The 57,671-nt window shown below is 71.5% G+C and carries 38 protein-coding genes (1 of these 38 running past the window's edge); 14 read left to right on the top strand and 24 right to left on the bottom strand.

Translation table 11 applies throughout. The features are described 5' to 3' along the window. On the bottom strand, window positions 1–1,653 hold the 5' portion of the coding sequence (locus tag AAW13_RS36220) for a ricin-type beta-trefoil lectin domain protein (protein ID WP_240528837.1). It extends 6 nt beyond the left edge of the window; 1,653 of the gene's 1,659 nt are visible here — the first part of the coding sequence; its start codon is at window positions 1,651–1,653; its stop codon lies off the left edge, out of view. Between the two features lie 345 nt (window positions 1,654–1,998). After that, window positions 1,999–2,379 (bottom strand): winged helix-turn-helix transcriptional regulator, encoded by a 381-nt coding sequence (locus AAW13_RS36215; RefSeq protein ID WP_046729697.1) that lies wholly within the window; start codon window positions 2,377–2,379, stop codon window positions 1,999–2,001. A gap of 87 nt (window positions 2,380–2,466) precedes the next feature. Between AAW13_RS36215 and AAW13_RS36210 the strand changes: the two genes are divergently transcribed. Then, window positions 2,467–3,396: an NADP-dependent oxidoreductase gene (locus AAW13_RS36210; RefSeq protein ID WP_046729698.1), complete on the top strand. Its 930-nt coding sequence runs from the start codon at window positions 2,467–2,469 to the stop codon at window positions 3,394–3,396. Between the two features lie 174 nt (window positions 3,397–3,570). Here the strand turns inward: AAW13_RS36210 and AAW13_RS36205 are convergent, their stop codons facing one another. Continuing rightward, the gene (locus AAW13_RS36205) at window positions 3,571–4,866 is read right to left on the bottom strand and encodes a C-glycoside deglycosidase beta subunit domain-containing protein (protein WP_046729699.1); all 1,296 of its coding nucleotides are present in this window, start codon (window positions 4,864–4,866) and stop codon (window positions 3,571–3,573) included. Between AAW13_RS36205 and AAW13_RS36200 the strand changes: the two genes are divergently transcribed. Then, a complete protein-coding gene (locus tag AAW13_RS36200) occupies window positions 4,865–5,950 on the top strand; it encodes a GMC oxidoreductase (RefSeq protein ID WP_052768557.1) in 1,086 nt (361 codons plus the stop codon). The genes AAW13_RS36205 and AAW13_RS36200 overlap by 2 nt on opposite strands. Before the next feature lie 134 nt (window positions 5,951–6,084). Here AAW13_RS36200 and AAW13_RS36195 read toward each other — a convergent pair whose 3' ends face one another. From AAW13_RS36195 to AAW13_RS36180, 4 genes are all read right to left on the bottom strand, one after another. Continuing rightward, window positions 6,085–9,345: a family 78 glycoside hydrolase catalytic domain gene (locus AAW13_RS36195; RefSeq protein ID WP_046729700.1), complete on the bottom strand. Its 3,261-nt coding sequence runs from the start codon at window positions 9,343–9,345 to the stop codon at window positions 6,085–6,087. Window positions 9,346–9,373: 28 nt separating this feature from the next. Beyond that, a complete protein-coding gene (locus AAW13_RS36190; protein WP_046729701.1) occupies window positions 9,374–12,796 on the bottom strand; it encodes a glycosyl hydrolase in 3,423 nt (1,140 codons plus the stop codon). 116 nt (window positions 12,797–12,912) lie between these two features. After that, a complete protein-coding gene (locus tag AAW13_RS36185; protein ID WP_046729702.1) occupies window positions 12,913–15,483 on the bottom strand; it encodes a glycoside hydrolase family 127 protein in 2,571 nt (856 codons plus the stop codon). Between the two features lie 614 nt (window positions 15,484–16,097). Next, window positions 16,098–17,189 (bottom strand): FAD-dependent oxidoreductase, encoded by a 1,092-nt coding sequence (locus AAW13_RS36180; protein WP_046729703.1) that lies wholly within the window; start codon window positions 17,187–17,189, stop codon window positions 16,098–16,100. Window positions 17,190–17,588: 399 nt separating this feature from the next. Between AAW13_RS36180 and AAW13_RS36175 the strand changes: the two genes are divergently transcribed. Then, a complete protein-coding gene (locus tag AAW13_RS36175) occupies window positions 17,589–18,065 on the top strand; it encodes an MmpS family transport accessory protein (RefSeq protein WP_240528836.1) in 477 nt (158 codons plus the stop codon). A gap of 178 nt (window positions 18,066–18,243) precedes the next feature. Further along, window positions 18,244–18,873, top strand: coding sequence for a hypothetical protein (locus AAW13_RS36170; RefSeq protein ID WP_338059077.1), 630 nt, complete (start codon window positions 18,244–18,246; stop codon window positions 18,871–18,873). Window positions 18,874–18,919: 46 nt separating this feature from the next. On the opposite strand, the gene AAW13_RS36165 is transcribed toward AAW13_RS36170, so the two are convergent. Beyond that, a complete protein-coding gene (locus AAW13_RS36165) occupies window positions 18,920–19,696 on the bottom strand; it encodes an alpha/beta fold hydrolase (protein ID WP_046729705.1) in 777 nt (258 codons plus the stop codon). 95 nt (window positions 19,697–19,791) lie between these two features. Between AAW13_RS36165 and AAW13_RS36160 the strand changes: the two genes are divergently transcribed. Together AAW13_RS36160 and AAW13_RS36155 are read left to right on the top strand one after the other, a co-directional pair. Next, window positions 19,792–20,637 carry a helix-turn-helix domain-containing protein gene (locus tag AAW13_RS36160; protein ID WP_107483491.1) on the top strand — a complete coding sequence of 282 codons (846 nt, stop codon included), beginning with the start codon at window positions 19,792–19,794 and terminating at the stop codon, window positions 20,635–20,637. Window positions 20,638–20,690: 53 nt separating this feature from the next. Further along, window positions 20,691–21,458 carry a phosphotransferase gene (locus AAW13_RS36155; protein WP_046729729.1) on the top strand — a complete coding sequence of 256 codons (768 nt, stop codon included), beginning with the start codon at window positions 20,691–20,693 and terminating at the stop codon, window positions 21,456–21,458. A gap of 160 nt (window positions 21,459–21,618) precedes the next feature. On the opposite strand, the gene AAW13_RS36150 is transcribed toward AAW13_RS36155, so the two are convergent. After that, on the bottom strand, window positions 21,619–23,472 hold the full coding sequence (locus AAW13_RS36150) for a glycoside hydrolase family 2 protein (RefSeq protein ID WP_046729707.1): 1,854 nt from the start codon (window positions 23,470–23,472) through the stop codon (window positions 21,619–21,621). A gap of 233 nt (window positions 23,473–23,705) precedes the next feature. On the opposite strand from AAW13_RS36150, the gene AAW13_RS36145 reads away from it, so the two are divergent. The 6 genes from AAW13_RS36145 (at window position 23,706) to AAW13_RS36120 (ending at window position 31,999) form a co-directional block, all read left to right on the top strand. Then, complete coding sequence (locus AAW13_RS36145) at window positions 23,706–24,755, top strand: LacI family DNA-binding transcriptional regulator (protein WP_046729708.1); 1,050 nt, start codon at window positions 23,706–23,708, stop codon at window positions 24,753–24,755. Window positions 24,756–24,873: 118 nt separating this feature from the next. Next, the gene (locus tag AAW13_RS36140) at window positions 24,874–26,217 is read left to right on the top strand and encodes an extracellular solute-binding protein (protein ID WP_240528834.1); all 1,344 of its coding nucleotides are present in this window, start codon (window positions 24,874–24,876) and stop codon (window positions 26,215–26,217) included. 12 nt (window positions 26,218–26,229) lie between these two features. After that, window positions 26,230–27,177 carry a carbohydrate ABC transporter permease gene (locus AAW13_RS36135; RefSeq protein WP_046729710.1) on the top strand — a complete coding sequence of 316 codons (948 nt, stop codon included), beginning with the start codon at window positions 26,230–26,232 and terminating at the stop codon, window positions 27,175–27,177. Between the two features lie 11 nt (window positions 27,178–27,188). Beyond that, window positions 27,189–28,055: a carbohydrate ABC transporter permease gene (locus tag AAW13_RS36130; protein WP_046729711.1), complete on the top strand. Its 867-nt coding sequence runs from the start codon at window positions 27,189–27,191 to the stop codon at window positions 28,053–28,055. A gap of 137 nt (window positions 28,056–28,192) precedes the next feature. Continuing rightward, window positions 28,193–29,662, top strand: a complete 1,470-nt coding sequence (locus AAW13_RS36125) for a serine/threonine-protein kinase (RefSeq protein ID WP_046729712.1) — start codon at window positions 28,193–28,195, stop codon at window positions 29,660–29,662. A 237-nt stretch (window positions 29,663–29,899) separates the two neighbouring features. Further along, window positions 29,900–31,999, top strand: coding sequence for a glycosyltransferase family 39 protein (locus AAW13_RS36120; protein ID WP_046729713.1), 2,100 nt, complete (start codon window positions 29,900–29,902; stop codon window positions 31,997–31,999). Window positions 32,000–32,062: 63 nt separating this feature from the next. Here the strand turns inward: AAW13_RS36120 and AAW13_RS36115 are convergent, their stop codons facing one another. Further along, complete coding sequence (locus tag AAW13_RS36115) at window positions 32,063–32,956, bottom strand: transcriptional regulator (RefSeq protein ID WP_240528833.1); 894 nt, start codon at window positions 32,954–32,956, stop codon at window positions 32,063–32,065. Between the two features lie 800 nt (window positions 32,957–33,756). Between AAW13_RS36115 and AAW13_RS36110 the strand changes: the two genes are divergently transcribed. Beyond that, entirely contained in the window at window positions 33,757–34,929 is a 1,173-nt protein-coding gene (locus AAW13_RS36110) for a prephenate dehydrogenase (protein ID WP_063777066.1), read from the top strand. A 121-nt stretch (window positions 34,930–35,050) separates the two neighbouring features. Here the strand turns inward: AAW13_RS36110 and dpgC are convergent, their stop codons facing one another. From dpgC to dpgA, 3 genes are read right to left on the bottom strand one after another with little or no spacing between them, the layout of a single operon-like run. Further along, a complete protein-coding gene (dpgC, locus tag AAW13_RS36105; protein ID WP_046729714.1) occupies window positions 35,051–36,397 on the bottom strand; it encodes a (3,5-dihydroxyphenyl)acetyl-CoA 1,2-dioxygenase DpgC in 1,347 nt (448 codons plus the stop codon). Next, complete coding sequence (gene dpgB, locus AAW13_RS36100; RefSeq protein WP_046729715.1) at window positions 36,394–37,095, bottom strand: enoyl-CoA-hydratase DpgB; 702 nt, start codon at window positions 37,093–37,095, stop codon at window positions 36,394–36,396. The genes dpgC and dpgB overlap by 4 nt, the downstream gene beginning before the upstream one ends. Window positions 37,096–37,106: 11 nt before the next feature. Then, window positions 37,107–38,258, bottom strand: a complete 1,152-nt coding sequence (gene dpgA, locus AAW13_RS36095; protein WP_079179106.1) for a 3,5-dihydroxyphenylacetyl-CoA synthase DpgA — start codon at window positions 38,256–38,258, stop codon at window positions 37,107–37,109. A gap of 201 nt (window positions 38,259–38,459) precedes the next feature. Here dpgA and AAW13_RS36090 point away from each other — a divergent pair, with 201 nt between their 5' ends. Beyond that, window positions 38,460–39,002 carry a GNAT family N-acetyltransferase gene (locus AAW13_RS36090; protein WP_046729716.1) on the top strand — a complete coding sequence of 181 codons (543 nt, stop codon included), beginning with the start codon at window positions 38,460–38,462 and terminating at the stop codon, window positions 39,000–39,002. A 51-nt stretch (window positions 39,003–39,053) separates the two neighbouring features. On the opposite strand, the gene AAW13_RS47525 is transcribed toward AAW13_RS36090, so the two are convergent. The 11 genes from AAW13_RS47525 to AAW13_RS36035 form a co-directional block, all read right to left on the bottom strand. Further along, entirely contained in the window at window positions 39,054–41,549 is a 2,496-nt protein-coding gene (locus AAW13_RS47525) for an aminotransferase class I/II-fold pyridoxal phosphate-dependent enzyme (RefSeq protein WP_338059076.1), read from the bottom strand. Beyond that, the gene (gene hppD / locus AAW13_RS36080; protein ID WP_046729717.1) at window positions 41,546–42,571 is read right to left on the bottom strand and encodes a 4-hydroxyphenylpyruvate dioxygenase; all 1,026 of its coding nucleotides are present in this window, start codon (window positions 42,569–42,571) and stop codon (window positions 41,546–41,548) included. Before hppD ends, AAW13_RS47525 begins: the two co-directional genes overlap by 4 nt. Before the next feature lie 43 nt (window positions 42,572–42,614). Next, on the bottom strand, window positions 42,615–44,198 hold the full coding sequence (locus tag AAW13_RS36075; RefSeq protein WP_046729718.1) for an MBL fold metallo-hydrolase: 1,584 nt from the start codon (window positions 44,196–44,198) through the stop codon (window positions 42,615–42,617). 189 nt (window positions 44,199–44,387) lie between these two features. Then, on the bottom strand, window positions 44,388–45,332 hold the full coding sequence (locus AAW13_RS36070) for an ornithine carbamoyltransferase (protein ID WP_420855510.1): 945 nt from the start codon (window positions 45,330–45,332) through the stop codon (window positions 44,388–44,390). Between the two features lie 19 nt (window positions 45,333–45,351). Beyond that, the gene (locus AAW13_RS36065) at window positions 45,352–46,350 is read right to left on the bottom strand and encodes a pyridoxal-phosphate dependent enzyme (RefSeq protein ID WP_167391768.1); all 999 of its coding nucleotides are present in this window, start codon (window positions 46,348–46,350) and stop codon (window positions 45,352–45,354) included. A 21-nt stretch (window positions 46,351–46,371) separates the two neighbouring features. Then, a complete protein-coding gene (locus tag AAW13_RS36060) occupies window positions 46,372–46,710 on the bottom strand; it encodes a hypothetical protein (RefSeq protein WP_046729721.1) in 339 nt (112 codons plus the stop codon). A gap of 28 nt (window positions 46,711–46,738) precedes the next feature. After that, window positions 46,739–47,062: a hypothetical protein gene (locus AAW13_RS36055; RefSeq protein ID WP_052768559.1), complete on the bottom strand. Its 324-nt coding sequence runs from the start codon at window positions 47,060–47,062 to the stop codon at window positions 46,739–46,741. Between the two features lie 182 nt (window positions 47,063–47,244). Further along, window positions 47,245–48,021, bottom strand: coding sequence for an ABC transporter permease (locus AAW13_RS36050; protein ID WP_046729722.1), 777 nt, complete (start codon window positions 48,019–48,021; stop codon window positions 47,245–47,247). Beyond that, window positions 48,018–49,571 carry an ABC transporter permease subunit gene (locus AAW13_RS36045; protein WP_046729723.1) on the bottom strand — a complete coding sequence of 518 codons (1,554 nt, stop codon included), beginning with the start codon at window positions 49,569–49,571 and terminating at the stop codon, window positions 48,018–48,020. The genes AAW13_RS36050 and AAW13_RS36045 overlap by 4 nt, the downstream gene beginning before the upstream one ends. Further along, window positions 49,568–50,521, bottom strand: a complete 954-nt coding sequence (locus AAW13_RS36040; RefSeq protein WP_046729724.1) for an ATP-binding cassette domain-containing protein — start codon at window positions 50,519–50,521, stop codon at window positions 49,568–49,570. The genes AAW13_RS36045 and AAW13_RS36040 overlap by 4 nt, the downstream gene beginning before the upstream one ends. Window positions 50,522–50,666: 145 nt before the next feature. Next, complete coding sequence (locus tag AAW13_RS36035) at window positions 50,667–57,656, bottom strand: non-ribosomal peptide synthetase (RefSeq protein WP_206306338.1); 6,990 nt, start codon at window positions 57,654–57,656, stop codon at window positions 50,667–50,669. Window positions 57,657–57,671 lie beyond the last annotated feature (15 nt).

Genomic DNA, 57,671 nt, shown 5'->3' with positions numbered 1-57,671 from the left:
CAGGGCGAATTTCTGGGCCGCGGAGCTGTTGCAGTCCCAGATCTGAAGGCGGGTGCCGTTGGCGGTGGCACCCGACGGCGAGTCGACGCACCGGCCGGTGGTCGGGTTGGATATCGAGCCGTCGGCGTTGGCCACCCAGTTCTGGTAGCCGCCGCCGTTGCAGTTGGCCAGCTGGAGCTTGGTGCCGGCCGCGTTCACCCCGCCCGCGATGTCCAGGCACTTGCCCAGGGTGCGCAGGGTCTGGCCGCTCCAGGTCCACTTCTGGTCGAGGGAGGTGGCCTGCTGGCAGTCCCACAGCTGGACCGCGGTGCCGTCGCCGCCGGTGTCGTCACCCGCCACGTCCACGCATTTGCCTCCCGGTCCGTAGATCGGGGTACCGATGGCGAACTGCTGGGCGCCGGAGCCGTTGCAGTCCCAGATCTGGAGGCGGGTGCCGTTCGCGGTGGCACCCGACGGCGAGTCGACGCACCGGCCGCTCGTCGGGTTCCGCAGCGTGCCGTCGGCCTGCCGCACCCATGACTGGTAGCCGCCGCTGTTGCACGTGGCGAGCTGCAACTTGGTGCCCGCGGCGCTGTTGCCGCCGGCTATGTCCAGGCACTTGCCGAGGGTCTGAAGGGTCTGGCCGCTCCAGGTCCAGTGCTGGTCCTTGGCCGCCGACTGGCAGTCCCACAGCTGCACCGCGGTCCCGTCGCCGCCGGTGTCGTCACCGGCCACATCGACACACTTGCCGCCAGGCCCGGTGATCGTCTGACCGGTCGCCGAACCACCGCCGCCGCCTCCGGAGCCGGGCGCCTTGTTGTAGACGGCCACCGAGTCGATGACCAGCTTGCCGCCGGAGACCGTGGACGCGTTCGGGCCCCCGCCGAAGGCGTCCGGGAAGCCGCCGCCGATCGCCAGGTCGTAGATGATGAAGAACGGGTGGTCCACCGCGTCGGACCAGGTCGTCGCGTCCACCTGGTTGGCGTTGACGGTGAAGAAGTTGTTCCCGTCGAGGTAGAACCGGATCTGCTCCGGCGACACCGAGCGGTCGATCTCCGCCGCGTAGTCGTGGAAGCCGGTCTGGCAGCCCGAACAGGCCCGTTCACCCGAGCCGATGCCGGTCGACTCGTTGCACGGGCCGCCCGGGTTCACGCCGCAGTGCAGGGTGCTGAAGACGGAGCTGCGGCCGTTGATGTCCTCCATGATGTCGACCTCGCCGGACTTCGGCCAGGTCACACCGTCGCGCAGCGGTGCGCCGAGCATCCAGAACGCCGGCCAGTAGCCCGCGCCGTTGGCGGTGGTGACGTTGGGCTGCTGGAGTACGGACTCGATGCGTACGACGCCGCCGGCCGGGGCGCCGAAGCCCGCCGACTGCGTCTCGACGCGTCCGGAGGTCCATCCGCTGCGGGCGTCGGAACCCGAGTGCAGGGCCTGGAGCACCAGATGCCCCTGGCCGTCGTAGTAGACGTTCGAGGTGCTGTTGGTCATGGTCTCGATCTCACCGGTGCCGAAATTGCTGCCCGGTCCGGTGTCGTACTTCCACAGGCTCTGGTCGATGCCGGTACCGGACGCGCCGTTGAAGTCGTCGCTCCACGTGAGCGTGAAGCCCGACGGCGTCGGGGGCACCGCCGCCTGGGCGTTCGGCGTCATGGTGAGGGTGGTCGCCACGGTCACCACGGCGACGGGAATCAGAGTCAGAGCTCTCTTCCACTTGCCGCGCCCTGACCTTGCAAAGGGGAGTTGCATTCGTCCGACCTCCGAAGAACAGACAGGCCCACGGCAGGCGGCCGGCCTCGTCAACACACGTGATGGTGGGGGGTGTTGAGCCATGTGAGGTTCTGCGCGGGGCAGACGTTATTGGACCAGACCAATACCGTCAAGAGTGAGCCGAAGAGCTTCGGCCCGTACGACGGCTTCCCGTCCGGCAGGGCTGCCGCGGGTCCCGCCCATGGGGAACGGGGCGGCCACACGCGGGGTGACCGGCCCGGGTTTCGGTGTGCGCCGTGCCCCGGCGGGGTCTCAGGTGTCGTGGGTGACGGGCTCGGGGGCGGGGTCGAGGGCGTCGAGCACCGCGTCGCCGTGCGCCCTTGCCCACTCGGTCAGCATGTGGATCGGGTCGATCAACGTCGCCCCGAGCGGCGTGAGTTCGTACTCGACGCGGGGCGGGGCCTCGGCGTAGGCGTGGCGGCGGACGAGTCCGTGCGCCTCGAGACGTCGGAGCGTCTGGGTCAGCACCTTGCGGGAGATGCCGCCGATCAGCCCGATCAGCTCGCCGTGGCGCACCGGCCCCCTGCTGAGGCCGTAGAGCACGACCACCGTCCACTTGTCGGCGATGAGTTCGACCGCCAGACGCGCCGGACAGTCGGCGAGGAAGGGATCGCCGGGACCGAAACCGCTCATGGCCCCAAGGTACCCGCGCCGCAGGCACCTGTTGGTTCCTGTCGGAAACCTAGCCTGAGTGGTCCCCCCTACCGAGCCTGGAGAGTCATGCGAGTCATCACCCAGCACACGCTCGGCGGTCCCGAGGTACTCACCCTCGTGGACGCCCCCGAGCCCCGGCCCCTCCCGAGCGAGGTCCTCGTCCGCGTCAGGGCGATCGGGCTGAACCCGCTGGAGGCACGCCTGCGTGCCGGCGAGTTCCCGCTGATCGGCCGGCCGCCGTTCGTCCTCGGCTGGGACATCAGCGGCGTCGTGGAGGAGGCGTCGGGGTCGTGGCGGTTCAGGCCCGGCGACGAGGTGTTCGGAATGCCGCTGTTCCCCCGGGCGGCGAACGGGTATGCCGAGGTCGTCTCGGCGCCGGCGTTGCACCTGGCACGCAAGCCGGCGTCGCTCTCGCACGTCGAGGCGTCGGCGCTGCCGATCGTCGGGCTGACCGCCTGGCAGGGTCTCGTCGACCTGGGTGGCGTGGGGAAGGGCGACCGTGTGCTCGTCCATGGCGGTGGTGGCGGGGTGGGTCACGTCGCGATCCAGATCGCGAAGGCGCTCGGCGCGTACGTGATCACGACCGCCGGCGGGAACCGGCGGGAGTTCGTCGAGGCGCTCGGCGCGGACGAGGTGATCGACTACACGGCGGTCGACTTCACCGAGGCGGTCCGCGACATCGACCTCGTGCTCGACACGATCGGCGGCGACACCGTCGAGCGGTCGCTCGGAGTGCTCCGGCCGGGCGGTCATCTGGTGACGGCGGTCGCCGAGGAGGACGCGGAACTCATCGCCAGGTACGAGGCGGCCGGCCTGCGCTTCAGCGGTATCGGGGTCGACCCGGATCCGGTCGCCCTGCGCGCTCTCGCCGACCTCGTCGAACAGGGCAGGCTCCGGGTCCACGTGCAGCGGACGTTCCCGTTCGAGCACGTCGCCGACGCGCACCGGCTGCTCGACGGCGGCCACCTCACGGGCAAGCTCGTCCTCACCGTGTAGAACACCGCGGGTGTCGAGGACGCCGACGACAGCAGCCGGGTGTCACCGGACGACAGCAGCCGGGTGCCCCGGAGGAAGCCGCGAACGGCCGATCCGCGTGCCCGCCGATCGACCGGGCGCCTGTCCGCTCGGTGCCCGGCCGTGGATCCGGAGCCGCCCGTGCGCGGCGCCGTGTCAGGCGCGGGCGGTGCCGTCCAGCGAGCGGAGCAGCGCGTGCTGGCGGCGAACCTGGTCACGTCCGCGGCCCGGCTCGCGTCGGCCCTCGTACTCGCTGGAGAGCCAGCCCTGCCAGTCGGCCGCGTGCAGGGTGGCGATGATGTCGTGCCAGGGGATGTGCAGGTCGGTGAGGTGGTCGTCGATCTCGAAGAACTTCGCCTGGATGAAGTGCACGTGCGGCAGGATCTCGGCGAGGTCGCCCATGGGGACGGCGAGGGGTTCGAGGAACGGCGGGCGCTTCTTGCCCTCGAAGCCCTCGTGGCCGTCGTCCACGGGCGCGGTCTGGAAGATTCCGGTGTCGATGAGCAGCTTGAAGTGGTCGCTGCCGGTCCGCTCGACGAAGTCGAGGTAGGCCTGCGTGACCGGGTGCTTGATCGGGGTGGGACTGTGGATCTCGGGGCAGATCACGATGTCGAGGTCGGCCGCGAGGTCGAGGACCCGCTCGACGGCCGGCTCCCAGAGGGGGTGCGGGTCGAGTTCGGGTGTGACGACTCCGAACTTCGGGCGCAGGGAGGTGAAGCCGAGCAGCTTGGCCAGGCGGAGGTCGCGTTCGAGCTGGGCGCTGCCTTCCTCGGCGGTCAGGTCGCGGTCGTGCCACATGGCGGTGTCGACCCACGCGCCGTAGTTGGTCGCGGTGAGTCCGTACTCGTCGAGAAGCCGGTGCCAGCCGTCGATCCACGCCGGGTCGGGGTGGGGATAACCGGGGATGTTGCCCTCGCCGAGGATCTCGATGCCGGTGGCACCGAGATCGGCGATGTCCGCCATGGCGTCCTCCAGCGTCATCGACGTGTAGAGGTCACCGGAGTAGCTGTAGAGCGAGACGCCGTGGCGCAGTCCGTGCGGGGTGCCGGTCCCCGGCACGATCGTGGCGGTGGTCGAGCAGCGGAACACCGACGGTCCGGCGATCTCGGGTATGTAGGGGCGGCGCAGCCGCACCGCGACCTCGACCTGGTGGACGCCCGCGCCGAGACCGCCCGGATGGTCGATGTGGAGCGTCGCGGTTTCGTCGAGCTGCCACCGTACGTCCGTGGAGGCGCGCAGTTCGGCGAGGGTGAAGGTGCGGCCCTGTAGCGTCCAGCGCTGCGCGTCGCGCGGAAACGCCCGGCCGTCGACGATCACGTCGGCGCCGTCGACGAGGCTGCCGGAGATTCCCCGGTAGTTGGGGTTGCGCAGGCGGAGCTGGAAGCCCGTGGCCCCGGAGCCGTCGGCCGTGTTGCGGAATCCGCGCTGCTGAATGATGGGGCGTTCGAGCATGGTCGTCCTTCGTCGTGAGGCTCCCTTCGCGGACGAGGTACGCCGCCGGCTGTCCGCCCTCTTCGACCCCGGCCGGCCCGGCCACCGCCGGGTGGCCCCGATGCCCCTGGCCGTCACCCCGCGTCCCGACGGCGCCCACACCTGGAGCGGCACCGACGTCGTCCTGGGCGCGGCCGCACGGGACGAACGCGTCGAGATCGCCGACCGCTGTCTGTGTCTGCGCGTCGTCCTGGACGGCGGCACCGTGACCGGAGTCGTGGTGAAGGACCTGACCACCGGCGCGGAACGCGACATCGCCGCGCGGGCGGTCGTGGTGGCGGCGGACGCCCTGCGCACCCCGCAGCTGCTCCACGCCTCCGGGGTCCGGCCGGCCGCACTCGGCCGCTATCTCAACGACCAGCCCCAGATCGTCCATGCCGTCCGGCTGCCGGACGAGGTCGTGGCCGCACACCGGGCCGTCACGGGCCGCACCCGCGACGAGGACGGCGCCATCGTGCCCCAGAGCGGCGTGAGCTGGGTGCCGTACACCGACGCACAGCCCTTCCACGGCCAGGTGATGCAACTCGACGCGTCGCCCGTCCCGCTCGCCGACGGCGCCGGCACCGAACCCGGCGCCGTCGTCGGACTGGGCTGGTTCTGCGCCAAGGACGTGAACGCCGACGACCGTGTCGAGTTCACCGACGGCGCGACCGACGCCTACGGCCTGCCGGACATGCGGATCCACTACCGCTACACCGACGACGACCTGGCCACCATCGAAGAGGCCAAGAAGGCGGTCACCGAAGCGGGAGCCGCTCTGGGCATTCCCCTCGGCGACGCTCCCGTCCTGCTGCCCGCGGGCAGTTCACTGCACTACCAGGGCACCACACGCATGGGCCCGGTGGACGACGGCACCAGCGTCTGCGACAGTCACAGCCGGGTCTGGGGCACCCGGGGGTTGTGGGTCGCCGGCAACAACGTCATCCCCACCGCGACCGCCTGCAATCCCACTCTGACGTCCGTCGCCCTCGCGGTCCGGGGTGCCCGCGCACTGCTGGCGCATCTCGCCCCGGCGACCGGACGCACACCGGTGTCTCCGGCGTAGGGCGTGGTCCGGCCCCGCTGCTCGCCGTCCTGGGCAGGAGCGGTCGGGCCGGCGCCGGCCTGTCGCGGGGGCTGTGCCCGTGCCGGGCGGGGGCCGGCCGTCGGCTCCTGCCCGGCTTGTGTGCGAGGGCTCCGTCAGGACGCGGTGGGTGGGAGTGCGGAGTGGAAGGTCCAGTGGCCGGAGCCGGTCTCGTAGACGGTCTCGGTGGGCGTGGCGCGGAGCGGCCGGGCTCCGGCGGGGGCGGTGGCGTGGCCGTCGGCGGCGGGCACGTGGATCTCGGCGGTGCTGCCGGCCGGCACGTCGACGGTGAGGCGGAAGGTGTCGCCGGTGCGGGTCCAGTCGGTGCGGGCCAGTCCGTAAGGGGTGCGGTACGAGCCGGTCGCGGAGGTCAGGTCGCCTTCCACCGCCGGGTCGACGAGGAGTTCGCGGTAGCCGACGGAGTCGGCGGTCTGGCCGAGGCCCGCGACGCGGCCGGTGAACCAGGAGTCGATCGCGCCGAGCATGAAGTGGTTCTGCGACTGGCCGGTGCCGCCGTCCCAGGATTCCCCGAGGGTGGTGTTGCCGGCGAGCACCTGGTAGCCGTAGCTGGGGCTGGTGGTCCGGGTGGCGATCCGGTGGACGATGTCGTCGCGGCCGGCCGAGGACAGCACCCGGAACGCGGACGGCAGGGAGATCTCGCCGAGTTGGAGGTGGTAGTCGGCGGCCTCGACGGACGACGTGAAGTGGGCCAGCAGCCGGTCCTTCTCCCCCGCCGGGTAGGCGCCCATGTCGAGGGCGAGGGCCTCGGCGCCCTGCCCGCCGCCGCCGAACGTACCGGTGGCTGTGTCGTAGTACTTCGCGGCGAGGGCCTGTGCGGAGGTGTCGGCCTCCGTGCGGTATCCGGCGGCGGCGGTGTCGTCGCCGAGGACGGCGGCGATCCGGGACAGGGCGTCGACGACGCGCCAGTAGCCGTAGGTGCCGGCGACCGCGCGGGGGAAGGTGCGGTCCGGGGTGAACCAGTCGCCCAGGCCGTAGTCGAGGATGCCTGCCGATACCTGGGTCTTCAGGAAGGCCGCGTACTGGCGCATCCGCGGGTAGTAGGTGCGCAGGGTGTCGCGGTCGCCGTAGGTGGTGTAGAGCTGCCAGGGCACCAGGACGAACGAGCCGCCCCAGTTGGAGTCGTTGCGGTAGGCGCCGGGCAGGCTGGTGTATTCGGGGACGGTGCTCGGGATCAGGCCGTCGGCGGTCTGGGCGTCGGCCATGTCACGGACGATCTTGCGCAGGTAGGCCTGCATGTCGTAGTTGGCGGCGAGGGCCGGGAAGACGAGCTGGTCCTGTTCGAGCCAGCCGAGCTTCTCCCGGCTGGGGCAGTCGGTGAGGACGCTCATCATGTTGCCCTCGATCGCCCGGCGGATGATGCCGTGGATGCCGTTGATCAGCGGGTCGGAGCTGGTGAAGTCGCCGGCGGAGTTGTTGTCGGTGCGCAGCACCAGGCCGCGTACCGAGACCGTCGCGGTGCCGGGCAGGCCCTTCAGTTCCAGGTAACGGAAGCCGTGGTAGCTGAAGGTGGGGTGCCAGGTGGCGGTGCGGCTGTCGCGTGTGGTGTAACTGTCCCACAGGGGTGCGCCGACGTTGCTGACGGACTGGAAGGCGTGCCCGTCCTTGAGGCTTTCGGCCGGGTAGACGCGGATCTCCGTGCCGGCGCGCGCGCTGACGGTGATCTCCGGCCAGCCGGCGATGTTGCGCCCGAGGTCGAAGACGCGGCTGCCGGTGGCGCCCGCGACCTCCTTGCCGGTGAGGGTCTGGACGACCCGGATCGGCTCGGTCTCTCGGGCGCTGAGTGCGGCGGGGGCGTCGGCGGTGCCGGGGGCGGCGACGGTGACCGCGTGGTCCCAGGTGCGGTGGTCGCCCTTCGGGTCGTCCCAGTGCGCGATCTCGCGGCGGGCGTCGTAGTCCTCGCCGCCGTACCAGTTGCTCGAGGTGGTGGGGCCGAGCGTGGTGCGCCAGCCGTCGCCGCTGCTCACGACGCGGCGGCTGCCGTCGGCGAGGGTGATCTCCAGCTGGGCGACGAGCTTGGGATCACTGATGTTCCCGTAGAGCTTGCGGTAGCGGTCGGCGGTGCTGACGACGTCGGACATGCCGTTGCCGAGGGCGACGCCGAGGGTGTTGGCGCCGGTGCGCAGCCGGCCGGTGACGTCGTAGGTGGCGTACTGGACGCGGTCGCGGTAGTCGGTGTTGGCGGGTTCCAGTACCGCGTCCCCGACGGGTTCACCGTTGAGGGTGGCGTCGTAGATGCCGAGTCCGGCGATGTAGAGGCGGGCGCTGCGGATGCCGTGCGGGAGGGTGAAGTCGTCGGCGAGCAGCGGGAGTCCGGCGGGCAGGTAGGGCTTCGGGGGCTGCTGGCCGGTGACCTGGGTGAGGGGGGTGAAGGGTCCGGTGGCGGCGTCGGCCGCCGAAAGGGCGTAGTCCACGGGGAAGTTCGGGACCTTGCCGTCGTCGGTGAGGACGTCGGCGCGCGGGTAGAGGGCCACCTGGTCGAAGGTCTTCGCCGACTTGAGGTCGAGGGTGAGGGTGACCGGGGTGGCCGAGGTGTCGGCGGAGGTGTGGGCGGCGCTGGAGTAGCCGGCGGCCGTTTGCAGGGCGCTGTTGGTCAGTCCGTCGACGGCGAGGGCGGGCTCGTAGGTCTTGCGGATCGTGTAGGTCTCGGAGGCGGTGACGGCGGCGCCCTTGGCGAGTCCGGTCGTCCCGGACTGCGCGTCCCGTACGTCGATCTCGCCGAGTTGGAGGCGCCAGGTGCGGGCGTCGACGCTCTCCTCGAGGGGCAGGCCGAGGCGGGTGACGTCGAGGCGGAGGTAACGGGCCGTGGTGCGGGGCACCTTGACGACGACGGGCTCGGTCTCCCTTTCGCTGAGCCGCCATTCGGGGTGGGTGATCCACTGGGCCTGCCAGTCGTCGGCCTTGGTCAGGCCGGTCTCGAAGGCCGCCGGGGCGCTCCAGTCGGAGGTGCGGTGCGCGCCGGACCACAGCTGGACCCGCCAGTAGACGCGGGTGCGGGAGCCGAGGGCACGGCCCGCGTAGGTGGTCTCCGGAACGGCGGAGGCGATCTTCCCTGAGTCCCAGAGGTCCGGGCGGCCGGAGCGCAGCCGGTCGGGCGAGGTGGCGGCCTGGACGCGGTAGGCGCTCTGGAGGGTGTTCGCGGTGCGGGCGGTGGTTGCCCAGCTGAGGTCGGGGGTGGTGTCGTCGATACCGAGGGCCTGGTCCAGGTGCTGGGTGCGCAGGTGGACCGGGGTGAGCGGGCCGGTGGTCGCGGCGGCGGCCGGGACGGTGGCGGACACGGCGGTGACGAGGGCGGTGAGTGTGGCGGACAGCAGGGCGGCGAGGCGCCGGCCGCCGGCGCGGGGTCCGGAACGGGGCATGGCGGTCCTTCCTGGCGGGGCGGGATCGTCAGACGCGGTCGAGGTCGACGGTCACGCGGCGCTTGAAGCGCAGGGTGACCGGGCCGAGCAGGCCCGACGGCAGGGGCTTGTTGCGTTCGTTGGAGAGGGTGTTGGCGATCCGTACGGCGACGCGGTTGCGTCCGGGGACGAGCAGTCCGGTGACGTCGCTGACGAAGGGCGCCCACAGCAGCGGGGGGAGGGCCGTGCCGTTGACGGTCACCTGGGCGACGTCCCGGACGTCCCCGAGGTCGAGCAGGACCCGCCGGCCGTCGAGGGTCGCGCCGTCCACGTCGAGGTCCCTGGTGTAGGTGCCGCTGCCGGAGAAGAGCGGGGCGTACGACGTCCAGCTGCCGGGCGGTCCGGTGACCGGGGTGTCCGCCTCCCGGTCCAGGGTGAGCGTCCAGTCGCCGGTGACCGGCACCGGGGTGAGCGGGTCGTCGACGCGGACCGTGCCCTGGTAGGCGCGGCTGCCGTCGGTGCCGCCGAGAGGGTGGCTGCCGGGCTCCGCCGTCTCGACGGTGGCCCGCAGGACGCGGCCGTGCCGCTCGACGGCCAGCACGTCGACCGGGGCGGCGGTGAGGTGCGGCGGAACCGACTCGTGCGCGCGGACGACGACGATCCGGGTCTCGTACGGTGCGAAGGTCAGCGGCACCAGGAGGCCCCGTCTGCCCGTGCGGTGGAGCGGGGCCGGTCCGGTCTCGCCGGTGGTCGGGTCCCACAGTTCCGGTACGCCGTCGGCGGGCAGTACCGCGGTGGTCGTCACGGCGGTGCCGCTCTCGTTGTTGAAGAGGAAGGCGGTGTCGTCGCCCCGGGTGACGCGCAGGGCGCGGATCGAGTCCTGGGCTGGTTCCAGGACGGCCGCTGCGGCTCCCGCGTCGTGCGCCGCGCCGCCCAGACCGCCGGCGTCGGCCACGCGAACGGCGCGGCCCCGGCCCAGGGCGCGGCTGCCCGGGGTGGTGTCGGGGAACAGGTCGTGCAGGGCGCGGGTGAGGGAGCGGTCGTCGGCGTCCGCCTCGTCGGCGGGCAGCGTGCCCACGGCCACCACCGTGCCGCCCGCCCTGACGAAGGCGTCCAGTGCGCGGACGGTCGCGGTGTCCAGGGTCGGTGTCTCGGGCAGGACGACCAGGTCGTAGCGGGCCTCTCCCACAGCGAGCCTGCCGTCGCGCACCCGGGCGTGGGCCAGCAGGTCCGGGTCTCCGGTGAGGGCGCCCTCGTGGAGGAGGTCGAAGTCGACCTGGGCGCGTTCCAGGGCGTAGGCGGCGTCGCTCAGCGCTCCGTCGACCGTGCCCTGCTTGTCGGTACCGGTCCACTGCTCGGCGGCCCGCTGCGGCTGGAGCAGCGCGGTACGGGCGGCGGACGTGCCGCGGGCCGCCTCCATGACCCGGCCGATCCACTCGGCGAGCGGCCGCATCGACCACCACCAGGGGGCGCGGGGCCCGAAGGGCGGCGGGAAGTAGACGACGGTCTCGTCGGTCCACAGGGCGTGCAGGACGGTCAGGTTGACGCCGCGGGCGGCCTGGGCGCCGACGGTCGCGTGCACGAAGCCGGGGGTGACCTGCCAGCCCATGTTGCCGAACATCTCCATCAGGGTCCGTTCCCGGCCCATCTGGTGGGCGACCGAGACCGGGTTGCGGGGCAGCATGGTCTGCTGGCCCGCCACGTACTCGGCGGTGATGATGTCGCCGCCGGGCACCTGCGCCCACTGGTTGACCTTGTGCAGGTCACCGGTGCTGGGGACGCGTTTGGCGGGGGCCGTCTCGTCGTAGAGCGGATTGGTGATGAGGGCGACCCCGCGCTGTGCGCACCACTCCCCCTGGGCGCGGAAGTAGCGCGCGAACCGGTTGGAGACCGCCTGCCAGTAACGGCCCCGCGCGATACGGCCGTCACGGCCGAGGTCGTCGGAGGCGGCGGCGTAGGCGACACCGGGTGCGACGCCGACGTCGCGCAGGGCGCGGTCGAGCGTCGGCGACCACGGCAGCCGTTTGAAGTGGGCCTCGGCGGAGGCGAAGAACGGCTCGTCGTCCCAGAAGCCGGGGATGACGGTCCCGAACCAGCGGTGGAAGCGCCGGTGGTACTCGCCGGGGACGATGTCGAGGAAGAGCCGCACGGGTTCGTCGTCCAGGAGGTCGACGTAACTGCGGCTGTAGCCCTGGGTGTCGTCGACGAGCGGGACACCACCGAACAGGTCGAGCTGCCAACGGCCCTCGGGGACCTGCCAGTCGGCGTTCTTCGTCAGCCGGTCGGTGAGGTCGACGACGGCGGACGCGTCCGTGGTGCCCACCGGGCGCGCGGCGGCGGCGACGGCCTCGACGGCGAGGGCGGCCCGCTCGGGGAAGTCACCGGCGGCGGCCGGGTCGTCGAAGGCCGTCGTGTACAGGGTGCTGCCGTCGGGCGCGGTGACGGCGAGGCTGTCGAACAGGCCGCGCTCGTCGCCGACCGCGCGCACCCCGACCCCGCCGGCGGGGTGGGCGCCGTCCGTGACCGTGCCCTTGGCCCGGCCGTCGAGGGTGACGGTGAGGGTGGTCCCGCTGACGGTGACGACGAGGGTGTGGTACTTGGTCTTGTTGAAGCCGTCGGTGCGGGTGCTGCGCAGCAGTTCCACGGGGTCCGCGCCGCGGGCCAGCCTCAGTACGGTGACCACACCGGTCTGGTCGAAGGTGACGGCGTAGCCGTCGAGGCCGTCGGCGGCGGCGCGGACGACCAGTCCGGCGGCGGTGTGGTCGGCCTTGGCGCTCGCGGTGACGGTCAGGTCGGTCCAGTGGTCGCCGCCGCGCAGCACGGTGGCGCCGGCCAGCACGGCGGCGTCGGCGACCAGGTGCCCGGCCTCCACCCCCACGCCAGTGCTGCGGCGGAGGTCGGCGCGGATCGGCCCCTCGACCACCGTGGTGGACCGCCACAGCGCCTTGAGCCGCAGGTCGGGGCGGGGCTGGTAGGTCCGGGAGCCGACCGTGCCACCCTTCACGATGAACTCGCCGGCCCGGCCGCTCGGGAAGTGGTCGTCGTTGAACAGCCACACGCGCATGCCGGTGCGTTCCGCGGTCCGCAGCACGTGCTCGACGATGTCGAACCATTCCTCGGTGAAGAAGACGGGCCGCATGGCGTCGTTGTCGAAGGAGAAGAGGATCACCTCGTACATGCCCTTGTCCCGCAGGTCGGCCAGTTGGCGGTCGACCAGGTCGGGGGTGACGGGCCCGTTCCAGTACCAGTAGACGGTGGGGCGGCTGTCCTTGGGCGGGTCGGAGAAGTGGCGGGCGGTGAAGGCGGCGGAGGTGGTGGCCAGGGTGGTGGCCGGGTGCTCCGGCGCGGCGGAGGCCGGCTGCGGTACGGCGATACCGAAGCCGGTCAGCCCGGTGGCGAGGGCTGCGCCGGCCCCGGCCGCGGCGACGAATCCGCGTCTGGACAGGGGGACTTCGGGGGTGGGTTCGGACATGCGGGTGCTCCAGCGGATGCGAGGGGACGTGCAGGTGGACGCGGAGACGGGGATGACGATGGAGGTGGCGATGGGAGGGGCGATGGAGGTGGCGGGTGAGCTTCGGCGGTGGACCGTCAGGCCGCGGCGAGCCGGGCCACTTCGGCCGCCGTGAGAGCGCGGTTGTGCACCCGCAGATCGCGTACGGCACCCTTCAGGTAGGGGTGCGTGGTGTTCTGCGAACGGCCCAGGTACGAGCGGGTGGTCACGCCGAGCAGCAACGGGCTCGCGACCATCGCCGGGTTGCGGCCGCTCTCGGTGCCGTCGAGGTAGAGCACCCCGGTACCGCCGGCCAGGGTGAGTGCCACATGGGTCCAGCTGCCCACCGGCAGGGGTCCGGCGGCGTCGATGTAGTCCTCCCGTTCCATCCCCATGATCTTCAGCGCGGCCCGGGCACGGCCCGCTCCGGTGGTGGCGGCGAGGAAGAGGTAGGTGTCCTTGTGGTAGCCGAAGTCGAAGACGCGCGCTGAGGCCGCGAGGGCGTCGACCCGTACCCGTACGCTGATCGTCAGTTCGTCCAGGCCCGTCAACAGGCCTGCGGGCAAGGCGACATGGCCTCCGGTGCCGTTCAGCCGGACGGCTGGTCCGGTCCCGTCGTCGGCCCAGTCCGCACCGCCGTCGAGGGCGGCGTCGGCGAACCGGCCGGTGGCGTCGGCGGGGGTGCCGGTGCCCTCGTCCAGTGGGTAGCGGGCGACGTCTCGGGCGCGGCCGGGGCGTGGGGACACCGCCCAGTACACGTTGTAGCGCTGGTGCTGGACCTCGTGGAACGGCCGCAGGGCCACCGGGTCGCCGTCGGCGAGTGCGGTGAACCGGCTGGTGGTGCCGGTGACCGGGCGCAGCGACGTGGGCGCGATGGTCGGGATGGTCGCGAGCTCGGTGTCACCGTATGCGCCGGCCAGCACCAGGGGGCCGTACGACAGCGTTGTCACCTGCGGGTTGTCCGGGGCCGGGGTCCACACGGGCCGCCTGGGCAGGGTGAGTTCGACGGTGTCGCCGGTGCGCCAGGTCCGCTCGACCGCCGTGTAGGCGCCGGGGCGGACGCGGGCGGTGACCTGACGGCCGTTGACCTTGAGCAGGGCGTCCCGGCCGGTGTCGGCGACCCAGCCGGGAATCCGGATGTGCAGGGCGAAGTGCCCCCGGCCGGCGGTGACGGTGAGCCGTGTGTGTCCCTCGGCGGGATACCGGGTCTCCTGACGGACGATCACCTCTTGGCGCCTCCAGTGGACTTCGGACGGGATGAAGAGGTTGACGTAGAGGGCGGGGGAACGCGGGTCGTCGGCGCGGAAGTAGACGGAGTCGGCGAACTTGGTGTGCGTCTCCAGTCCGGTGCCGTGGTCGCAGGAGAAGTTGTCGTAGTCCCCGCTGTAGCTGCCGGGAGCGGAGCCGAGGCCGCCCTTCGGCTCGCGCCGGGAACCGGCCCACAGACCGGTGTAGTAGGTGACGAACCCGTGTGCGGAGTCGGGGTCCTGCTCGCCCAGCATCTGGTTGTAGAGGGTCCACTCGTAGTGGTCCATGTAGGCCGACCGGCCGGGGCGGTGCAGGAAGAGCTGCCGGCCGAGCTTGAGCATGTTGTAGCTGTTGCAGTTCTCGCAGGTGACCTCGGACAGTCTGCTGACGATCTCGTCCGGCGGTCCGAAGAGTTCCTGGTTGGAGTTGCCGCCGATGGCGTAGGAATGGTGCCGCACCACGGCCGCCCAGAACGTGTCGGCGATGTCCAGGTAGCGGCCCTCACCGGTGGCCTCGTAGGAGGGCACGGTTCCGACGATCTTGGCGATCTCGGTGTTGGCGTGCCGCCCGGCCAGTTCGTCGCGCCCGGCGGCGAGTGGCGCGTACAGGTCCTCGTGGTCGAAGCGGCGGGCGGTGCGCAGGTGCGCCGGGTCACCGGTCACCAGGTAGAGCCGCATGAGCACGTCGTTCATACCGCCGAACTCGACCTTGAGCAGGTTCTGCATGCGCTCGTAGGAGAGTGGCGCCGTGCGCGCGTCGGCCCATGCGGCCAGCTGCCGCAGCACGTCGAGGGCTTGCGCGTTCCCGGCGAGCCGGTACTGGTCGAGCAGACCGGCCATGATCTTGTGCAGGGTGTAGTACGGCGCCCAGGGTTTGCCGCCGGCCTCCAGCTGGTCGAAGACCGATTCCGGGAAGGCCGACAGGTAGCCGGGGGTGAACCCGGCGGCGGAGGCGGCGCGTTGGCACTCGGCGAGCGCGGCGACGAGGGCGCGGCCCTTGTCGGCGTACACCGTGTCCCCGGTGTTGGCGTACGCCTGAGCGAGGGCGCTGAGCAGATGTCCGGTGGTGTGGCCGCGCAGTTGGACGGTGGGGGCCTCCCAGCCGCCGCAGGGTTCGGCGGTGGACGCCAGGCCGACGTTGAGGCGGAAGGTGTGCAGCAGCCGGTCGAGGTCGACGAAGAGGAGATAGGCGCAGGTGCGGCGCATGTTGGCGAGGAAGGGGCTCTCGAGGAGCCGGACGTCGGCGAGGTCGAAGGCGGCGAGCGCGGGACCCCCGGCGGCGGGGGCAGCGGTGATTCCGCCTCCGGCTGCGGCACGGGCGGTGACAGCGGGGCTGATCGCGGTGGTGGCCGCCGCCGCGGCAGAGGCGGTGACCAGTAGCCGACGGCGGGACGGGCCGGAGGTGTCGCGAGGTGCGGGCAACGTACGGAACTCCCTCGGCAGGATTGAATCGTTTTACGATGCAGGCGCTGACGCTAAGGTCGGTCATGGCAAGCGTCAAGGCTTCTCACATGTATTGATCGAGCCACGCCTGCCGGAATGCGTGACATCGCAGGTGGGGATGGATGGTTCAGCCTGCCGAGCGGCCGGGATCGGGAACGAGGTGCCGCCGGAAGACCCGGGAGGAGAGAATTGAAACGTTCAATTCCCTGGCGGCGGCTGTTGCCGGTTCAGGTCGAACGAGGGCCGCGCGTGAGGGGCGGTGCCTGCCGACCGTGGCGTGCGAGGGAGACGACAACGGCCCCGCCTACCGAAGGGGTGCGCGTCAAAAAGATGCGGGTCCGCCCGCATCATGCGGACGGACCCGTGATCGAGCGCCGGGCAGGCCTTGCACCTGCATCTCCCCACAGGAAGCGGGGCGTCTTTCCTTGGACCACCAACGCGCGTCCGGCACACCGATAGTTCGGCGACCGGCTCAAGATCCATCATAGCCCATAGCCCATAGCCCATAGCCCAAGGCCAGAGGCCGCAGGCCAAAGGCCCATCGCCCATCGCCCATCGCCCATCGCCCATCGACCGAGTGACTTCCGCCGCGCCTACCGCGCGGGGCCCTTGAGGCGGAAGCGGGGGTGGGGTGCGGTACGGCCGGTGGCCAGGTCCGCCGCCAGTGCGCCGATGAGCGGGGTGAACTTGGCGCCGTGACCGGAGCACGGGGAGACGACGACGAACGGACCGTGCCGGTCCAGGACGAAGTCCTCGTCGGGCGTGCTGGTGTAGAGACAGGTGGCCTCTGCCACCGGATCCGGGTCGAGGCCGGGCAGCCGGTCACTGACGAAGGCGCTCACCCTGCTCCGGGACGACGCGTCGACGATCCCGCTGCGGGTACGGGCGGTGGTGGGCGTGCCCCGGTCGTGCTCGGCGACCTTCACCGCGGGAGACGGGCCTCCGTCGGTCCCGGACGGCAGCCCGTAGAGTTGCAGCTCCCCGTCCCAGACCAGGGTGGGCCACCGAACCTCGGGATCGCGCTGGCGGAAGTGGAAGACCTGCTGCTGGGTCACCCGCAACGAGGGCAGGGGAACGGGCAGTTGAAGCTCGGGCAGCCAGGCCCCGGCGGCGATCACCACCGTGTCGGCGAGGATCTCCCGGTCCTCGCCCGCCCGCAGCAGCACCCGCCCGTCGGCCTGGACGTCGATACCGGTGACCCGGGCACCGAGCACCACCTCAGCCCCGTGCTCCGCCGCTCGCCGCACACACACTCGCACGGTGGCGTCCGCGTCGACCACGCCGGCGTCCGGGTGGTACAGCACCGGTCCCGTGACACGGATGTGCGGCCAGCGTTCCGCCGCGGCCCGCGCGCCGAGGAGTTCATGGGGAACCCCGGCCGCGTCGAGCAGCGCGGCCATCGCCTGCGGGTCCAGACGCTCGCCCATGTCCAACCCACCGGTCTTGCGCAGCAGGCCGGTGGAACTGTCGTCCTCCAGTTCCCGCCACTGCTCCTCGGCCTGCCCGGTCAGCCGGACGTAGAAGGGGTCGCCGTAGGCCCGTCGGAAGATCCGTGAGCTGCCGTGCGAGCTGCCGTGCCGGTGCCCGATGTCGTACGCCTCGACCAGGGTGACCTCATGGCCACGGCGCGCCAGCTGCCAGGCGGTGGCCGCACCCATGAGGCCGGCGCCGACGACGGTGATCACAGTCCCTCCTCAGGAACCCGGTTGGTACCCGCTAGCGGGACGCGGACCATGGCCGCGGACTCGATGGTAGATGCAACCGGATTTTCCGGTGGCACGGGCGTCGGTGGGCCGAAGGCGCCCCAAGCCGCCCTTGCTCGTTGAAGCTTCACATTCGTTACGGTTTCATCACCTCGACTTCATGAGTCTTACATCTTTCTCACCTTCCCCGTTACGGTCATCCCTCCACGAACGTCTCAGGGGGACGCATGTCGTACAACCAACCGCCGCCGTCGGACTCTTCGGGCTGGAACCAGGTGCCGCCACCGCCTCCGCTCCCGCCCCGGCCGGCCGGCCGGCGGCCCGAAGTGGGCGCGCAAGAGGGTCGTCATTCCCGCGGCTGTTCTCATCCTCTTCCTGGGGGTGGGGATCGGTTCCTCCGGCAGCGACCAGAAGACGGCCGCTGACGCCAAGCCGGCGCCGCGCGTCACCGTCACCGAAACCGCCAAGGGCGAGGCTGAGCCGGCTCCGACAGTGACCGTCACGAAGACCGCGAAGGCCAAGGCGGCCAAGGCGACACCGAAGAAGACGAAGGACACGACGACTGCGACGGCGGCCGACCAGGTGGTGTTCAAGGTGTGGGGCAGCGCCCCGGCCGGTACGGACATCACCTACGGCAGTGACACCGACAACCTCCAGGGCTCCGGCCTGCCGATGACGAAGACGCTGAAACTCACCGACGACGCCATGTACTTCCAGGTAACCGCGCAGCTTCAGGGCGGCGGCGACATCCACTGCTCCGTGACCGTGGAAGGGCAGACGAAGAAGGGTCACGCGGCCGGCGGATACAACATCTGCTCCGCGCAGCTCAGCAGCGACTTCTTCGGCGGTTGGAACTAGACGCAGCGGAACGGGCGCTCACCGCGCCGCCGCGGCGGCGCGGTGAGCGCTCGTTCGTGTGACGACCCGGCGGCACGGCCTCGCGTTTTCCCACGCCTGCTCTACCGTGTCCGCCTGAACAGGTACTACTCAGGGGGAATCAGTGCGATCCCGCGCAATCAGTGCCACCTTGCTGTGGGTGGCGGCCATCAGCGTCACCGCATGCGAACCTGCCGACACCAACAGCTCGGGAAAGAACCCCGTCGCGACGACCGCACCGGCCAGGACGACCGGCAGTCCCGCCGACGACCCCAAGGACGCCGGTGTCGCCGGTGTCGCCGGTGTCGTGAGCAAGACGGTGCCGAACTTCGTCGGCATGGGGCTCCAGTCGGCGCAGGACAGCGCCCAGCAGGACGGCTTCTACGTCCTCAAGTCGCATGACGCGCTCGGCCGGGACCGGATGCAGGCGTTCGACCGCAACTGGAAGGTGTGTTCCCAGAACATCGCCGCGGGCAGGACCGTCCCTACGGACACCACCCTGGATTTCGGGACGGTGAAGCTGGAGGAGACCTGCCCGGCGAAGGACGAGAAGCCCCCGTCCGCGGAGGGCGGAAAGCTTCCCGACTTCAAGGGGAACTCGGTGAAGGCCGCGCGCGCGGCCCTCGATCCGAGTACGTCCTTCAGCGTGAAGGACGCCTCGCCGGAGGCGCGATGGGTGCTCGTCGAGTCCAACTGGGAGGTCTGCACCCAGTCCCCCAGGGCGGGCACCGCGATCGACGGGCAGCCGGTGTCGGTCACCGCGGTGAAGTTCGGCGAGACCTGCCCTTAGCCGCCCCGAAACGCCCTGCCCTCCGCGGAGGGCGGGGCGCTCACGGTCAGGCCGCCGGTGCGAAGGCCGTGATGGCGTCGGCGAGGTCGGCCGGGGCTTCCAGCGGGATCAGGTGTCCGGTGCGCGGGATCACCACGAAGTCGGCTCGGGGAAGATACGGCACCAGGTTGCTACGGAGCACATCGGCAGGCTCGACCTGGTCGTTCTCTCCGGCGATCACGAGGGAGGGAACGCCGATCATGCGCGTGTGCTCGGTGATGTCCTGCGCGATGCCGCGCAGCGGCCACTCCGTGCGGGCGGCCTCGGAGACGGTCCGCGAGTCGGTCACGATCCGCGCCTTGACCGACGCGGCCAACTCGGTCGCGGTGAGGATGTGGTCCCGTGCCCCGGCGACGGACTCGGGAGAGTCGTAGGCGTGGGAAAGAGCTGCCCGGTACTCGTCGGTGATCTGCGCGGCGGGCTTCGCCGGACCGGAGCCGACCAGGACGATGCCGCGCAGGCCGGCGGGCCTGGTGGCCGCGACCAGCTGCGCGACCTTGCCGCCCATCGAGTGCCCCACCAGGACGTATTCGGTGACGCCCGCGTCGGCCAGCACGGCAAGCGTGTCGTCGGCGAGCTGACCGAGCGTGTAGGGGCCGGGCAGACCGCTCGACCGGCTCCACCCACGGAAGTCGACCGTGAGGGTGTCACGGTCCGCGAGGCGGCCGACGACGAGGTCCCAGGTCCGGGCCGAACCACCCCAGTAGTGCAGGAACACCAGGGTCGGGCCGGCCCCGGTCCGGTGGTCGTAAGCGGGCATCTGCGTCTGCTGCGTCGTGTTCACAGTGGGCTCTTCCGGTCGGTGTGCTGGGCGGTCGCCCCTTGTCTTTCAGTGAACTCGCCGGGCCCCTTCGAGGCATCGGCGCGACTGGTCGACGGATGGTGAAAAATGGACTCGTGCGTGTGATCCGGCAGATGACCTACCAGCCCGCGGAGCACCGCGCCGCCGCGGTCGAGACGATGACGTTCGACCGCCTTCGCGAGCTGAACGACGGCGGTACGCAGCGCGCCGACTTCCATGTCCTCGCCGTCGTCGACGCCGGGCACGGCACGGTCACGGTGGACTTCCTCCACCACCCGCTCGAGGAGCGGTCCGCGGTGTGGATTCCACCCGGCGCCGTACACCGGTGGGACGACATCGCCGGTGTGGCCGGCCACCTGGTGCTGTTCGTGCCGACCGCGCCGGTCACGCACGCCACCCGTGAGCTCGTCGCGTCACCGGACCTCGTCGCGCACTGGAGGCTCCCCGACGCCGACTGGCCCTTCGTCGAAACGGCGCGCGACCATCTGCTCCTGGAGGCGTCCGCCCCGCCCGGGAACGCCCCGGCGGAGCTGCCCCGGATCCTGCTCTCCGCGCTCATCGCCCGGCTGCGGCCACCGCACGCCCAGGCGGGGTTCACGCACCCGGTGTTCCCGCTGTTCCGCGCCAGTGTCGAAGCGCACTTCCGGGAACATCACGCGGCCGGCTACTACGCCCGTACCCTGGGATACGCGCCCCGTACCCTTTCTCGAGCGGTGCAGCAGGTCACCGGCCGCACGGCGAAGGCGTACATCGTCGACCGGATCGTCCTGGAGGCGAAACGGCTCCTTGCGCACGACGGCCTCACCGCGGCTCGCTGCGCCACCACGCTCGGCTTCCCCGACGCCTCGAACTTCTCGGTGTTCTTCCGCAAGGCGACAGGCATGCGCCCGGGTGCGTGGCAGGCGGCGGTGACGGTAGCGTGATCGGCGTGACGGCTGACGATGCGGCGGCGGAGGGTGCAGCCCTGGTCGGCGGCATGATGAACGTGGGCGCGGTGTTCCGCCACGGTGCCCTGGTGGAACGCCCGGCGCCGCCCACCGCGCGCGCCCTGCATGCCCATCTCCGCGCGCTCGGCGAGCACGGGTTCGACGGGGCTCCGAGGCCGATCCGTCTTACGGCGGACGGCCGGGAGCAGCTGACCTTCGTCCCGGGCGACGTCGCTCTGCCGCCGTTTCCGCGCTGGGTGATGTCCGAGAGCGCGCTGCGATCGGTGGGAGGACTGCTGCGGCGGCTGCACAATGCCGCCAGGGCCGTCACCGTCGACCCGTCCGTCGAGTGGCCCCGCTCCCTCGCCGACCCGGAGGGAGGGACGATGCTGTGCCACAACGACGTCTGCCCGGAGAACGTCGTCTTCCGCGACGGCCGTGCCGTGGCGCTGATCGATTTCGATCTGGCGGCTCCCGGCCGCGCGGTGTGGGACGTCGCCATGACCGCCCGCTACTGGGTTCCCATGCTCGATCCCACGTCCGCGGCAGTTCGCCATCCAGCGGGGCTGGATGCCCGGGCACGGCTGCGGATCCTCGCCGACGGTTACGGCCTCTCCCGGCAGGAGCGCGCTGAACTGCCCGGTGTCGTCGAACAGGCCACCGCGTCCTGCCGGGCCTTCGTCGCCGACCGGGTGGCCGAGGGTGACCCCGGCTACCTGCGGGCGCTGTCCGAGGGTGGTGGCTGGCAGCGCTGGGACCGCATCCAGGAGTGGCTGGCGGTCCGTCGCGAGTCCTTCACGGCTGCCCTGTTGAGCTGAGGGGCTGCGTCTGATGACCGCGCCACCGCGGGCACGGCACCGCTGTTCGTCCGCGACAGCGACCTCGTCGTCACCCTCCCCGAAGCCGTCGGCCGGCCGGCAGCCGCTCCTGCCCCGCGTCAGGGCAGCCGCCGGCCGGCCGGGTCAGCGGTGTCGTCGGTCAACTCATGCCGTCAGCCGGGGGGTCGGGCTTCTCTTCGGGGAGGGGCCCGGTGCCGGTGACGATGTGGCGGATCGTTTCCAGCGGGAGCTTGGGCGAACCGTCCGGGTAGAGCAGGCCGTTGGTCTCCTGGGCGGTGTCCATGAACTGCGTGTAGCAGAAACCCGCGACGATCGGGCTGGTGTGCAGGACCTTGAAGATGTCGCCGAGCAGGGCGGCGTACTGGGTGTCGGAGCTGGTGCGCGTGTAGGAGAACTCGTCCTCCTCGGCGCCCACGGACAGCCCGCCGAACTCGGTGACCATGAGCGGGGCTTCACCGGCTCGGTAGCGCTCCGTCTGTCGTGCGGTGAGGGAGAGGACGCGTCCGGCCGGGCCCGGTGAGGCGAGCAGCGCCTCGAACCCGTCGGTGTCTCCGTAACGGCGGGTGAGCAGCTCGGGGTCGGAGGAGTAGTCGTGCACGCCCATGATGTCGCTGTCGGTGTGCTCCCAGCCCTCGTTGGACATGACCGGACGGGTCGGGTCCAGGGCACGGGTCAGGTTCGCGAGGGCGACCGTGTAGGCCTGCTGTGCTGGGGAGTTGGCGATGTCGGAGCAGCCCCAGCTCTCGTTGACCGGCACCCAGGTGACGATCGAGGGGTGGCTGCGGTCGCGCCGGACCAGGTCCAGCCATTCACGGGTGAGCAGTTCGACGGCCTCGGTGCCGTACTCGTACGCGGCGCCGGTCTCGCCCCACACCAACAGGCCCAGCCGGTCGGCCCAGTACAGGAAGCGGGGGTCCTCGGCCTTCTGGTGGACACGGACCGCGTTGAAGCCCATCGCCTTGATCAGTTCGACCTCGCGGCGCAGTTCGGCGGTGCCGGAGTTCGCGATCAGGGTGTCGGGCCGGTAGCCCTGGTTGAGTACTGAACGTACGTAGTAGGGGCGGTCGTTGAGGAGGAAGGCGCCACGGCCGACGCCGGCGCTGCGCAGGCCGACGTAGCTGTCGACGGTGTCGAGCACCTCGGAGGTGGCCGCGTCGCGGACGGTCACCCGCGCGTCGATCAGGGTGGGCCGCTCGGGGCTCCACAGCAGGTCCTCGCGGTCGATGCCGTTGCGCAGGGCGGGGACGACGAGGTCGACGCGGCTGCGCGGGGTGCGGACCGAGGTGACGGACTCGGCGAGGGTCTCGCCGTCGTGGGTCAGGACGATCTCCACGGTCACCGGGGCGGCCGGCACCGAGGCCAGGGTGATCTCGGCCTCGACGCCCCGTGCCGGGTCGGGGATCCAGGCCAGGTCGGTGAGGTGCTGGGCGGCGACGGTCTCGGTCCACACGGTCTGCCAGATGCCGGTGGTCCGCTCGTACCAGACCGCGTGCGGCCGGTCCTGCCAGTCCTGCTTGCCGCGCGGCTGTGCCAGGTCGGCCGGGTCGTCCTCGGCACGTACGACGAGCACGTGTTCGTCGGCGCCGGGGCGCAGCGCGTCGGTCACGTCGGCGGTGAACGGCGTCTGGCCGCCGGCGTGTTCGGTGACCAGCCGGCCGTCCAGCCAGACCCTGGCCCGGTGGTCGACGGCACCGAAGTGCACCAGCGCCCGCTCGCCGCCGCTGACGGCGAGTACCTCGTGGGGTATCCGGCGGCGGTACCAGACCACCGCGTGCGCCGCGGTCTCGCCGATGCCGGAGGCGGGGGCCTCGGGTGGGAACGGGACGGTGATCTCCCGGTCGAACGCACCCGTCGTCCCCTCGGAGAACCACTCCTCGCGCTCGCCCTCACGGGCGTCGTCGTACCCGAACTCCCAGACGCCGTCGAGGCTGTGCCACCGTTCCCGGCGCAGGATCGGCCTCGGATACGTCCCGTCCTGCTCGCTCGCCCTCACGGATCCTCCTCCTGCCCTTTTCCGGAATTCCCGGCATGGGCGTTTACGCGTTCGAAGCCCTGCCATCATGAGTGATCTTTTGCATCGATGCAAGACTCGGGTGGGGCACGAGGACGAGGTCGCGGCTCACCGGTGCGGCAGACTCTGAGGGCCGTCGGGAGCCCGATGGAGGTCACCCGGCGGGCGCCGGTGGCGGCAGGACGGGAAGGGAGGCCCCAGTGGCCAGAGTGCGGATGCGGGACGTGGCCGAGCACGCCGGGGTGTCGGTGCGGACGGTGTCGAACGTGGTCAGCGGCTATCCGCACGTCAGCCCGGACACCCGCGCCAGGGTGCAGCGCTCGCTCGACGAGCTGGGCTACCGCATGGACTACCTGGCCCGCGGCCTGCGTTCGGGCCGCACCGGGTTCATCGCGCTGGCGGTGCCGTTCGTCGCCGAGCCCTACTTCGCCGAGCTGGCCCAGGCCGTCATCCGGGCCGCGGGACGGCGCGGCATCACGGTGCTCGTCGAGTCGACCGCGGGCGACAGCGAGGTGGAGCGGCGGATCATCGAGGGCGGGCTGACCAACGTCGCCGACGGCGTACTGCTGAGCGCCCTGACCCTGCCGGCGGCCGACGTCGCCGCCAAGAAACCGGACTTTCCGCTGGTCATGCTGGGTGAGCACAGTGTCGGTGACCAGTTCCCGCGGGTCGGTATCGACAATGTCGCGGCCGCCCGCACCGCCGTCGAGCACCTGCTGGAGCAGGGCTGCCGCCGGATCGTCGCGCTCGGCCGCAACGGCAGCGAGAACGGCCGCCAGCGCACCGAGGGGTACGAGCAGGCGATGTCCGCGGCCCGGGTACGGCGGGTCAACTGGCTGGTCGTACCGGTCGAGGACTGGACCAGGGACCAGGGCCACGAGGCCGTGCGGGAGCTCCTGGAGGGCGACGGCCCGCTGCCGGACGCCGTCTTCGCCTTCAACGACGCGCTCGCCGTCGGTGCGCTCCGGGCTCTGGACGCCTCAGGGGTGCGGGTGCCCGAGGACGTGGCCGTCGTCGGCATCGACGCCATCCAGGAGTCCGCCTACACCCATCCGCCGCTCACGTCCATCGCCCCTGACCTCGACGCGATCGCCGAGCGCTCACTGGCCCTGCTGGAGGAGCAGATGCAGGCGCCAGGAGGTCCCGGCGAGGCCGCTCCCGGAGAGGACGCGCAGGCGGGAGCGGTCGTGGTGGCAGCCCAGGAGGCCACGCCGTACCGGCTGATCGTCCGGGAGTCCTCGCGCCGCGGGACCGCCCTGGAGTGACCGGGGGCCCGGCCGCGGCCTCGGGGACTTCTTCCCGGCGATCTATTGCATCGTTGCAAAACGTGTGCGAGGGTCTGCGCCATCGAGTTCACATCGAATTAACGAGGTGAATAACCCCATGAGCGGAGCGATGGCGCGCCGGCGGTTTCTTGCCCTCAGCGGTGGCCTTGCCCTGACCGGAGGGCTCGCGGCGTGCTCCTCCCCGCTCGCGTCCGGCCTGACGGGCTCACAGCCGGACACGGCGGATGTCATCTTCTGGAACCTCTTCACCGGCGGTGACGGCGCCAACATGGTGCTGATGGAGAAGGCGTTCCAGAAGGCCGACCCGGGAACGACCGTCGAGGCGACCGTCCTCGGCTGGGGCAATCCGTACTACACGAAGCTGGCACTGGCCACGGCCAGCGGCACCCCGCCGGACGTCGGCATCACCCATCTCTCCCGGCTCCCGCTGCTGGCCGCCTCCGGCCTGCTCCAGCCGGTGCGGGACACCCCCCTCGGGGAGCTGGGTGTCACCGAGGACAAGTTCACCCCGGCGGCCTGGAAGAAGGCCACCGTGGACGGCACGGTGTACGCGGTCCCGTTGGACACACACCCCTTCGTCCTCTATTACAACGTGGACATCGCCCGCAAGGCGGGCCTGCTGAACTCCGCCGGCGACGGACTCGTGCCCCTCAAGGGCGGGGAGGACTTCGTCGCCGCGGTGAAGGCGATGAAGGACGCGGGCGGCGCCCGGTACGGGGCGGTCATGTCGATCACCGCCGACCCGTCCACCGCCTGGCGCTTCTTCAGCATGGTCTACTCCGGCCTGGCGGGACCGATCGTCACCGACTCCGGCACGAAGATCGTCATCGATGACGAGGCGATGCAGGAGACGGTCGCCTTCATGCAGAGCCTCACCGGTCCGGACCTGATGCCGAGGAACCTCACCGGCGCCGGCGCCAACGCCCTCTTCAGCACCGGCAAGGCCGGCTTCCTCTTCGACGGCGAGTGGCAGATCCCGTCGTACCGTGGGGTGAAGGGCCTGAAGTTCGACGTCGTGCCGTTCCCGGCGCTGCTCGGCCCGAAGCCCGTCGCGTACGCCGACTCGCACGCGCTGATCCTGCCGCGCAACGACCGCGGCGACGAGACCCGTACACGCAACGCCTCGAAGTTCGTCAGGAGTCTCCTCGACAGCAGCGCGGTGTGGGCCGAGGGCGGCCACATCCCGGCCTGGCTGCCGACCCAGAAGAGCACGGCGTTCCTCGAACTGTCGCCGCAGCGCAACTACGTCCAGGCCGCGTTCGACGCCCAGTACGACCCGGTGGCCTGGTACACCGGCGCCGGCTCGGACTTCCAGGGCGTGATCGGCGGCACGGTCATCGAAGCCCTCGCCGGGCGGATCACGCCCAAGGGCATGGCGGGCGCGATGCGTTCCGCGCTGAAGCGGTACACCACGTCCCGACCGCCGGTCACGATGAAGTAGGAGGCAGACACCATGACGACCGTCGTCTCGACGCGACCGGCACCCGCCGCATCCCCCACGAACCACGCCGCCGACCGGCCCGCCCCTTCCGAACGCCGGGCGGGCAGGCTGCTCACCGCCCCCTTCCTCATCGTCTACCTGCTGTTCCTGGCCGGCCCGCTGCTCGTCGGGGTGGTGCTGAGCTTCTTCAACACCACCACCGTCAAAAGCGGCCTCGGGGACTTCGTCGGCCTGTCGAACTACCAGGAGGTGCTCGGCGACTCCCTCTTCTGGCAGAGCATGTGGCACTCGGTGCTCTTCACCCTGCTGACCACGCCCCCGCTGGTGGTCCTCGCGCTGGGCGTCGCCATCCTCGCCTCGCGCATCCGCCGCGGCCGGCTCTTCTACCGCATCGCCTTCTTCGTGCCGTACGTCGTGCCGTCCTCCGTGGTCACCCTGGTCTTCCTGTGGATGTACACCCCTCAGATCGGCCTCCTGCCGAAGGTGTTCGACGCGGTCGGACTGCCGGTCCCCGACTTCATCGGCAGCACCTCCGGCGGCTGGACCGCCGTGGTGCTGATGACCGTGTGGTGGACGTTCGGCTTCAACTTCGTCCTCTACACCGCGGCGATCCAGGACGTGCCCGCGGACGTGTACGAAGCGGCGGCGATCGACGGGGCGAGCCCCTGGCAGCAGATCCGCCACATCACGGTGCCGCTGCTCGGCCGGACCACCAGCCTGGTGCTGATCCTCCAGATCCTCGCCTCGCTGAAGGTGTTCGACCAGATCTACCAGCTGCTCGGCGGCGGACCCGACCAGTCCACCCGACCGGTCATCGAGTACATCTACGACACCGGCTTCACCGCCTACCGAGGTGGCTACGGCGCTGCCGCCACCATGGTGTATTTCGTCATCATCGTCGCGATCTCGGCGGCCTGGTACGGGCTGCGGCGCCGCCGCGCGACCGGCAGCGCGGCCTGAGCGGAGGACCCATGACCACCATCACCCAGCCACGGCCCGCCGAAGCGAACGGCGCGGTCAACGGCGCCACGCTCTTCAACCGGCTCTGCGCCGTGTGCCTGACCCTGTTCGCGCTGATCTGGCTGGTGCCCTTCGTCTGGGCACTGATCACCTCGCTGCGCGACGACGCCGCCATCACTCAGAGCCCCACGTCGGTCTTCGACGGCGGCTGGTCGCTGAAGGCGTACGCGACCGCCTGGGACAACCATCCGATCGGCACCTGGTACCTCAACAGCCTGGTGATCTCGGTACTCGCCGTGGTCTTCACGGTGGCCTTCTGCTCGATGGCCGGATTCGCGCTGGCCTTCCTGCGCTTCCGGGGCCGGGGCCTGGTCATGGCCGTCGTCACGGCCGGCCTGATGCTGCCGACCGAGGCGCTGGTGCTGCCCCAGTTCATCGAGTACCGGTCCTTCCACCTGCTCGGCACGTTCTGGGCGCTGGTCCTGCCGTCGGTCGCGGCACCGATCTCGGTGTTCGTCTTCCACTCCTTCTTCCGCGGCATCCCCACGGCGCTGATCGAGGCGGCCCGTATCGACGGCGCGAGCTGGTGGCGGGTGTACGCCACCGTCTGCATGCCGATCTGCCGGCCGGCCGTGTCCACGGTCGCGATCCTCACCTTCATCAGCTCCTGGAACTCGTTCCTGTGGCCGCTGCTCGTCCTCAGCCAGACCAAGTCCCAGACCATCCCCGTGGGTCTCGCCTCCCTGGTGGACCCCACCAGCCCGCAGTACGCCGAGATCATGGCCTCCTCGGTGCTCGGCTTCATCCCGCTCATCGCGGTCTTCCTGGTCTTCCAGCGTCAGATCGTCCAGGGCATCGCCACCACCGGCATCAAGTAACGGCCCCGCCCCACCGGACGCCGGCCGCGTGAAAACGTTTGTCGTTGTGCAAGTGGCCGGTAGGTGGGTACCTGCGTGCCACGGCCGCAGGCGGCGGGCGTCCGGCCGGCGCCGGTGCGTGGAAGGGGGCGGACGAGATGACGGTGGGCCAGGTACGGGGTCCGCGGGCTTTTCGAGGCTTCGCCAGAATACTGGGGGGCCGTTACCGTCTCGACGCGCTGATCGGATCGGGCGGGGCGGCGAACGTCCACCGCGGATTCGACCTCCGGCTGCGCCGGGCCGTAGCGGTGAAGCTCTTCCGCGCCGGTACCGGTCTCGACACCGAGGAGGACTTCCGCAGCGAGGCGACGATCCTGGCCCGGCTGGCGCATCCAGGACTGGTGACCGCCTACGACGCCGGGACCCATGACGGCGAGGCCTTCCTCGTCATGGAACTGATCGACGGCCCCACCCTGAAGAGCCGGATCGCCGAGGGCCCCCTGCCGTGCGCGGCCACCGCCGCGCTCGGGGCGCACCTGGGCGACGCCCTCGCGCACGCCCACGAGACAGGCATCGTCCACCGGGACGTCAAACCGTCGAACATCATCCTCGACGCCGCCGGACGGCCCCATCTGACGGACTTCGGGATCTCCCGCCTGCTGGACGCGACCACGCGCACCGCGACCGGCACCCTGACCGGCACGGCGGCCTATCTCTCCCCCGAACAGGTGCTGGGCCAGCCTGTCGGCCGCCCCGCCGACGTCTTCGCCCTCGGCCTGGTGCTCCTCGAAAGCCTCACCGGTCGCCTCGAATACGACGGCGGCCCCCTCGAGTCCGCGATAGCGCGCCTGCACCGCCCGCCGGTCCTGCCCGATTTCCTGCCCGCCTCCTTCGCCGCCCTGCTGCGGGACATGACCGCTCTGGACCAGCAGACACGACCCTCGGCACGGGACTGCGCCGAGGCCCTGACGCGCCTCGCCGGTACGAGCGCGGAGCCCGCCGCATGCGTCCCCCGGCCCACGATCGTTCCCCGGCCCGCGTCCGTTGCCGAGTCTGCCTCCGCTCCCCGGCCCGTGTCCGGGACCGTGCCGCGGACCGCGGTGGATCGCGTCGATCGTACCCACCGGAGCCTGTCGCCCGCCGCGGGAGCGGCCTCCACCCCGAGCGTTCCGGCCGGCCGAACCCCGGCGCCCTCCCGTCCCGTGTCCGCCCGCGGCCGCCTGCGGGCACGTGGGTCGGCGGCCGTGCTGGTCGCGCTCGCCGCCGCCGGGCTCGTCGTCGGCGACGGTTTTCCCCACCACGACACCACGACCGAAGCCGCCCCGTCCGTCACCGACCCCACCACGTCGTCCAAGTCCGATGACACCGCCGCGCGTCACGACGGAGCCACGTCGCTCTCCCACAGCCCTTCCGCCGCCGCCCACTCACCGGGTGACTCCGACCGGGTACCCGGAGCGCGGACGCCCGCCGGCTCCGCCCAGCCCGCCCGTGATGACGTCTCTCCTCCGGGCGGTGACGGACAGGCCACGGCCGACGCGGCCGGCAAGGGCAGGTCCGCGGCACACGGCGAACCACCGGGTCAGGCACGAAAGAAGCGCCACGCCAAGAAGGCGGCGCACGCCAAGTAGGCGGCGCGGGCCAGGTACGCGGTGCAGGCCGAGTAAGCGGTGCACGCCAGGTAAGGGGCGCAGGCCGAGAACGCGGCGCGTGCCAGTACGCGCTCGTAACACGGGCGTGCGAACCTGTGCCGGTCAGGGCTTGCGAACCTGTGTCGGTCGGGGCTCACGGGACGTCCGTGTGGTGTGAACAGTGGGGCCGCTCCTACTCTCTGTTGTCATGGACACCGCATATCATGATGGATCGTCATGAGCACCGCTCTCGACTCCCCCGCCGCCTCCTTACCCGAGCCCGCCTCCCCGTCTCCGGCCGCCGCCCGGCGTGGCTGGGAAGTGTGGAAGTCCCCCGCCGACCAGCCGCGCTGGGCGCGACCGGCGCTCCTGGCCGTCGCCGCCCTGGCGGCCCTGCTCTACTCCTGGAACATCACCACCAGCGGGTACGCGCCGTTCTACGCCGTCGCCGCCCGCAGCATGTCGCAGAGCTGGAAGGCGTTCTTCTACGGCGCGCTCGACCCGGGCGCCACCCTCACCATCGACAAGCTCGCCGGCTTCCTGTGGCCGCAGGCGCTCTCCGCCCGGCTCTTCGGCTTCCACGCCTGGGCGCTGACGCTCCCCCAGGTCGTCGAGGGCGTGGTCACGGTCCTCGTCACCTACCGGGTGGTCCGTCGCTGGTCGGGTCCCGTACCGGGCATCCTCGCGGCCGGCATCATGACACTCACCCCCGTGCTGGCGTCCATGTTCGGGCACTCGATGGAGGACGGGGCGCTCACCATGTGCCTGGTCCTGGCCGCCGATGCCGGTCAGCGGGCCGTGCTCGGCGCCCGGTTGCGGCCGCTGCTGGCCGCGGGCGCCTGGATCGGCCTGGGCTTCCAGGCCAAGATGTTGCAGGCCTGGGTGGTCCTGCCGGCTCTCGCCCTCGCCTACCTGCTCCTGGCCGCGGGCCCCCTGCGCCGCAGGACGGCCCACGTCCTGGCCGCCGGCGCCGTCACCCTCGCGGTCTCGCTCTCCTCGGTGCTGCTCCTGGCCGTCACCCCTGCCTCCGACCGGCCGTACGTGGACGGCACCACCGACAACAGCGCCGTCACCATGGTGTTCGGCTACAACGGCTTCAACCGCTTCTCCGACGACCTGGTGGAGGGCTCGGTCGACCAGATGACCGGGATGGTCGGCACCGCGGGCTCCCCGCCGAACGCCGGCGACCCGGCGGCGGGGCAACCGGACGGGACCGCACCCGGCGGCGGTCCTGCCGGCGGCGGCCCCTCCGGTGGCGGGCCCACGCCGGGCAAGCTGCTCGGCAGCCGCTTCGCACCCGAGGTGGGCTGGCTGTACCCGCTCGCGTTGCTGAGCCTGGTGCTCGGCCTGCGGTGGCGGCGCACCACCCCGCGCACCGACCGGATCCGCGGCGGATTCGTGCTGTGGGGGCTGTGGCTGACCTTCAGCGCCCTGGTGCTCAGCGCCATCGAGGTGCCGCACACCGCCTATGTGGCGATGCTCGCGCCGGCGCTGGCCGCCCTGTCCGCCACCGGGCTCGTGATGTTCTGGCGGGCGTACCGGGACGGCCGCAGGACCTGGGCACTGCCCGCGGCTGTCGGGGCGGAGCTGGTGTGGAGCGCGTTCCTCTGCTTCCTCTACCCCGACTTCCTGCCCTGGCTGCCCTGGCTGCTCATCGCGCTGGGCGCGGGCGCGATCGCGGCTCTGACCATCGCCCACCGCAGACGGCTGCACCATGGAAGACTCGCCACCGTCGGCCTGGTGGCCGCGCTGGTCACCGTCCTGGCGGCGCCCGCGGCCTGGTCGCTGTCGGTGCTCGACCCGCGGTACGCCGGAACCGCGATGGACGCCTCGGCCGGCCCGTTCGCCACGGGCGGCAGCGCGGTGCACAGAGCGGCGAACGTGGTGCACGGCGGGAACGCACCACAGGGCACGGCCGCCGCCCGTGCCTCCCTCAACGACTCCGACACGCTCACGGCCTCCCAGCACCGTCTGCTCCGCTACACCCGACAGCACAGCGGGAGGACGGCGTTCGCCTTCGCCACCGACTCCGCCGTCATGTCGTGGAACTACATCCTGGCGTCCGGCGCGAGGATCCTGCCGATGGGCGGGTTCAGCGGCGGCGCACCCACTCCCACCGTGGCGGACGTCGAACGGCTCGTCGCCGAGGGGCGGTTGCGCTACGTGGTCCTCGCCGCCGACGGCTGGGAGGGGTTCGCGCAGACCCAGGGGTCGGGGAACGCGGCCATCACCGCGGTGCGCTCCTGGGTGCGGACCGACTGCACCGTCGTACCGGCCTCCGTGTACGGCGGGAACAGTACGGACGCACAGGGCACCCTCTACCGGTGCGACGGCTGACACCACGTGCGGGTCAGGCGTGCGGGCCGGACCGGCCGCACGCCTGAGGGTCCTCGGGTCCGGTCACTCGTCGTCCGGCTTGCGGCCTTCGATCTGCACGCGCTCGTCCAGCAGCTGTGCGAAATCCGTCCAGATCTCGGCGTAGTGGCGGGCGAGACCCACCACCAGCGCCCCGCAGTGGCTCGGGACGGCGGCCATCAGTTCGTCCCACTCGTCCGCGGCGATCGCGTTCTGCCGCAGCAGTCGCAGCAATTGGCGTCCTCCCTCTTTGTGACGCAAGGAAGGGTCTCGGAGTAACTTTTCGAGCACGTTTGCGGGATCCGCCGAAACGAGCGGCGGACGGCGGTCGGCCCGCAGTTTGGCGGTGGGTGCCGTCTCCTCCGAACTCTCGCTCGGAGAAGGGGATTTGACGCGCTCAGTGACCGGCGACTGGCCGGTTTCCAGTCGTTTGCGGACGTCGCTGACCGTCGCGGGCGAGATACCGGCGAGCCGGGCCACTTCGCGCAGGGAGGCTTCCGGTCGTTCCGCGATCAGTTCGGCGGCCCGGCGTCTGCCGGCCACGCTGTTGAGCGGACGCACCTTGCCGTCCCGGCCGATCCGCGCGCTCAGGTGCGGTATACCCCCGGAACAGCGTCGGCGGATGGCTGCCACCGTCTTGGCTCCCAGCCCGGCCGCCCGGGCGATGGCCCGGTCCGACAGCTGCGGGTGCGAGGCGATGATCCGGGTCGCCGCGGCCCGGCGATCGGCCAGGGAGAGCGGGAGACCATGGGAGATGTTTGCTTCCACCGCGTACAGGAACGCGTCCTCGGGAGTTCCGTCGAAGAACTCGACCTCGATCGTCTTCTGGCCCTTCACCCGTGCGGCCAGCAGTCGGTGCATTCCGTCGATCACCCGCATGGTGAGCCGGTGAACAAGAATCGGAGGCAGCGCGGCGTCTATTTCCGCGAGCCGGGCCACGTGTTCCTCGTCCTGTCCCAGTGCTCTCAGGGAATCGCCTGGGAGGAGCGAGACGACAGGAACAGCGAAAGCGCTTTTCCTGGGATTTACAGAATGTCTTGCCGGACCGATCAGCCCAGCACTTTCATCGGACGTTGATTCCAGCGCACGAACCGACTGAACCAAAATAGCCACCCCGTTGGTTTTCTACCTGCACATACCTTTCGATCCGCGCAAGCGGACATGCTCCCGTTCTCACACCAGGGTCCACCGGCCCCGTCGCGCCGAAGATCACGCGCCGGAACCGGTTGACCGAGGAGCGCGGGCCCCCTACACGCCCCACACCCCTCCTGGCACACCGTACGGTCGCCATCGTCGCTGTTCCACTTCGCACCTGTCGACCGGCAGAACAGGGAAAATCCATCTCGCCCAGGGCTTGACTAGGACCGGACCCTCACTCCACCGGCCGTTCGCCCCGAAATCCCCTGACCATATTCCGAAGCAGAGTTTAGTGGAATTTCATATTCCCTTTCCTGGCGGCCCGACCCGGCTTCCCCGATGGGCCGCAAGTCGCTCATACGGTGGCGCGATGACTACGATCCGACGCAGGTTCTCCGGGCAAGGAGTCCGGATCTGTTGGGGGTCGGCGTGATCACTGGTCGTGCGGTGTGCTTCGACGGCTCGCGAGATTATGCATTCGTCCCGCCCGGCGCGGGCGATGTCTATCCACGGGTGAATGGGATCCGGATATCGGACTCTTATGCGCGGCCCGGTCTCCCGACGGAGTTCGAGGTCGCGAACGGTGAACGGGAGCCGGCCGCGTGAAGACCGTCGCGGTCGTCGGAACCGGCGCCATCGGCACGTCCGTGGCGCTCGCCCTGAGCCGACGGGGCCTGACCGTCCACCTCGAGGACGTGAATGCCACGGCCGTCAGGACCGCGGAGGCCATGGGGGCGGGCTCGGTCGGCGCACCGGCCGAACGCGTCGACCTCGCCGTGATCGCCGTCCCGCCGGCGCACACCGGTCCGGTGCTCGGACAGCTGCAACGCCGTGGGGTCGCCCACGCCTACACGGACGTGGCCGGCGTCAAGACGCGGCCGTACGACGACCTGCGGCTGGCGGGCGCCGATCCGTCCAGCTTCATCGGCGGCCACCCGCTCGCGGGCACCGAGCGCCTGGGCCCGCTCGCCGCACGGGCCGACGTGTTCGAGGACCGGCCGTGGATCCTCACCCCCACGGCACGCACCGCACAGTCGGTGCTGAACCGCGCGCTGGAACTCGTCTCCCTGTGCGCAGCGGTGCCCGTGATCATGGATCCGCTGGTGCACGACCGCACCGTGGCCCGCACCTCCCACGCGCCGCAGCTGATCTCCACGCTGATGGCCGCCACGCTGGTGGACGCCACGGAGTCCGACCTCCGGGTCGCGGGACAGGGACTCAGGAACGTCACCGGCCCGGCGGGCGGCGACCCGGGGCTGTGGCGGGACGTCTTCACCGCCAACGCGGACGCCCTGGCCGACGTCCTCGACACCTACGCCGCCGACCTCGGCCGGGCCGTCGGGGCGCTGCGGGCCCTCGGTCACACCGACGGCACGGTGCGCGAACGGGCGGAAGCGGAGCTGGACGGCCTGCTCCGGCTCGGCCACCGGGGGCGTGCCCGGGTGGCGGGAGCGGCATCGGGGGCGCCGGCCGCGGTCCGGCTCAGCGTCGCCGTGTCCGGCCGGCCGGGCACCCTGGCCCGGCTGTTCGGCGCGGTCGGAGAACTGGGCGGCCGTATCGAGGAGGTCCGGCTGGAGAGCGCCCAGGACCCGCCGCGCGGGAACGTGTCGCTGTCCGTGCCGCGGACCTCGGTGGCGGATCTCTTCCGGCTGCTGCGCGCCGGCGGCTGGACCCCGAACGTGGTGACCCTGCCGGACGCGCCGCACCGCGCGACGCGTCCGGCGGGACCCGGTGAGCCGGTTGCCGCCGAGGCCCGCGCCGACGAGGCGGGGTGACCCCGTCGGCGGGGTGTGCCAAGGTGTTCAGATGGCGCGCGGCGGCAGTTGAACAGCGTTGTGTACGGCGTCAGTCGACAGGGTTGTGTACGGCGTCAGTCGAACACCGTTGTGTACGGCGTCAGTCGGACCCCGGCCCCCGGGCGGTGAAGCGTCCCGCCTTGGCTATGACGTCGGGGCTGTAGAGCCGTAGCGCCTGGTGCAGCGCGAACTCCGCCAGGTAGCCGCGGAAGGCGGCGGGCGACTCCTCCGCGAGGTTGAGCATCCGCCGGTTGGCGGTCACGGCCGGACCCCGCAGCCGTTCGGCGCTGCGCTCCACCGCCGCGTCCAGGTCCTCGCTCTCGTGGACCTCGTCGAACACCAGCCGCCCCTCGGGCTCGGCCGCCCGGATGCGGCGTCCGTCCAGGATCACCTGGCGGGCCAGGCGGGGACCCACGGCTCGGGTCAGCCGGAAGTTCGCGGCGCCGGGCACGATGCCCTCCGCCGCGGCGGGCAGGCTGAAGTAGGCGTCCGCGGCGGCGAGCACGTGGTCGAACATCAGCAGGATCTGGGCGCCGCCGCCGATCGCGAACGTGTCGACGGCGGCCACCCAGGGCTTCTCCACCGTGCGCGACCAGGGGTTCGGCGGGGCCTCGGCGAGGACCCCCCGGAAGATCTTGTGGATGTAGCCGAGTTCGCGCCGGAGCAGGAAGTCCACCAGGGAGATCCCGCCTCCGTGCAGCGCCTTGAGGTTGATGCCGGCGCTGAAGACCCGCCGGCCCCGGTAGCGGGGGTGGGTCATCTCTCCGCCCCGCAGCACGCAGACCTCGACCCGCTCGTCCAGCAGGGCGAGATCGACGGCGGTCTCCATGTCGTCGATCTGCCGGTCGTCCTCCGCGTTCAGGCAGTCGACGCGGCACATGGTGAGGTGCGCCGCGCCGCCGACGCGTTCCAGACGCACCGAGCCGAGGTCGGCCGTGCCCGTCCGGGCGTACTCCGGCAGCAGGCCCAGGGCGCGCGGGGTGGGGCGGAGCATGGCGTCGAGGAGGTGGGGTCCGGCGCCGGGAGCACGCAGGAGCGCGCGGAAGAAGACGCCCTGGTCGATCTCGTCGCCCTCCTTCTCCGCCTGGGGCCGGGCCCGCTCGGTCTCCAGACGCGCGGCGGTGGGCACCAGGCCGGGGAACACGGTCGCCGCCCTCGCGGCCAGTTCGGCCACCCTCAGGTGGCGGGTGCGGCCCCCGGTGAGCTCGTCGTGCACCGTGTCGGCGTGCGTGTCGAGGAAGGCGGCGCGCAGGATCCGGGTGGCGTTCTTCCGCCGCGCGGCGACGTCCCGCTGTTCCGGTGACCGCTGCGACGGCTCGGGCAGGGACGCCAGGAGGTCCTCGGTGCGGGCGGCCGCCCCGGCCAGCGCGGTCCTCGCGGCCCCGAGGTCGGCCCGCACGGCGTCGAGGTCGTGGCCCGCGAGGGCACCGGCGTCGGTGACGGTCATGCCTCGGCTCCGACGGCGGAGCGGCGCAGTACCCGGTCGCAGGCCGCGAGATGGACTCCGAGCGCCTCCTCGAAGCTCGTGGTGGACGCGTCCAGCAGCAGCTGCCGCCGGATGGCGAGTTCGCTGCCGCCGACGGCGCCGGCCCGCTGCCGTGCGGCGGCGTCGGCGGCCTCGGCGTCGTCCACGACCTCGTCGACGAGTTGCAGGGCCAGCGCGTCGGCCGCCTCGATGGGGGTGCCGAACAGCACCGCCCGGCGGATCGTCGCGTTGCTCGCACCGTGCCGGGCGAGCCGGAAGAGGGCCATGCCCGGCCAGGTCGCGCCGTCGTCCACGGGCACCACCAGGCGCGCCGACCGTGTCAGGACCCGGTAGTCGGTGGCCAGCAGGGCGTCCAGGGCCGCTCCCCCGCAGGCGCCGTCGGCCACCGCGACCGTGGCCGCGGGCAGCCGCTCCAGCCGGCGCAGCGCCTGCTCCCACTTGTTGACCAGCGCCACCGTCAGTCCGCGCGCCCACGGGCCCTCGGGCAGCCCGGAGACCCGGACGATCACCTTGGCGCGACCGGCCAGGTCCTCGGCCCGGTCGCAGGCCGCTGCCACGGCGGCGATCGTCTCGGCCGACAGGGGCCGGCGTCCGTCGATTCCCAGGACGTGGTCCAGGGTCTCCGGGTCGGCGTCGCGCGTGCTCGCGCCCCCACTCATCTGTTCCTCCGTCACCACTGCACCAGGGCAGTCTCGATGGTCGAACCGGGCCCCATGGTCATGAGAACGCCGTGGTCGCCGGGCCGGGCCGCCCGTTCCGTCAGCAGCCGTTCGTAGGAGAACAGGAACGAGCCGCTCGACAGGTTGCCGTAGTCCCGCAGCACGCCGATGGTGTGCCGCACGTCGTGGCGGGTCAGGCCCAGGTTGATCCGCACCGCGTCGATGACCTTCTTGCCGCCCGAGTGCACCAGCCAGTGCCGGACGTCGCTGCGGCGCAGCCCGGCGGCCCCGAGCAGGCGGTCGACGACCTGTTCGGCGTTGGCGCCGACGACGTAGGGCACGTTCGGGTCGAGGTAGAAGCTGAACTTGCCCTGGCTGTCGTCCCAGTCGTAGCGCATCGCGTCGATCGCGTCGCTGATGAGGTGACTGGCGAAGCCCAGGATGCGGGGGCTGCCGGGGTCGGGCGTGCCGGCGGGCGGGCCGTAGGCGGCGTCCGGCGGGTCGGCGACCAGCGCGATGGCGGCCGCGCCGTCGCCGAAGAGGCTGTTGACCACGGCGGTGCGCAGGGTGGAGTCGATGACGTACGCGGCCGAGCAGGCCTCGGCGCAGAGCATCACGGCGACCTTGCCGGGGTTGGCGACGGCCCAGCTCGCCGTGGCGTTGAGGGCGTTGAGCCCGGCGTTGCAGCCCATACCGACGACGTCGACGCGGCTGGCGCCGGAGCGGATGCCCATCTCGCGCATGAGGTGGGCGCTCAGGCCCGGGGTGAGGAAGCCGGTGGTGGTGACGCAGCACAGGTAGTCGATGTCAGCCAGCTCCAGGCCCGAGTCGGCCAGGCATGCCCGGACGGCCCTGGCGCCCATGTCGAGGGCGAGCCGCTTGTGCTTGGCGAGCAGTTGGCCCTGGGCCTCGGCCTGCGGTGTGCCGTCGGCGCCCCGGGGCGGCGTGGCGAGGAAGCGGCGCTCGATCGCGCTGTTGAGGAAGACGGAGCGGACCTTGGGATCGGTGATGGCGAAGAGGTCGAGGAGTTCGGCCTGTGAGTACGACTGCTCACCGGTCGCGGTTCCGACGCCCGCGATCCTGGCGGTGCCGGAGGTGTTCTTCCCCGCCGGCGCGGGCGGTTCCAGGGTCGCTGCACCCGGAGAACTGGCGGCTCGGGTCATCGGAAGGTCCACCCCCACATTCGGGTCTTGCTGCGTACGAGAAACTTCGGTACGAACACTTTTCGTCCTTCCAGGAGTCGGCCGGAGAGCCGGTCCGACAACAGTGGCGAGGGCCCACTATGACGCGGCGAAGGTAAAGCCATCAACCGGTCGGGTCAGTGCGGACTTTCCCACGGAACGGCGTCATGGGACCTTGGGTGGATGCAGATGGACACTCCGCGCCTTCGGCTCCGTCATTTCACCCCCGCCGACGTCGAGGCTTTCGTCGCCTATCGCTCGGACCCGGAGGTCGCCCGTTATCAGGACTGGGAGTTCCCGCTGCCCCTGGAATCGGCGCGCCGACTGGTCCGCGCGTACTCCCGCAGCGATCCTGGCGCGCCGGGCTGGTTCCCGTACGCGATCGAGGTGAAGGCCGACGGCTGTGTGGTGGGCGACGTCGCGGTGCACCGCCGACGGTCGGGCGAGGAGGCCGAGCTGGGCTTCAGCCTGGCCCGTGACCGGCAGGGACAGGGGTACGCGACCGAGGCGGTCCGCGGCGTGCTGGGCACCCTGTTCGCCGGGGGGCTGCGCACGGCGGCGGCCGAGTGCGACGTACGCAACGAGCGGTCCGTGCGTCTGCTGGAGCGAATCGGATTCACGTGCACGGGGCAGCGCACGGTGTTCGCCCGGGCAGGCAGGGAACGCATCGGAATGCTGGTGTTCGCACTGCCCGCCGAACGCTGGAAGGCGTCCGGCGGGCAGTGAGAGAACCGTACCGGCAAGCCGTGTCGGTGAGCCGTTTCGGCAGCGGGACGGTTAAGCCGTCTGCGCTTTCACGAAGTGGGTCAGACGCTCGATTCCGTCGGCTATTTCCTGATGGGTGAGATAGCTGACGGACAGCCGGATCTCGTGATCCCCGCCGCCTTGCGGATAGAAATACGACATGGGCGTCCAGATGACGCCGAATTCCTCCGCCGAGCGGGCGAGGGCCGCGTTGTCGGCACGGAACGGCACCTGGGCCGCGAGGAAGAAACCGCCGGCGGGTTCGTTCCAGCGCACGCCCAGCCGGGCGCGCTCGTCCTCCGGGAAGGCGCGCTCCAGTTCCCGGAGCGTGACCCGCATCGCGTCCCCGTAGTAGGCGGCGGCCCGGGCGTTGAGCTCGGAGGTGCGTCCGTCGGCGGACAGCAGCATGCCCGCCGCGACGGCCTGACTCACCGGGGAGGTGTTCACGGTCACCATGCTCTTGATCTTGGTGAGTTCGTCGGCGAGCAGTCCGGTGCGTCCCGCGTCGTCGACGACGCTCTGGTCCGCGACGGCGAACCCGACCCGGGCCCCGGGGAACAGCGTCTTGGAGTACGAGCCCAGGTGCACGACCCTGCGGTCGCGGTCCAGGGACTTGAGGGTCGGGAGCTGCCGGCCCGGACTGACCATCCGGTACGGGGTGTCCTCCAGGATCAGCAGGTCCTCGCGGCGCGCGAGGTCGAGGAGTTCCAGCCGGGCGCTCAGCGGCATGGTCCGGCCGGAGGGGTTGGAATGGTCGGGGATGACGTAGAAGGCGCGGGGCCGCCGTCCGCGGGCCCGTTCGGCGCGCAGGGCCGCCTCAAGGCGCGCGGGGTCGAACCCGTCGTCGTCCTCCTCCACCGCGGTCACCTCGACGTCCAGCAGCCGGGCGGCGCCGGTGATGCCGACGTAGCAGGGGCTGGAGACCAGCAGCGCGTCGTCGGGGCCCGAGATCAGGGCGCGGACCGCCAGGAACATCGCCTCCTGGCAGCCGACGGTGACCACGACCGACTCCGGCCCCACGTCGATGTTCTCGTCCTTGCGCAGCGAGTCGGCGATCAGCTCGCGGATCTGCCCGCTCGTCGGGCCGTACTGGAAGAGCGCGGAGCGCACCTGCTCCGGTGAGGCGCCGCCCTCCTCGAGGTGGTCCAGGTAGCGGCGCAGGTACGTGAAGATGTCCTCGGTGCGGAAGAAGCCGTCGTAGGGGCGGCCCGGGGCGAAGGAGATCGCGTCGGGGTAGCGGTGGGTGATCTCGTTCAGGAAGTTCATGGTGTCCAGGACCGGATCCCGCAGACTGCCGTGCAGTTCCGCCTTGCGCAGACCGGAGCTCTCCGCACCGCTCCGCGCCGCGCGGGGCCGCGCCGCGGCCGGGGCGGCGGCGCCCACCAGGTGGGGGCCCGCCTGGGCGACGGAGGCCGTCCCGGTGAGCGTCATCGCCTCGGTGAGTTCCTCGGCGAGGGTGTCCAGCACCCGTCCCACACCTGTCTCCCCGTGGACCGCCAGCCCGTGCAGGACGGGCCGTCCGAGGAGGGCCGCGTCGGCGCCCAGCGCCAGCGCGGCCAGGACGTCGTGACCCCGGCGGACCCCGCCGTCGACGAACACCGGGCAGGCGTGGTCCACGGCGGCGGCGACCTCGGGCAGGACGTCCAGGGTGGCGGGCGCTCCGTCCAGTTGGCGGCCGCCGTGGTTGGACACGACGATCCCGTCGACGCCCGCGGCCAGGGCCCGGCGCGCGTCGTCGGCGGTCAGGATGCCCTTGACCAGCACGGGGAGGGAGCTGACGGAGCGCAGCCAGTCGACGGACGACCAGTCGAGGCGGTCGTCGAACGCGGTCAGCGCGTGGTCGGCGGGGGACGAGACGCGCTCGCCGGGAAGGTTGGCGGGCAGGACGCCGGCCGGGAGCCGGAAGCCGTTGCGCAGGTCGCGCAGCCGCCGGCCGAGGCGGGGCGCGTCCACCGTGAGCACCAGCGCCTCGAAGCCCGCCCGTTCGGCGCGCTCCACCAGAGCCCGGGTCACCGCCCGGTCCCGGAAGCAGTACACCTGGAGCCACAGGGGTGCGGACGCGGTCTCGGCGATGTCCTCGAAGGTGCGCCCGGCGAAGGTGCTGACGACCAGGGGGACGCCGGCCCGGCCTGTCGCCCGGGCGGTGGCCACCTCTCCGGCCTCGTGGACCAGCGTGTGATAGGCGACGGGTGTGACGGCGAACGGCGCCGCCCAGTCGCGGCCCAGGATCCGCACGCCGAGATCCGGCCGGCCCGCGCCGGTCAGGACGCGGGGCCGGAGCCGTACCCGGTCGAACGCCTCGACGTTGGCCGCGAGGGTCCGTTCCTGTCCCGCGCCGCCCTCGATGAAGTCCCACGTCCCGGGGCTCAGCGCGGAGCGGGCCAACTCGGCGTACTCGGCCGGCGTGTAGGGACCCCCGGCGGAGCCCACGGCGTCCGGGGTGCCCACGGCGTTCGCGGGGCCCGCGGCGTTCGCGGGGCCCGCGGCGTTCGGGGTGTCCGCGGCTTCGGCGGCGCTCGCGGCGTTCACCCGGCGGCCAGCCGATCGCGTTCCACGGCCTCGTACAGGGCACGGATGTTGGCGCTGCCGAAACCGCGCGATCCCTGACGTTGTATCAACTCGTAGAAGAGGGTGTTGCGTTCGTAGGGGGAGCGGCTGAACAGCTGGAGCAGGTATCCCCATTCGTCGCGGTCGGCGAGGATCTGCCCGGCGCGCAGTTCGGAGATCTCCTCCCGCATGTCAGCGAACCGCTCGGCGAGCAGGTCGTAGTACGTGCCGGGGGTGCTGAGGAACTCCACGCCCCGGTCGCGGAACTCGCCGACCGCCGGGATGATGTCGTCGACCAGGAAGGCCAGGTGCTGTACGCCGGGGCCGCCGTTGCGGTCCAGGAAGGCGTCGAGCTGTCCGGGGTCCTTGCCGGGGTCGGGCGCGACGAGGGTGAAGGTGACGCGTCCGGTGCCGCTGCGGACGACGACGGAGTCCATCGCCTGTCCGCCGACGGCGACGTACTCCGAGGAGTAGCGGTCCATGCCGAAAGCGGCGCCGTAGAAGTCGGCGTACCTGCTGAGGCTGCCGCCCTCGACGCACACCGCGACGTGGTCGAGCAGGCGGATCCGCCCCGCGGGGCCGGGCGGAGCCTGCGGCGCGGGGACCCATCGGCGTCCGGCGGGCCACCGGGCTTCCGCGGCGTCCGGGGCGTGGGCCACCAGGGTGTGGGTGACGTCCCCGAAGCCCGACACGACCGGACTGCCGTACACCGGGTCGAGCGGTTCGGCCCCGGCGGCGACGGCTTCGGCGTAGGTGGCGTCCACGTCGTCGCAGGCCAGGGCGAGGTCGGCGATGCCGTCCCCGTGCTGGTCGAGGAACTTCCACGTTCCCCGGCCCGACGTGATGACGAGGTGGGTCTCACCCTGGCGCAGCAGGATGGAGCTCCGGTCGGCCTGCACGCAATCCGCGACGCGCGTGAAGTCCATGCCCTCGACGAAGTAGTCGACGGTGGACGGTGCGTCTTTCGTGTACAGCTCGACGTGCGCTATGTCGTGCGCCGTCATGGACGTACCTCCTGAGGGACCGGGGATCCGGGCTGTCGATCGGCTACCAGCGCCATTCCTGCTGGCCGTAGAGGTGTCCGGACTTGATGCCGCGGTCCTTGCACCAGCTCATGAACTCGTCGATCTGCTTGATCTGGTACGTGTCCTCGGTGTACGTCGTCGCCATGACGTGGCCCAGCCAGGGCTCCTCGCCCATGGCGTAGACGTACGCCTCCTTGGCGCCGAGTTCGACCATGATGTCGCCGGCCTGCGCGGCGTTGGAGCCGGACAGCTTGCGGGAACTGCTCATTTTCTTGGTCACGGGCTTGGTCAGCAGCGCCTGGTAGAGCCAGGTGAGCGGGGCGCCGTCGCACTCCATGCCGAGGAAGGCGATGTCGGCGGTGCCGAGGTGCGCCTTCACGTGCCGGTACAGCAGCGGGTCGATACCGGAGGAGTCGGCGCCGACGAACACCTTCTTGCCGGCGAACTCGGCCCAGTAGGTGGACTTCCCGCGGATGTCGAGGTCGCAGTGCTCGCCGAGGAACGGGGTGGCGGTGACCTTGCCGCCGGGGAAGGCGACCTCGTCGAAGTCGTCGACCTCGATGACGGGGAAGCCCTGGTACTTCAGCATCAGCGCCATCGAGGGGTCGGCCAGGTTGCCGCGCGAGGCACGCGGCAGGACGACCGCGCCGACCCGGCCGCGCAGCTGGAGCAGCGTCTCCAGGACGATGTGGTCCTGGTGGCCGTGGGTGATGAGCACCAGGTCGATGAAGTCCGGCAGGTCGTCGAGGGTGTAGCGGTCGCCGGCCGTGTTGTCGGCGCTGATGAACGGGTCGGTGACGACAGCCGCTTCGGGGGTCTGAAGGACCAGACAGGCGTGTCCGAAGTAGCGGATCCGGCCGCCGCTGTCGATGTGGCGGTCCGGGGAGAGGGCGGGCTGCTCGCTGAGCATCCCGGACAGCTGCTTCGTCTGATCCTCGTCCAGCTCCAGGGCCTCGCGCAGGTGGGCCAGGGTGGTGGGGCGCACGCGGGTCCTGAACAGCTCTTCGAGGCCGGCGTGCCGGAACGGGATCGGCAGCTCCAGGACGTCCGGGGAGGGCAGTCGCGGGGTGCTGAGGATGAACGGACGTTCGATGCCGGTCTCGAAGGACAGCTGTACCGACTGGCGTGCCTCCTGGTAGACGCTGCTGTGGTAGGCCAGCGGCTCCAGGAAGCGGATCTGCGCCTGGTTGTCGGTGTCGTAGGCCAGCTCGACCAGGCCGCCGAGCTCCGGGGGCAGCTTCGGGTAGAGCGGGGTGAGGTCGAAGCCGGTGGCGTTCGCCCGCAGCAGTTCCTGGCCCTCGGCGATGGCCTCGGCGAACCGCAGCATCTCCGCCCGCTCGCGCTTGATGGTGGCCAGCAGGTCGCGTACCTCGTCGGCGCGCTCTTCGGGGATGTTGATGAAGTAGCCGCCGCGCAGTTCGGGGTTGTGGCTGGCCGCGACGTGGACCTTGGGGGATTGCAGGTAGGACTCCAGCAGCGGGACCTGGAGGAAGGCCAGGTTCATCGCGGCCTGTACGGGAGCGAGGGTGTGCGGCCAGACGTAGAACCGGTCCACGAGCGGCTCGACGATGACCTTGGACCGCAGATACAGCTGCTCTTCAGCCATGTGCTTGCCGCCTCCAGGAGAAACCGATCGGACATCGAGAAATCGAGAAATCGGGATGCGAGAAATCGGGGAATCGGGGAATGCCTGAGGTGGAACGACCACTTCAGAGAATCAGCTGATTCCACCGGAAGACAACCGGGAATGACTCTGTTCAACTGCGGCGCCGGGCGGGGCACCTGCGGAGAGCGATCAGGCGCGATCCGTCCCGGCGATGACTTCTTCGAGGACCGCCATGGCGCTGGTGAGTTTCATACGGGCCTGTTTCCAGGCGATCGAGCGGGGCCCTTCGAGGACGGCTGCCGAGACCTCCTCGCCGCGGTGGGCCGGCAGGTCGTGCATGAACTTCGCGTCGGGCCAGCGGGCCATCAGCCGCTCGTCGACATGGAACGGCTGGAAGACCCGGCGCCAGTCGGGATCCGGTTTGACCGTGCCGGTGGTCTGCCAGCGAGTGGTGTAGACGACGTGCACCTGGTCGGGGAGTTCGTCGAGGTCGTGGACCTGCCGGACGGTTCCGCCGGCCGCGGCCGCCTGCTTCGCGGCGTCGTCGAGGATCTGCGGGTCGAGTCCGTAGCCGGGTGGCGTGGCGAACGTGACGTCGCAGCCCGGCAGTCGGGAGAGCCCGTGCGCGAGTGCGGACGCCGTGTTGTTCCCCTCCCCCACGTACAGCACCGTCAGATTTTCCAGGGTCCCGAATTCCACGAGCATGATGCCCAGGTCGCAGACGCCCTGAGTCGGGTGTTCCTCGGTGGCCATCGCGTTGATGACGGGAAGGTCGCCGGCGCGGGATATCTCCCGCAGTTCGCGCAGCGGTCCGGCCGTGCGCGCGACGAGTCCGTCGAGCATGGATCCGAAGACACGTCCGGTGTCCTGGAGGGTTTCCCCGGTGGCCGTCTGGAGGTCCTGGGGGCCGTACAGCAGGGGGAATCCGCCGAGTTTGACGGTGCCCGCGCTGAAGGCGGTTCTGGTGCGCGTCGACGTCTTGGTGAACAGCACCCCGACGACCTTGTCGCGGAGCGGACGTCCGTGCGCCGTCTCGTCGTGGAACAGGTCCCGGGACCGGGCCGCGAGGCGTTCCAGGTCCTGCCTGGTCAGGTCGGACAGCGTGAGCAGCCCGCGTTCCCTTGCGACCATGATTCTCCGCTCTCGAGGGGCTTCACCCGAACGGTTCGGCCGGGTCTCCCCCGGCGCCGGCGCCGCCGATCCGGGCCGCCGTGATGCCGTGGGCCGCCCGCCAGCCGGGGTGGTAGAGGGTGCTCAGGTACCGGTCCGCGCCGTCGGGGCACAGACAGACCAGTTCGTGTGTCTCCGGTTCCTCGCCGAACAGCCGCAGCGCGGCGGCGACGGTGGCTCCGGAGCTGCCGCCGACGCCGATGCCGGCGTGCTCGGACAGCCACAGGCAGGCCGCGATCGCCTCGCTGACGTCGACGTACAGGGCCTGCGCCCGGTCGGCGGGCAGGAAGTACGACGGACAGCTGGCCCCGATCCCGGACAGCAGCCGCCTGCCGGGCGGTGCCCCGCCGAGTGCGGCGGAGCCGTGCACGTCGACACCGACCAGCTTCCAGGGGACGTCGGTCTCGTCGACGTACCGGGCGAGGCCCGCCAGGGTGCCGCCCGTCGAGACGGGCACCAGCAGGGTCGCGGGGCCGGGCACCTGCCGTCTGAGTTCGGGCGCCGTGGTCACGAAGTGGGCGCGGGGATTGGCTTCGCTGCGGTACTGGTTGGTCCACACTAGTCCGGGACGGGTGCGCAGTTGTTCCCGGACGTGCCGGATGCGGTTGAGAAGATAACCACCGGAGGAATCCGGTTCGTCGACGACCGTGACCCGCGCGCCCAGTTCACGCATGCGGTCCACGAAGAACGAGCTGGTGCGGGGATCGACGACGGCGTTGAAGGGAATTCCGCGCCCCTGGCATTCGGCCGCCATCGCGACGCCGAGATTCCCCGACGTCGATTCGATGATGCCGATGTCCTTGTCGATGCGGTCGGCCACGTGCTCGATGAGAAAGGCGGCGATGCGGTCCTTCAACGAGCCGTGGGGATTGTGCGATTCGAGTTTCAGCCGGAGCCGGCGCTCGAGTCCGTGCACCGTCACGGCGACATCCACGATCGGAGTGGTCCCGACCGGGGGAAGCGCCGGATGCGGAGAGCTCACCGCCCTCATGATGGAAACCTGTCAGCCGGCGGCCTCGGACATCTCCACGACGACGAGGCGACCGGTTCCCTTGAGTGTCGCCAGGTCGATGTCGGCGATGCAGCGCACCGGGTCGTCGTTGAGGATCAGGGTGCCCTCGACGTGGACGGTGCCGGTGCCCTGCCCGAAGTCGGCCGCGCCGAGCTCGGTCGCGTCCCGGTCCAGGCGTATCCCGAGGTCGGTGCCGCCGCGGGTCTCGGTGAACTTCACGAACACGGTGCCGATGTCGGTGAGACGGGTGTGCAGCTCCTCCAGGGTGGGCTTGGGTCCGCCCACCTCCACCGGCTGTGCGTCGCTCAGGCGTTGCGTCAGCTCATCCATGGCAGCCTCTCGTGGGCTTCTCGTGGGCTCAGTTCTGCTCGGAGTCGGCGTAGGCGAAGGCGAGGTCCTCGGGAATGCGGAACTTCAGCGTGGTCTCGCAGAATTCGCGCCACTCGGGGGTGTCCTCGGTGAAGAGTCTCTTGTCCTTGTCGACGCCGACCGGGCTGATCAGCACGGTCAGTTCGTCACAGAGGAACACCGTGGTGTCGTCGGTCATCTCGCGCTCTTCCGGCTGAGCGCCGGCCGCCCAGCCCGGGAACCGACGCAATTCACCCAGCAGGTAGGACTTGCAGTACTTCCTCACCGGAACCTCCGAAAGCGAGCCGACGGCGAACATGGGCACGCGCAGCACCGGGAAAAGGAGTTCGTCGGAATGCCGCGAAACGTGTTGTCGCGTGATTAGGCGCTCTCAGCGTACGGCAATGGTGCCTGCTCATCCATAAGTGCCCGTGCGGGACGGCTTGTTCGCGTGTTCAACCGCTTCCCGCGCGGCGGTTGAACACGCGAACCGGGTGGTGCGGTGCGGAGGTTCCGTCACGCGTCCCGCGAGCGCAGCAGCCAGCCGCCCGCCAGCAGCGCGCCGGTGGCCCACAGCGCCAGCACGCCCAGGCCCTTCCAGGGTCCGATGGGCAGCTTGTCCAGGTCGATGGTGCTCTGGACGGCGAGGCCGGCGGTCATCGGGGAGATCTGCTGGAGGTGGCGCTGCCAGTCCGGGTCGGCGACCACCTGGGCGAGGATCGGGAAGACGAACAGCAACGCGAGCACGATGCCGATGGCGGTCGCCGAGTTCCGTACGACCAGCGCGATCCCGAGGCTGAGGAGACCGATCAGGACGAGGTAGAGCACGGAGCCCACGGCGGCCCGGAGCGTGGACCCGTCGGCCAGCGACAGGGCTCCGTAGCCGTGCGCCTTGGTGAATCCGCGGTCCGGCTGGACGATCCGGCCGGTCAGCAGGGACGCCAGCACCGCGACCGTACCGGCCACCAGCATGACCGCGGTGAGGACGGACGCCTTGGCGCCCAGCACGGTGAGGCGGCGCGGCACCGCCGCGAGGGTCGTCTTCATCATGCCGCTGCTGTACTCGTTGCCCACCATGAGCACCGCCACGATGGCGACGACGACCTGCCCGACCATCACCCCGGTGAGGCTCAGCCGGGCCGGGTCCTGCCCGCAGCCCGCGGCGTCGCAGCGGGAGGTCATGGCCACCGCGGCGCCGACCGCCACGGTCAGGGCGACCACGCCCAGTACCAGCCAGCCGTTGCCGGCCTCGGTACGCAGCTTGGTCCACTCGGCGTGTCCGGCCCTCCTCATACGTCCCTCCGGCGCAGCAGGACCACGGCGGCGGCGAACGCCACGGCCGCGTAGACGCACAGCACGGCGAAGCCGGACCAGGGCGCCAGCGGGAAGTAGCCCGAACCGGGCGCGTAGACGGTGACGACCTGCTCGTACCGCGCGACGCTCTGCAAAATGGCGAAGCCGGCGGCGGGGGTGACCCGCAGCAGCCACTCGGAGGCGCCGTCCGGCAGCACCGAGGCGGTGGCGAGGAGGTAGGGCAGCACCATGCCGACGACGACCACGGTGATGGCGACGGCGCTGCGCCGCAGGACGGTGCCGACGGCGAGGGCGAGGACGCCCGCGACGGCGAGCAGCAGGCCCGTGCCGACGACGACCCGCAGTTCGGTGCCGGTGGGCACGGTGAGCACGGGAAAGCCGTTCGCCTTCGAGCGCTGTCCGCCCAGGGGCACCATGACGGCCGCGGAGACCAGCCCCACGAGGAACCCGACGGTGCCCACCACGAGTGCCTTGGCCACCAGGACGCGGCCGCGGCGCGGGCTCGCCGCCAGGGTGACGCCGATCAGGCCCCGCCGGTACTCGACGGTGATGTAGCCCGCGCCGACGACGACCATGATGATCAGCCCGGCGAACGCTCCGACGAGGAAGTTCTCGATGGTCCGCACGCCGCTGGTGGCGGGCCCGCCCACGACCGGCGCGATGTCTCCGGCGCCGGTGACGGCGAAGCCGCTGCCGGACGGGACGGCCTGGCCCTTGGTGTTCTGGCTGTAGCTGCCGGAGGTGCCCGCCCCGTCACCGACCTGAACCTGCTGCCAGTTGCCCGCGGTCCACTGGCCGCCGAGGTCCACCTGGTCGAAGGTGCCGGTGGCCACGGCGGGCGCGAAGCCCGTCCCGGTGCCGGTCTTCTCCTCCACGGACGGCGAGGTCACGAACAGCCCGACCTGCGCGGTCGCCGACAGCCCTGAGAGCCGTGCGCTGCCGGTCTCGGTCCACTTGGTGCCGTCGGCCGACTGGTAGCCGGTGACGGTGTCTCCGGAGCGCTTCAGACGCAGCCAGGCCGGCTGCTCGCGGCCGGCCCGTCCGGACGGGCCGGCGATGTCGTGCGTGTAGTCGTACTGCATGCGCACGCCGTGTGCGCCGGTCAGCATCATCGCCGCGTACGCCGAGCCCTGGTCCAGGCCGTCCTTGACGATGATCCCGGCCTTCGCCCAGGGCGCGAGTCCGGTACGGCTGTGCTCGGGGTCGGTGGCGACCACCCCGGTGAGCGACGACACGGAGACGGTGATGGTGCCGTCGCCCTGGAGCGGCTGGTGCACGAAGTAGAAGCTGTCGTTGACCGCTTCGCCGCCGGGGCCGACGGGCAGCGCGGCGCTGCCGTCCGTACCCGACGCGTTGCCCGCGGCGGTGGCGAGCAGTCCGACCAGGCAGATGACGAGGACGGCGCCGATGCTGCTCGCGGTCCAGCCGCGCACGGTGCGGAACTTGGTCCATTCCGCGTGCAGCAGCCGTCCGAAGCCGCCGCGTTCCGGCCGTGGCCTCGCGCGGGGCGGGGTGAGGGTGGAGGTCATCGACCGGCCTCCTCGGGCATCGTCCCGCGGTACTGCACGGCGTCCCGGGTGAGTTCCATGTAGGCCTCCTCCAGCGACGCGCGGTGCGAGGAGACCTCGGAGAACGGCACCGCGTGGGCGCCGAGCAGGGAGACGACGTTCTCGGCCGGCATGCCGGTGACGCTGATGGTGTCGGCTCCGCTGGAGCTGACGGTGGCGCCGGCGCGGGCCAGTACCGTCATGGCGTCGTTGCGGGCGGAGGTGCGCAGGGTGACGCGTCCCTCGGACATGGACTCCAGCAGCTGACGCACGCTCATGTCGGCGAGGACCCTGCCCCGTCCGACGACGACCACGTGGTCCGCGGTGTCCTGGAGTTCGCTCATCAGGTGGCTGGAGACGAGCACCGCCCGGCCCTGGGCCGCGAGCGAGGCGAGGAAGCCGCGCATCCACATGAAGCCCTCGGGGTCGAGGCCGTTGAACGGCTCGTCCAGCATGACGACCGGCGGGTCGCCGAGGAGGGCCGCCGCGATGCCGAGCCGCTGTCGCATGCCGAGCGAGAACCCGCCCGCCTTTCGCTGGGCCACTTCCTGAAGGCCGGCCTGGCGGAGCACCGCGTCGACCCGGACGCCGTCAAGTCCCTGTGAGTGCGCCAGCCACAGCAGGTGGTGGCGGGCGGAACGGCTGGGCTGCACGGCGGCGGCGTCCAGCAGCGCCCCGACGTGCTTCAGCGGTGTGCGCAGGTCCCGGTAGGGGCGGCCGCCGACCAGGGCGCTCCCCGCGTCCGGTTTGTCGAGGCCGAGGATCACCCGCATCGTGGTGGACTTCCCGGCACCGTTCGGACCGACGAAGCCGGTGACCTGACCGGGCCTGACGGTGAACGTCATCCCGTCCAGCGCCTGGGTGCTCCCGAAGCGCTTGCGCACGTCCCTGACCTCGATCGTCGCATCCGACTCATCGATCGTCTTCTCCATGGTGAAAACCCTAGGGAGAACGGGGTCCGCGGTCGTCACGGCACAGAGCCAGCTTTCACGGCGCCCCTGTGAGGGAGGAAAAACGCCGCCCCTCCCCCACATGAGGGATGGGCGGCGTCCGTGGTGTCCTCCCTGAGGAGGACGCCTACAGGTCGAACTCCTCGTACTCTGCCCCGTCCTCGGCCTCGCCGTCCGGGCCCACGATCGCGGCGATCGCCGCGATCGTGGGCTGTTCGAAGACCTCGGCGAGGGTCAGACCGACGTCGAACACCTCCCGGATGCGCGAGACCAGCTGGGTGGCCAGCAGGGAGTGTCCGCCCAGGTCGAAGAAGTTGTCCTGCACACCGACCCGTTCGGCCCCCAGGAGCTCCGCCCAGATCCCGGCGAGCACGTCCTCGGTCCCGGTACGGGGCGCCACGTACGCCTGCGCCGAGTCCGTACGGGCCGCACCGGCCGGCTCGGGCAGGGCGGCCCGGTCGACCTTGCCGTTGGTGGTGAGCGGCAGCTCGGTGAGCTCGACGAGGACCACGGGGACCATGAACGCGGGGAGCCGGCCGGCCGCGTGGGCCCGCAGCTCGGCGGTGGGGGGCAGGCCCGCACGCTGGTCGGCGGGGACCAGGTAGGCGACCAGGCGCCGGTCGGTGTCGTCGCCGTGGGCGGTGACCACGGCCGTGCGGACCGCCGGGTGGGCGCCGAGGACCGCCTCGATCTCCCCCGGCTCGATCCGGTACCCGCGCACCTTCACCTGGTCGTCGGCCCGGCCCAGGAACTCCAGCCGCCCGTCCGCCAGCCGGCGCACCCGGTCCCCCGACCGGTACATGCGCTGCCCGTCGCCCGTGAACGGGTCGGCGAGGAAGCGCTCGCCCGTCAGCGCCGGCCGCCCGAGGTACCCGCGCGCCACCTGTGCCCCCGCGATGAACAGCTCACCGGCCACTCCTGGAGGCACCGGCCGCAGCGTGGCGTCCAGGACGTACACCCGGGTGCGGGGAACCGCTTCGCCGATCGACGGCGCCCGCGTGCCGGCCGTGTCGCACGCGCCGACCGTGGCACAGACCGTCGTCTCGGTCGGGCCGTAGGCGTTGAACAGCCGGCGCCCGGCGGCCCAGCGCCGCGCGAGGTGCCCCTCCAGCCGTTCGCCAGCCGTGAACAGGGTGCCCACGGTGCTCCACTCCTGCGGCCGCAGCACGTCGAGCAGCGACGGCGGCACGGTCGCCACCTCCACCCCGCCGCGCGCGACGAGCGTGGCCAGCCGGTCCGGTTCGGCCCGCTCCACGGCGCCGGCCATGACCAGCGTGCCGCCGCCCGCCAGGGCCATCAGGACCTCCCAGACGGACGCGTCGAACCCGAACGGCGCGAATTGCAGCACGCGTGTACCCGCGTCCGGGCCGAGCACCGACCGCTGCGCCGCGGCCAGGCTCACGGCTCCCGCGTGGGTGACCTGGACGCCCTTCGGACGCCCGGTCGATCCCGACGTGTAGATGACGTACGCGGACTGGCCGCCGTGCACGGTCACGTCGAGCGGCCGTGCGGGCCGGCCGGCGAGGGCCGTCGCCACGGCCGGGTCGTCCAGGACGACCGTGCGCAGCCGTCCGACCGGCAGGTCGTCCACCAGGTCCTCGGTGCCCACGAGCACCGACGCTCCGCTGTCGGCCAGCACGAACCCCAGCCGTTCGGCCGGGTACTCCGGGTCCAGTGGCAGGTACACACCGCCCGCCAGCCACACCGCCAGCAGTGTCACCACCATCTCCGGCCCCCGGGGCAGGCACACGGCGACGACCGACTCGGCGCCCACTCCGGTGTCCCGCAGGTAGTGCGCCAGCCGCCCGGCCCGCTCCAGCAGCCCCGCGTACGTCAGCGTCCGCCCGCCCGCGACGAGCGCGACTGCGTCGGGTGCCGCCGTCGCCCGCGCGACGATCAGGTCGTGCGCACCGCGCACGGACGGCACCGGCGCGCAGGTGTCGTCCGCGTCGCGCACCAGCCGTCGGGCCTCGTCGTCGGCCAGCAGCGGCAGCTCGCCCACGGTCCGGTCGGCGTCCACGGCCACGCCCGCGAGCAGGGTCACGAGGTGCCGTGCCATCCGCTCGACCGTGCTCGCGTCGAACAGCGCGGTGCTGTACTCGAACTCCCCGGACAGCGCGCCGCCGTCCTCCACGAGCACCAGCCGCAGGTCGAAGCGGGTGGTCAGGACGTCACCGCCGGCGTCCAGGAACGCCTGGTCGTCGTCGACGACCTCGCCGCCGTCACCCTGCGAGAAGTAGTTGAACAGCACTTGGAAGAGCGGGCTGCGGGACCGGTCGCGCTCGACGACCAGATCGTCCACCAGCTGCTCGAACGGCAGGTCCTGGTGGGCATAGGCGTCGAGGGCCAGTGCGCGGACGCGGCCCAGCAGGTCGGTGAAGGCCGGGTCGCCGGACAGGTCGGTGCGCAGCACGAGGGTGTTGACGAAGAACCCGATCAGATCCTCGGTCTCGGCCCGGTTGCGGTTGGCGACGGGCGTGCCGACCACCACGTCGTCCGTACCGGCGTAGCGGCCCAGCAGGACGTCGAAAGCGGCCAGCAGCGTCATGAACATCGTCGTGCCGTGCTCGCGGGACAGTCCCCGCAGCGCGGCCACCGTCTCCTGCGGGACGGTGAAGCGGGCCCGGGCACCCGCCGGGGACCACACCGCGGGACGGGGCCGGTCCGTGGGCAGCTCCAGCACCGGCGCCCCACGCAACCGGTCGCGCCAGTGGGCGAGTTGCGCGTCGAGGACGTCACCGGTCAGCCACTGCCGCTGCCACACCGCGAAGTCGGCGTACTGCACGGCCGGCGCGGGCAGCTCGGACGCCCGGCCCGCGCGGAACGCGTCGTAGAGGTGGGTGAGTTCACGCTGGAAGATCCGCGTCGACCACTCGTCGGAGACCACGTGGTGCAGCGACAGCGCGAGCACGTGGTCGTCGGCGGCGAGCCGGACGAGGGTGGCGCGGATCAGCGGCCCGGCCGCCAGGTCGAACGGCGTCGCCTCGTCCGTCGCGACCAGCCGCCCGGCGGCCCCGAGCGGGTCGCCCGCGCCGGAGACGTCGACCAGCGGCAGCGGGAACTCCGCAGGCGGGTCGATCACCTGGTACGCCACCCCGTCCGCGCCGGTCACCAGCCGCGTCCGCAGGACTTCGTGCCGTGCGACGAGCGCCCCGAGCGCCGACCGCAGCGCCCTGATGTCGAGGTCCCGGCCCGTCCGCACCCGCATCGGCAGGTTGTACTCGGTGGACCCGGGCTCCAACTGGTCCAGGAACCAGAGCCGTTGCTGCGCGAACGACAGCGGCAGCAGCCGGTCCCGGCCGACCGGGGTCACCGGCCGCACCGTGGTCCGCTCCGAGGCCGTCACCAGCGCGGCCAGCCCGCGGACGGTGGGCCGGTCGAAGAGCGCGGCGAGCGGCACCTCGGCGCCCAGCACGTCCCGGATCCGGGAGACCACCTGGGTGGCGAGCAGCGAGTGCCCGCCCAGCTCGAAGAAGTCGTCCTGTGCGCCGACCCGGTCCACGCCCAGGACCCGGCCCCAGATCCCCGCCAGCAGTTCCTCGGCCGTACCGGACGGCGCCACGAAGGCGTCGGCGTCCGACCGGGTCGCGCGGGGCGCCGGGAGGGCGGCCCGGTCCAGCTTTCCGTTCGGGGTCAGCGGCAGCGCGGCCAGTTCGGTGAAGACGGCCGGGACCATGAACTCGGGAACGCTGTGCCGCAGATGCTCCCGCAGTTCGGTGGCGGCGGGGACGCCGTCGGCCGGTTCGGCCGGGACCAGATAGGCCACCAGGGCGCGGTCGGCGCCCTCGCCCCAGGTCGTCACGACGGCGGACCGCACACCGGGATGCGCCGTGAGGACCGATTCGATCTCACCGGGCTCGACGCGGAAGCCCCGTACCTTCACCTGCTGGTCCATGCGGCCCAGGAACTCCAGCCGCCCGTCGGCCCGCCACCGCACCCGGTCGCCGGACCGGTAGGCACGGGAGCCGTCCCCCGCGTACGGGTCGGCCACGAACCGTTCGGCGGTCAGCGCCGGCCGGTCCCCGTACGCCCGGGCCAGCGACTCACCCGCGATGTACAGCTCACCCGCGACACCCACCGGCACCGGCCGCAGCCGCTCGTCCAGCACCAGCAGCCGCACATTGGTGAGCGGTTCACCGATGGGGACCAGCCCGCCCGGTGACCAGTCCGTCGTGCCGTGCGGCCGCGGGCACACGGTACTGGCCGCGTCGATGGTGTTCTCGGTGGGACCGTAGAGGTTCGCGACGACGGCCGTGGCGTTGCGGGCGTAGAAGCGCGCCACGTCGTCCACGGGCAACGCCTCACCCCCGCAGAACACCGCGCGCAGCGACGGCAGGGCGGACGGCCATGGATGGGCCACGAACAGTTTGAACAGCGAGGGCACGAACTGCACCACCGTGATCCGCCGGGACTCCAGCAGTGCCACTACGTGGTCCAGGTCCCCGTGCCGGCCCGGCGCCACCAGGACGAGTTCCGCACCCGTGGAAAGCGGCCAGAGCAGTTCCCACACCGAGGCGTCGAAGGTCAGCGGTGTCTTCTGCAACACCCTTTCGGAGTCGGCCAGTCGGTGGCGGTCCTGCATCCACGACACACGGTTCAGCACACCCCGGTGGGTGATCTGCACACCCTTCGGACGGCCGGTCGAACCCGAGGTGTAGATGACGTACGCGAGCTCCAGCGGCAGGACGGGCACCCGCGGCGACGTGTCCGGCAGGGCCGTGAGGGCGGCGCGGGTGGCCGGGTCGTCCAGCCATACGACCGTCTCCGGTCCGCCGGCGCCGACCAGGCCCGCGGCTACTTCCCGGTGCCCGACGAGCACCGACGTGCCACTGTCGGCGAGCATGTACTCCAGACGGTCCGCCGGGTACGAGGGGTCCAGCGGCAGGTAGGCGGCGCCGGCCTGCCACACCGCCAGCACGGCGGCGACCATGTCCGGACCGCGTTCCAGGCACAGGCCCACCACGGACTCCGTGCCCACGCCCGCGCCGCGCAGGAGGTGCGCGAGCCGGTTCGCACGGGCGAGCAACGCCCCATAGGTCAGGGTGTGTTCACCAGACACCACGGCGACCGCGTCCGGCCGTGCGGCCGCGCGTTCGGCGATCAGCTCATGGATACCGTTCACCTCCGGCAGGGCCGCGGCGGTGTCGGTCCAGGTGTGCAGCAGGTGGTCGCGCTCGGGCTCGGTGAGCAGTGGGAGCACACCGACAGGCCGGCCGGGGTCGGCGGCGACGGCCTCCAGCAGTGCGGTCAGATGCCCGGCCATCCGCTCGATCGTCGAGGCGTCGAAGAGGGCGGTGCTGAACTGGATCTCCCCGGTCAGGGCGCCGGCGTCAGTGCCCTCCGTGCCCTCCGTGCCCTCCGTGCTCTCCGCGCTCTCCGCGCTCTCCGCGCTCTCCGCGCTCTCCGCGCTCTCCGCGCTCTCCGCGCTCTCCGTGCTCTCCGTGCCGAGCGTCACCATCAGGTCGAACTTGACGGGCAGGTTCACCGGGAGGGCCTGGGCGCTGGGCTCGCCGACGCGTCCCTCGGAGCCGGAGCCGCGTTCCTCGGAGTCATAGCTGAACAGGACCTGGAAGAGGGGTGTGCGGGAGCGGTCGCGCTCGACGACCAGATCGTCCACCACCTGCTCGAACGGTAGGTCCTGGTGCGCGTAGGCGCCGAGCGCCGTCTCCCGGACCCGCGCCAGGAGTTCGGTGAAGGTGGGGTCACCGGACAGGTCGGTGCGCAGCACGAGCGTGTTCACGAAGAACCCGAGCAGGTCCTCCGTCTCGGCCCGGTTCCGGTTCGCCACCGGTGTGCCGACCGCGATGTCCTCCGCGCCGCCGTAGCGGCTCAGCAGCACGTCGAAGGCAGCCAGGAGCGTCATGAACATCGTCGTGCCGTGCTCACGCGACAGGGCACGCAGGGCGTCCGCCGTCTCCGCGGGAACGGCGAACCGGCGCACCGAACCGTCGGTGGACCGCACGGGCGGACGCGGCCGGTCGGTGGGCAGCTCCAGCACCGGCACACCGGTCAGCTTCTCCCGCCAGTATCCGAGCTGGGCGTCCACGATCTCGCCGCTCAACCACTGCCGTTGCCACACCGCGAAGTCGGCGTACTGGATCGCCAACGGCGGAAGCGGGTCCGGCAGGCCCGCGCGGAACGCCTCGTACAGGGCGACCAGTTCCCCCTGGAAGGCGCGGTCGGACCACTCGTCGAAGACGACGTGGTGGAACGTCAGGGCGAGCACGTGGTCGCTGTCGGCGATCCTCAGGAGGCCGGCCCGCACGAGAGGGCCGGTCGCCAGGTCGAAGGGAGCGAGGCCCTGTCGAGCCGTCACCGCGTCGGCCTCACGCGCCGGGTGCGTGGCTCCGGAGAGGTCGATGACGGGGAGGGGGAGGGAGGTGGGCGGGTCGATGATCTGGTGCGGTACGCCGTCGGCGTCGGCCACCAGGCGGGTGCGCAGCACCTCGTGGCGGGCGACGATCGCGTCCAGGGCCGCGCCCAGGGCGCGCAGGTCCAGCTCGCCGGGCAGGTGCAGCCGGGTCGACATGTTGTACTCGGTCGACCCCGGTTCCAACTGGTCCAGGAACCACAGTCGTTGCTGCGCGAACGACAGCGGCAACGGGCGTTCGCGGTCCGCCGGTGTGACCGGCGGCAGGACACTCCCCCGGCCCGCGCCGTCGATCACGGCGGCCAGACCGCACACGGTGGGCTGGTCGAAGAGCGCGGCCAACGGAATCTCCACCGCGAACACCTCACGCACCCGCGAGACGATCTGCGTGGCGAGCAGGGAGTGTCCGCCGAGTTCGAAGAAGCTGTCCTGGGTGCCGATCCGGTCGACGTCGAGCACCTGCGCCCAGATACCGGCCAGCAGTTCCTCGGTCGCGGTCGCCGGGGCCGTGTACGAGGAGCCGGCGTGCGGGGCCTGCGGCTCGGGCAGCGCGGCACGGTCGATCTTCCCGTTCGGGGTCAGCGGCAACGCCGCCAGCTCGACGAACAACGACGGGACCATGTACTCCGGCAGCACCTCACGCACAAGCTCACGCAGTTCCGACACCGACGGAACTCCGGCAGCCGCGTCGGCCGGGACCACGTAGGCGACCAGACGCCGGTCACCGTCCGCGCCCCGAGCGGTCACCACGGTGGCGTGGAT

Source organism: Streptomyces humi (genome assembly GCF_001005085.2).
Classification (GTDB): Bacteria; Actinomycetota; Actinomycetes; order Streptomycetales; family Streptomycetaceae; genus Streptomyces; species Streptomyces humi.
Note: the sequence above shows the minus strand (reverse complement) of the source record. Positions and strands in the feature narration are given on the sequence as shown.

Coding starts and splice junctions, on each gene's coding strand:
- AAW13_RS36205 (WP_046729699.1), bottom strand. CDS start 4,866: ATGCTCGAACGCCCCATCATTCAGCAGCGCGGATTCCGCAACACGGCC.
- AAW13_RS36155 (WP_046729729.1), top strand. CDS start 20,691: ATGATGAACGTGGGCGCGGTGTTCCGCCACGGTGCCCTGGTGGAACGC.
- AAW13_RS36215 (WP_046729697.1), bottom strand. CDS start 2,379: ATGAGCGGTTTCGGTCCCGGCGATCCCTTCCTCGCCGACTGTCCGGCG.
- AAW13_RS36200 (WP_052768557.1), top strand. CDS start 4,865: ATGGTCGTCCTTCGTCGTGAGGCTCCCTTCGCGGACGAGGTACGCCGC.
- AAW13_RS36135 (WP_046729710.1), top strand. CDS start 26,230: ATGACGACCGTCGTCTCGACGCGACCGGCACCCGCCGCATCCCCCACG.
- AAW13_RS36210 (WP_046729698.1), top strand. CDS start 2,467: ATGCGAGTCATCACCCAGCACACGCTCGGCGGTCCCGAGGTACTCACC.
- AAW13_RS36040 (WP_046729724.1), bottom strand. CDS start 50,521: ATGGAGAAGACGATCGATGAGTCGGATGCGACGATCGAGGTCAGGGAC.
- AAW13_RS36190 (WP_046729701.1), bottom strand. CDS start 12,796: ATGTCCGAACCCACCCCCGAAGTCCCCCTGTCCAGACGCGGATTCGTC.
- AAW13_RS36140 (WP_240528834.1), top strand. CDS start 24,874: ATGAGCGGAGCGATGGCGCGCCGGCGGTTTCTTGCCCTCAGCGGTGGC.
- AAW13_RS36160 (WP_107483491.1), top strand. CDS start 19,792: ATGGTGAAAAATGGACTCGTGCGTGTGATCCGGCAGATGACCTACCAG.
- AAW13_RS36075 (WP_046729718.1), bottom strand. CDS start 44,198: ATGGCTGAAGAGCAGCTGTATCTGCGGTCCAAGGTCATCGTCGAGCCG.
- AAW13_RS36130 (WP_046729711.1), top strand. CDS start 27,189: ATGACCACCATCACCCAGCCACGGCCCGCCGAAGCGAACGGCGCGGTC.
- AAW13_RS36145 (WP_046729708.1), top strand. CDS start 23,706: ATGCGGGACGTGGCCGAGCACGCCGGGGTGTCGGTGCGGACGGTGTCG.
- dpgC (WP_046729714.1), bottom strand. CDS start 36,397: ATGACCGTCACCGACGCCGGTGCCCTCGCGGGCCACGACCTCGACGCC.
- AAW13_RS36090 (WP_046729716.1), top strand. CDS start 38,460: ATGCAGATGGACACTCCGCGCCTTCGGCTCCGTCATTTCACCCCCGCC.
- AAW13_RS36050 (WP_046729722.1), bottom strand. CDS start 48,021: ATGAGGAGGGCCGGACACGCCGAGTGGACCAAGCTGCGTACCGAGGCC.
- dpgB (WP_046729715.1), bottom strand. CDS start 37,095: ATGAGTGGGGGCGCGAGCACGCGCGACGCCGACCCGGAGACCCTGGAC.
- AAW13_RS36195 (WP_046729700.1), bottom strand. CDS start 9,345: ATGCCCCGTTCCGGACCCCGCGCCGGCGGCCGGCGCCTCGCCGCCCTG.
- hppD (WP_046729717.1), bottom strand. CDS start 42,571: ATGACGGCGCACGACATAGCGCACGTCGAGCTGTACACGAAAGACGCA.
- AAW13_RS36120 (WP_046729713.1), top strand. CDS start 29,900: ATGAGCACCGCTCTCGACTCCCCCGCCGCCTCCTTACCCGAGCCCGCC.
- AAW13_RS36045 (WP_046729723.1), bottom strand. CDS start 49,571: ATGACCTCCACCCTCACCCCGCCCCGCGCGAGGCCACGGCCGGAACGC.
- dpgA (WP_079179106.1), bottom strand. CDS start 38,258: ATGACCCGAGCCGCCAGTTCTCCGGGTGCAGCGACCCTGGAACCGCCC.
- AAW13_RS36060 (WP_046729721.1), bottom strand. CDS start 46,710: ATGGATGAGCTGACGCAACGCCTGAGCGACGCACAGCCGGTGGAGGTG.
- AAW13_RS36125 (WP_046729712.1), top strand. CDS start 28,193: ATGACGGTGGGCCAGGTACGGGGTCCGCGGGCTTTTCGAGGCTTCGCC.